Raw genomic sequence first — 57671 nt, 5'->3', positions numbered from 1 at the left:
GTTAAGTCAACCACATTATTGTACGGAAAGTTATTCCTGCTTTGAACAGGCTTGCAATACGGCGAAGGATCTAATGATTAGTGGACTTAACGACGAGATGATGAAATACACAGTTAGAGTACGAATAAGCTAACAAGGTTATAATCAATACTTTTGGCTTTTCCTTTTTAGGCTACTATGTGAAAATTTATACATAACGCAAAAATAAGATGGAATTCATAGAGGTCTATCGAAGATGTTGAAGTAATTCTATCATTGATAGCTATATAAGTAGTTTTCAACAAACTGAACTATCTCTAAATGTTGCTTATCGGTTTTATTCTTTTCAAGTTCCTTTAGCCGCTTTTTCGCCTGCAAAACAACAGGCTGCAAAGTAGGACGGGCCCCCGCCTCTTTCACTGTTAATTCTCCATTTAATATATCAATGGCTGCCTCCTGAACTTGTACATCACTTGTCAAATAGTAGAGTATCCCAGCTAAATACGATGTTCGATCCATACTGTCTCCTCCAATCTATTAATAGTACCTATATTAATAGTAACGGAACGCTCGTTCGTTTTCAACTATATTATCGGAATCTTTTAATAATTCACATTTTATACATAAAACTTTGTTATAACAAACAAAGACACCAGTGAAGGTGTCTTTGCTCAACTATTTATTCACCATTAAGCTAATCGAAATACAATTCCATGGCCACCTTTCGGATATTCCCATTTAATATTTTGATATGGACAGCCAATTCGGCAACTTCCACATTCGTGGCAGCCCTCGTATCCTACTTGCATTCTCGTACCTTCCCACTTGTATACTTCTGCTGGGCAGAATACGGTACAGATTTTATCGGGGCATTTTGTCATACAAACATCGTGGTCAAGCACTGTTAGATGGGATTTTGTATCACACTTAAAACGCAGTAAGTACTGTTTTTCCTCGATTGTTTTCGTTGACATTATTTCACCGCCTTCCAAGCACGATAGACATCTTGAATGACTTTAAACGTTCCTTTTGTCCCAGTTACACTTCTCATGATTTGTTTTTGTTTTTCACGCTTTGGTGTTCCGTCGACCGTAAAGAACTTACTCATTGCCTGGTTCATCATTGGAATATACTCTTTAAAATACTGAGGATGATGCTCAAATGTATGGGCAGCGTCTTTATATTTTTCTAGATCCTTCATAATAAAGCTATTGTATAAAGCTTCGCGGTAACTATTTAAACTTGCCTCACTAAAATCATTTCTTTCCTTCGCACGAATGATGGCTTCAGCTGCCATTTTTCCTGATGACATAGCCATATTTGAGCCTTCTCGATGGATAGCGTTTACTAATTGTGCCGCATCTCCGACAACTACAACCCCATTACCTGCCACTTTTGGTACCGAATGATATCCTCCTTCCGGAATTAAATGTGCTAAATACTCAGCAGACTCCCCACCCGCAAGTAGTGGTTTTACCATAGCATGATTTTTCAAGTAATCTAACAAATCATACGGTTTGAGCTTTGCTTTTATCATGCTGGATAGAGTTGTACCTACGCCTATATTAATACTCTCCTTATTCGTATAAATAAAGGCTGTACCAAGGTTCCCCTTTGTTGAATCACCAAAGATTTCTATTGTACAACCTTGGTTTTCCTCTAGATTAAAGCGATCGTTAATCTTCTCTTTTGGTAGATTAATAACCTCCATTACCGTTAGAGCTACTTCATCAGGGCGAAATTCTTTATGAAAGCCAAGCTGCTTGCCTAACAGAGAGTTTACACCATCAGCCAATACGACTACATCTGCATACACATCTCCATTAGGACGATCGGTTCGAACACCTACCACTTTTCCATTTTCTACAATACACTCATTGGCTACCGTTTCATTGATGAGCAATACCCCTTGTTCCACTCCTTTTGCTGCAAACCATTGATCAAACGGTGCTCTTAATACGGTGAAATTATTATAAGGCTCCTTTCCCCACTCTAACCCTTTGTAGCCAAAGGAGACGGTAGACTCCTTATCCATCATCCAGAAGCGTTGTTCAATAACAGGTCTTTCTAATGGCGCTTCCTTCCAGAACTCAGGGATGATCTCCTCCATTTGTTTCCTGTATAATACGCCTCCCATTACATTTTTACTACCTGGATACTCCCCTCGCTCAAGTTGGAGCACCTTCAAACCATTCTTTGCACAGGTATAGGCACATGAAGTTCCTGCAGGTCCAGCACCCACAACGATTACGTCAAATTTTTCAGGCATAACTGATTTCACCACCCTTTTCTGTACGTATTACTTTAAATTGTTGGATGAGTTTCGGAAGAATTTCCATAGCATCCCCTACAATTCCATAGGTTGCGACATCAAAAATAGGAGCACTTGGATCCTTGTTAATAGCGATTATAATTTCTGAATTCTTCATACCGACTACGTGCTGAATAGCGCCTGATATACCAACTGCGAAATATATTTTAGGTGTTACTGTTTCACCAGTTTGCCCAATTTGCAAATCGTGTGGGAGCCATCCTGCTTCTACCACATCCCTCGTACCACCTACACTCGCACCAATCACTTCCGCGAGATCATATATTAATGAGAAATTTTGCTGATCTCCTAAACCCTTTCCACCGCAAACAATGATATGTGCATCCGCAAGATTGGCTCTTTTAGTTACATCTTTTACCACTTTGAGCACTTTAGTTCTCATATCTTCTTCATGCAATTCGATATCTTCTTCAATGATTACTCCTTGTCGCTCTTTATCTGGTTCAAGAGCTTTCATTACTTTCGGTCGAACCGTTGCCATTTGTGGGCGATGCTTTTTACATAAAATCGTTGCCATAATATTTCCACCAAAAGCTGGTCTACTTGCCTCCAATAATCTTTTTTCAAGATCGACATCAAGCATGGTTGTATCTGCTGTCAAACCCGTACTTAAATCGGTCGCAACTGCACTGGCAAGGTCCTTTCCATTTGGCGTGGCTCCGTATAAAAATATTTCAGGACTGTACTTTTCGGCGAGGAGTACCACGGCCTTCATATAAGATTCTGTTCGGTAATCCTCTAATACTGGATGATCAATTACATATACTTCATCCGCCCCGTATGAGATGACTTGATTACTAAGGGCTCTAACATCTTTACCTAGTAGGACTCCCCCGAGTGAAACACTTAGCTTATCAGCTAACTTTCTTCCGACTCCAAGCAGTTCTAACGAAACACCTTCAATCTCACCTTCATTTTGTTCTATGAATACCCAGACACCACGGTATTCTTTACTCATTCCAAGCACCCCCATCATCGATTATTAATGTGTATCACTTCACATAAAAAAGCTCTTTTTTCTCTTCAAGTAAGCATTTGATCAGCTCTCTTACTTGTTCATCTGAAGAGCCCTCTAAACGCTTCCCACCTTCATGCTTTGGAGGTGTAAACATTTTACCAACGATGGTAGGTGATCCCTTAAGCCCTAGCTGTGTACGGTCCACATCTTCTAAATCGTTTACCGTCCAAACAACTGGTTCGTACCTTGCAGCTTTTAACATATTAGGAAGAGGAGAATATTCAATCTCATTGATTTCTTTTTCTACAGTCAATAAACATGGCATTTGAATTTGGAGCAACTGGTAACCACCTGACAGCTTTCTCTTAACAATTACACTTTGCTCTTTTTCATTAAGCTCTGTTACTTCGATCACGTTCGTAACTGGAGGAATATCTAATCTTCTTGCAATTCCAGGTCCCACTTGCCCTGTATCTCCATCAATTGCATGCTTTCCACAAAGGACCATATCAATCGGTCTGATACTGGCGATTTTATCTAAAGCCTTTGATAATGCGTAGCTGGTTGCTAATGTATCTGCACCAGCAAATGCACGGTCAGAAATTAAATATCCCTCGTCAGCACCAATTTCCACGCTTTTTTTAATAATCGCATTTGCTTGTGGTGGACCCATTGATAAAACAGAAATATATACATCATCTTTGATGAGACGCTTCATCCGAACTGCTTCTTGAACAGCATGTGCATCGTACGGATTTAAAATAGCTGGTGCACTTCGACGATCAAGCGTATTCGTCTTAGGATTAATCTTAATGATCTTTGTGTCAGGTACCTGCTTGACACACACTACAATATGCATAAAAATCCCCTCCTTAATGACTAATGGCTAAATCACCTATATATATTTTGCAAAGCTTCGTAATAACGATATATGTATCGTTTTGCGGGCATAGTACAAACAAATTAATTGATATTTTATGTGAATAATATAATTTTGTATGCGTTTTCAAAATTGATATAATATGAGTTGAAGATTTCTTACGGAATCTTCATTTTTGTATATTTACAAATATAAATGGTGGGGGTTAACGACTATGATGGAATAACAATTATTTTTTGAAGGGAATGATACAGTACTTACCATTATAGTTACTATATTAAAAGAAATTGAATATTTTCCATATGATAAAAATCACAGATGTCATGTAAATATCATGTATGTAATTATGTGACTTCCAGATTTACCTACATAGAAACGATTTATTGTATAATAAAAAACAAGGATCAATAATAATGGAGGTGACTTAATGGAAAAACAACTTGTTCATGAAGCTATTCAAATGAATTTAGAGAACCATATACAGCACAAAAAATTACCGAAAAAGAGTATTATTAAAAGAGCCATTTTTATTTTTATTGGAGCTATTCTGATGGCTGTAGGATTAGAAATTTTCCTTATACCTAATCAGATTATGGATGGTGGAATCGTCGGGATTTCAATCATTTTGTCTCATATTACTGCTATAAATATTGGTCTAATAATCTTCATTTTAAATGTTCCATTCTTTTTCATCGGATATAAACAAATTGGAAAAACCTTCGCACTATCTACACTCTTCGCTATCACCATATTATCAATCACAACCGTATATCTTCATCCTGTTCCTGCTTTTACTGATGACATCCTGTTAGCAACCGTATTTGGAGGAATTGCCTTAGGGGCAGGTGTAGGGATCGTCATCCGTTATGGAGGTTCACTAGACGGTACAGAAATCCTTGCCATATTAATTAATAAAAAGATTCCTTTTTCTGTTGGAGAAGTGATCATGTTTTTTAATATTTTTATTTTTGGAACCGGGGGTTTTGTGTTTGGATGGGACCGAGCGATGTATTCGATTCTAGCTTATTTTATTGCTTTTAAGACCATTGATATCGTTATTGAAGGGTTAGATCAATCAAAGTCTGCATGGATCATTAGCGATAAGTATAAAGAAATTGGTGATGCGATTTTGGCCCGACTCGGACGGGGTGTCACCTTCCTAACTGGAGAAGGAGCCTATACAGGAGACGATAAAAAGGTGATCTTCTGTGTCATTACACGACTTGAAGAAGCAAAGCTCAAGCTCATTGTAGAAGATCTTGATAGTAATGCCTTTCTAGCTGTTGCAGACATTGCCGAAGTTAGAGGCGGTAGATTTAAAAAACGAGCCATCCATTAGATATAACTTACAAAAAAGGAAGGAGCGCAATCGTCTCCTTCCTTTTCTATCTATTTAAACGCATATGATGTTATTAGGCCAAACAAACATAGCTTGTTTTCTGGTAATTCTTATCTCTTTTTTGCTCTTCTTCTCTTTTGATAAGCATTGATATTCAAAAATTAGCTTATCCAGCTCCTGACTACACTCAATTGTCTCTTCCCCACCTAGACCATTTGCTTGTGCAGATTCAATCATTTTCTCTCTCATTTGTTGAATCGTGGCAAGCATTTCACTGCTATTCTGCTGCACCCCGTTAACCTCCTAATACTCCTTAAATCCCCAAATAAAAATTGATCACTTGATGAATTATTGCAAGAATTTGAATAAAAGTAAATAGAATCGCAAAATAAGACAAATTTTTCTAAATATTTCTGAATACGACAAAAAACACCCTAAAACTCCTATTACTTTTCGACAATTATCGATTTTATGCATCAAAAGTAATAAAGGCACTAGGAGTATAGACTCTAGTGCCTTGAAAACTATTTTTAAGCTTCTATTTCACTCTTTTCGTAGATTGGAACCCATCCTTCAGTTGTTACAAAAATACGGATGGCAACTACTTTTCTATCCTCTTGCAGGGTAAAATAATGTCTAACATTCGGTGGTACTGAAATAAGATCTCCAGGGTTTAAAAACACCTCAAAAAATTCACCATCTAATCCTTGGATAATAAACACTCCGTGTCCACTAACAATAAAGCGGACCTCATCGTCTGTATGGTGGTGTTCTTGTTGGAAGTTCGTTAATAATTGCTCTAGATTTGGAGTGTGTTCAGCAAGAGAAATAACGTCTTGTGCTTTGTATCCACGCTTCTCTGAAATTTCTGCAATTTCAGTTGAGAATACAGATAGGATTTCTGCTTTCTCTTCATCCGTTAAAATATATTTCTCTTGAAGATTGCTAGGCAGTTTTGTAATATCCCAGTGCTCATAGATTACCTCTTGAGATTGTAAAAACGCTGCCACTTCTTTTTGATCTCTAATCTCTTCTTTTGTACTTTGAAATACGATATGTGCCATTTTTTCATTCTCCTTTAATATTTTATTTTTTATATTCTAAAAGTCTTAGATGATAGCGAAATAAAAATTCGGATGCTTCTAGTAGTTTTTTTGCCTCGAATGCATTTTTCCCCCACACCGTTATTCCATGATTTCTGATTAACACTACGCCTTTATCCTCTTTTACATGCTCACTAAACTCCTGTGCTAATGTAGGAATATGTGCTGGATTACTGATGATTGGAATCCTAAGGACGGCATCTTCTTCCCATAAATCAAAAGCTTTAATTAGCTCTTGACCCGTGAAAGTTATTTCAGCTTGATCACCATATAATTCAGATATGATATTATTTTCAACGGTATGAACATGTAAGCTGCAACCGGCTGATGTTTTTTGATAAACTTCTACATGTAAGAGTGTTTCAGCAGAAGGCTTCAAATGCGTCTCATCTACTGGCTTTCCATTGCCATCGACAAGTAAAAAATCTTCTGACGTTCTTTTTCTCTTATCCTTACCACTTGCTGTTACAAGGAATTGTAAAGGATCGTCACTAACTTTTATGGCTAAATTCCCGCTCGTTCCCATAAACCAATCTCGAACAGCAAGCTCATCCTTCACATCAGCAAGTTCATCCCAACGTTCTGTTAACAGACTCATCCAATCAACTCCTCAACCTTCGACATATGTTTGATCACATCATAGAAATCAACAAACTCTCTATGATTCAATCCATACTCTTTTGATTTTTCTAATAAAAACTCTCTGGCAATGACAAGATCAGCCTGCTTTGCTGCTTGCAAATCTGTTACTGAATCACCAATAACGACTTTGTAGAAATCTTCTTTAAGTCCACGTATAATACTAGGTTTACAGCATCCACAATCATTTTGGCATTGCTCATCACATGCATTTGGCCAAAGAATATTGATATATTCACCACTAAAATCAGCAGCATTACAATACACTCCTGAAAAAGGGCCGTAAGCTTGTAAAATGGGATATACAAAAAAATCAATGCCACCACTAACAATATACAAGGGAATATCCTGCTCTTTCAAAAACTTCACAAAATCAGGAAATCCTTCGCGAATTTTAACATTTTCAATCGCATACTTAATGATTTCTTCTTTTTTTGAAGAAGGAAGCAAAGAGAAAAGCTTTCCCACTCCTTCTCTTATTGAAATACGCTCAGATAATATGGCGTCTTTTAGCGCTTCCCATTCGGGAGGTGCAAATCTTTTCATAATGGCAATAATGTTATCCTTCTCAGTAATCGTGCCATCAAAATCACAAAATACAGCTATTTTCTTACTCATGATGGTTTCGCCACCTCAGTAACTCCCCACAGTTCGATTGCGGTTGCAAGCTCAGGATATTGCTGTGAGTTTTCTCTCAATGGCAGACCTTTTTGACATAGCTCAATCGCTTGGCGGAAAGCAAGACCTCCACCTTTCGCTCCTGCCGGATGCCCATGAACGCCACCACCAGCATTAATGACACTATCTAAGCCAAAATCTTGTAGTAAAAGTGGAACAAGTCCAGGATGAATACCAGCTGAAGGCACTGGGAAGCTCTTATTCATAGGTTCTGATTGATCTGTTAATGCTTCAGCAATCGATAATGCTGCTTTCTTTTCCAAAGCCACCGAACCGTATGGAGATGGGAATAAAGACAAGTCGGCTCCAGCGTAACGCAACAATTTTCCAAGTAGTAGGGAATGAGAAATTCCGTATACATCAGACGAAGTGAGTGCTCCACTCACAGCTGGATGTGCCATAATCGGAAGATCGACACCCTCTTCTTCTCGTAATTCCTGAAGAACATCAAGACCATATGCAAACACATTAAATAATAGTAAGTCCGCGCCAAGTTCTTTTGCTCTCTTAGCTTTGTCAATTAATTGAGACGTACGTCCTGTCAAATTCACAGCATATAAGGTACGATGTCCTGTTTCTTCATAGACCTGTTGCAGAACTTCTCTTCCACCAGTAATTCTTTGTTCAAAAGGAGTTAATGGGTTGTCAAAAAGTATTTCATCATCTTTTACAAAATCGACTCCACCCAATGCCTGTTCGCGCAATTGGCTAAAAAGGAATGAAAGATCTCTCCCTAGAATTCCTTTAAAAATACTCATCAATAACGGACGATCATATACCCCTAGCTTCTCTCTTAGACCATTAATACCAAACTTAGGACCTGGAAAAGCCGTTTTTAACTCTTTTGAAAAATCAAGATCTAACAGCTTAATCTTCCCGTCAAGAGACAGCTTTCCAAACACCGTTGTTAAAATAGCTGGAAGATCTAGCGAAAAGTTATTTGAAGGGTAGGCGATTTTTAACACCGCTACCGTTTCATTCGTCTGTTCATCTATGTGTAATTTTTCTGTGGAAATAACTCTACCTTTATATTTTTTCAATTGTTCTTGCTCAAGCTTTTGTAATTGAGTCCATGAACCAACCGTTAAACCAAGCGCAATTTCCTCTGCTTTTTTCTCAGGGTTGTGTTTAGCGTCATGCACCAAGTACGTTGCGATGATCTCACTCATTTGCTTTCGTCCTTTCTCTCTTATACGTATAGACATAAAAAAACCTCTTCTTGTCATCAGGAAGAGGTTAGTATCGTAAACTAACATCTCCTTATCTATCAGCCTTTGCTGCAAGAATTAGCACCGTGCTTACAAACCTTGTAAGTCGGTTGCCGGGTTTCGTCGGGCTCGTCCCTCCACCTGCTCTTGATAAGAAAACGAATGTTTTCATTATGGAATTATTGTTTATACTTTCAATTGATTTTGATTATTCCAGAATTTAATTCGACTGTCAATACATTAACTAAAAATTTGGAGCTTTGATATTCTTTCAACCGCTTCTCGCAAACGCGCTTCCGAGGTTAACAGCCCCACTCGTACATAGCCTTCACCCCATGAACCAAACCCAACTCCAGGGGCAACAGCAATATGTGCTTTTTCTAGTAATAGATCTGAAAATTGTTCCGATGTATAACCGGTAGGAACCTTTAGCCATGCAAAAAATGACCCCTCCGGAGCTACTACATTCCAACCTAATTCTTGAAGTCCTCCGATAAACACGTTTCTTCTAGATTCGTACAATACATTTAACTCTCGTACACAACTTTGAGACTCAGTTAATGCTGCAACTGCCGCTTCTTGGACAGCTCCAAAAAGACTTACATATAAATGGTCTTGCAACAAATTAAGAGCTGAAATGACACTTTCATTTCCAACCGCAAAGCCTACTCTCCAACCAGCCATATTATACGTCTTAGATAACGTATAAATTTCAATCCCGACGTCTTTTGCACCCTCTGTTTGTAGGAAACTAATCGGTTTATGACCATTAAAGCCTATCGCTCCATATGCAAAATCATGAACAACACAAATCTCGTGCTCTTTGGCAAGCGCGACTGTATCCTCGAAAAAATTAGCATTTGCTATTGCGCCTGTCGGGTTATTCGGATAATTTAAGAACATGAGCTTTGCCTTTTCTAGCTCGCTATCTGATAGAGCCGTATAATCAGGAAGAAAATGATTTTCTTCTTTCAATGGCATGGTTATCATTTCTGCTTGTGCTAGAGCTACCCCCGACCAATAGTCAGGATAACCCGGATCAGGGACGAGAACATGTTCACCTGGATTTAATAGGCATTGTGGGATTTCAACAAGCCCAGCTTTTCCTCCAAAAAGGATGGCAACTTCTTTTTCTGGATTGATATCTACGTTATATTCTCTTTTATAAAATGTCGCAGCCGCCTCTTTTAATGACGCGAAGCCTTGGAAGGGAGAGTATTTGTGATTATTCGGATTCTCTGCAGCCACTTGCAGGGCTTTTACGATATGTGAAGCTGTCGGTTGATCAGGGTTTCCCTGACCCAGGTTTATCACATCATGACCATCTCTGATCTGCTTATTTACTTTTGCTACAAGTGAAGCGAAGAATTGTTTAGGTAAGCTTTTTAATAATTTTGATTGAGGATATATCATCATTTTTCCACCTACTTTATATTTTCGGGCAATTGGCAATGTTTATATTGAAAAACTAGTCACAAATGTATATCGTAAATGACAACTTGTAAAGTATTTTTACTAATTTTTTTTAGAAAAGGTGGTTTCTTATGAGAGTTTCTTGTATTCAGATGGACATAAGCTTTGGAAATGTAGAAGAAAACTTTCAAAAAGCGGAAAGATTAATAGAGTCAGCCATGGCTGAAAAACCTGACTTAGTCATCCTTCCAGAACTGTGGACGACAGGCTATGACTTAACCCGACTCGATGTTCTTGCAGATGTGGAAGCAAAAAAGAGCATTGAATTTTTGCAAAAATTAGCTAAACAACATCGTGTGCATATTGTTGGTGGCTCTGTTGCTTCTCAAGAAAACAACGGTGTGTATAACAAATTGCTTGTCATAAATAACGAAGGTGAACTTGTTTCCACATACAGCAAAGCGCATCTTTTTAAACTAATGAACGAGCATGAACATCTTCAATCTGGAAGTACAAAAGGCATATTTGCGCTCGACAATCACATATTTGCAGGATTGATATGCTATGATATTCGCTTTCCTGAATGGATTCGGGCTCATACGACAGAAGGAGCGGAGACCATCGTGGTGGTTGCTGAGTGGCCTCTCCCTCGTTTGAACCATTGGAGATCTTTATTAATTGCTAGAGCGATTGAAAATCAATGTTTTGTCATAGCATGTAATCGTTCTGGCTCAGATCCAGACAATGTGTTTGCTGGTCATTCTTTGATTATTAATCCTTGGGGGGAAGTAATTGCAGAGGGAGACGAATATGAATCCATTGTTACTGGACTAATTGATTTAGCAGAAGTGAAGAAAGTCCGTAACATGATTCCGATATTTTCAGACCGCCGGACAGACTTATATTAAAAACTATTGACAACTTTAACACTATGCTGATATGATTCTCATCAGTAAATATTAACTGAAAATTACATCTCTTATCAAGAGTAGGCAGAGGGATTTGGCCCGATGAAGCCCAGCAACCGACCGTAATTCCATTGTGAAATGGGGCGCTATCAGTTTAGCGCCGGATAATATCCGTAAGGCACGGTGCTAATTCCAACAGAAAGAAATTTCCTTTCTGGTAGATAAGAGGTTTGTTGACTACAGCCTCAAACCTCTTTCTAGCAGAAAGAGGTTTTTTTATGCAATAGGAGGATAATCATTATGTCAACAGTAGTACAAGAAACTTATCAACCATTAACAGAAGAAACAGCCATCTCACTAGCAAAAGAGAGAAATTTATTCTCCGAAAATAGTACTCTATCGTGTACAGAAATAGGAGATGGAAATTTAAATTTAGTTTTTCATATTAAAGATCAAGATCAAAAAGGCATCATTATAAAACAAGCTCTTCCATATGCAAAAGTAGTAGGAGAATCATGGCCCCTCACTTTAAAACGAGCAACGATAGAAGCAGAAGCATTAAAACTATTTAAAAAGCACGCTCCTGAATTTGTTCCTGAAGTGTATTATACGAACGAAGTGTTAGCAATAACGATTATGGAAGATTTATCTCATTTAACTATCGCTAGAAAAGGGTTAATTGATGGAAACGAGTATCCCCTGCTTGCAAGTCATCTTGGAACATACTTAGCCAATACAACTTTTTTCACATCGGAGTTTGGTTTGGATAAGGGTCAAAAGAAAGAGCTTGTTAGAAAATTTATTAACCCAGAATTATGTAAAATTACTGAGGACCTCATTTTCTCAGATCCTTACTTTGATGCAGAGACAAATGATTTTGAACCACAGCTTACTTCAACAGTTGAAAAACTATGGAAGGATACAGATTTAAAACTTCAAGTAGCGTTACTGAGAAAAAGCTTTTTAACCGAAGCTGAAGCACTTTTACATGGTGATCTTCATACAGGCAGCTTATTTGTGTCGAAGGAAGAAACAAAAGTAATTGACCCAGAATTTGCATACTTTGGTCCTGTAGGTTTTGATATTGGTCAAGTAATTGCAAATTTATTGTTCCAAGCTATTGCCTTCGAAGAAAAATCACATGCGGTATACTCACATGTAAGAACGTTCTGGAATGTGTATGAAAATCAATTTTCAGTCCTATGGGAACAAGACAATTTAGAACCATTTGCCCGTATTGACGGTTTCCTTTCTTCTACTCTACAAAAATACTTTCAGGATGCGGTTGGATTTGCTGGGTGTGAACTTATAAGAAGAACAATCGGTCTTGCCCATGTTGCGGACTTGGATGGTCTTTCGGATGAAAAGGAACGAATTGCAGCGAAAGAAAAATCTTTAGCGTTAGGTAGAACATTAATTCTTAAGCGTAATGAATTCACATCCATTGAAGAGTTAGTTACATTTTTACACACAAAAAAATACGAGTAGAAGGAATTCTCTACTCGTATTCTTACTATTGTTTAAAGCCAGCTCCTTCTAGTGTAAGGAGCTTCTCCTTTATATCTGTACGTGTTCCTGCATAGCCAGTTAGCTTTTTATTTTTCCCAATAACTCTATGACATGGAATAATAATAGGTAGACGGTTCGCTTTATTCGCCTGTCCGATCGCACGAACGGCTTTACTATTCCCTATCTTTTCTGCTACTTCCTGATAGCTGTATGTTGTTCCAAATGGAATCGAGTGTAGGACCTTCCAAACAGAGCATTGAAACTCAGTTCCTTCCATCTGAAGTGGTAAATCAAAGCCCTTTCTTCTCTTTGAAAAGTAGTCCTCCATTTGCTGCACCGCTTCTTGTACCAGTTCATTTTCAAGTGAAAGGATCAACTGATGACCATTTTCGTGCTTCAGAAAATCCTCTTCTCCAATATGAACGGCCGATACTAGTTCATTTTCTATTACTATATAAATGGTGCCTAACTCCGATTCAACCGTTCCATACAATCTACTCATAAATGATTCCACCTTTATTTTCCGACTGGTAAATATACATGAAATACCGTCCCTTTTCCAACTTCACTTTCAACTTTAATCGTCCCCTCGTGCTCTTCTATAATCCGATAAGAAACCATAAGACCTAGGCCTGTTCCCCTCTCTTTGGTCGTATAGAACGGCTGACCAAGCTTTTTCAGTTTTTCCTCCGGTATTCCATAGCCTTCATCCTTTATGGAAATATGTATCCGATCATCAGTTGTTTGATTCATTGAAATCGTAATATATCCGCCGCTCGGCATAACTTCTATGCCATTTTTAATCATGTTAATAAAGACCTTTTTCAGCTGATTAGGTTCACAGATTAATGTTGGTAAATCATCATCGTAATGAAGAAGGAACTGAACATTGTACAAAACAGCTTGTGCACTTAATAGATTGACCGTTTCTGACATAATCTGAGTAATACTATGATCCACAAATTTGATCGCTTGTGGTTTTGCTAATATTAAAAATTCATTTATAATCGCATCAATGCGATTCAGTTCGGTTGAGATCACATCAAAGTACATGGAATGCTTTCCTTCACTAGAGTCCTCTAAAAGCTGAATAAAACCTTTCAACGCAGTCATTGGATTACGAATTTCATGGGCAACTCCAGCTGCCAACTGACCGATTACACTAAGGGTATCAGATTTATGAAGATTCGCCTCCATTTCAAGCTTTTCCGTAACATCCCTGAAGGTTGTTAAACTTAGGTTACTTACTACATTTTGCTTCGTAGAATACTCATAATGCAAAGTCTTCCCACTTCTTGTCGTTAATGTTAACGTACCTGTTGCATGACCTTCAAGCATGAGATTTTTCATAACTTCATTTAACTCTTCATCCGGAAAATGACAATTGATCAGTAAATCACGCATTGTTTTTCCGACAACAACATATTTATTTGCTTTCAAGTATTTTTCACCGGCAGGATTCACATCAATAATTCTTTGATTTTCATCCCATAATAACATTCCGTCAAGAGAACCTTCAAAAATTTTCCGGAATTTTTGCTCACTCTCTCTTAACTTTTTTTCCATTTGATATCGTTCAGTCACATTTCTAAAAATGGTCATATGATATCCATCAACGACAAAAAGCTTGGTTGAAAACTCCAGATATTTCATTTGACCATTGTACATTTGAAATAGTAATTCGTCTCGAATGGAACCCCTTCTGTTTAAGTCCTGTATGATGGTATGATATTTTTCATCTTTTTCGTACACAAAAGCATCAATTGGATATTGCTTTAATATATCAAGGCTACATTCAAATAAGCGACAAGCTGCATCGTTTGCGTCAATGATACTCATATTTTCATTCCAAAATATAATCGCATCAAGAGATTCTATAAAAAATGATTTAAATAGATCCTCAATTGGGATCTCTATATTATTTTTATTCATTTGATTGATTCGCATATTCTCCATACCTATACTTGAAAGGAACGTATTCACGGTATCTCTCCCTTAAAAAGGACTTCTTAATTATGAATTCTACACTATTCCTAAAACTCCTCTATAGGAAAAAAGAACGCTTTCTGATGAATGCGTTCTTTTTCATTTTTTCACAGTTCTATATCTTAAAATTAGAAACCATCGCATTTAACTGGTCTGCAAGTTCAGATAATGATTGGATATTGTCTGATATCCCTTCCATAGACTCGTTCGTTTGAAGTACGGAGGCGCTTGTTTCTTCAATTCCTGCTGCCGATTCTTGTGAAACAGACACTATTGATTCAATAGACTTATTCATATATATCGTTTGTGAGGAAATTTCATCCAAGCTCGTAGATATCTCTTTAACATGTGTGGACATCTCATTCACCGAATGATAAATTCGATTAAACGTCTCACCAGTAACATTAATTTGCTGTGTACCTCTCTCCACTTGATCATACCCGTCCTTTAAGGAGTTCACCACGTCATTTGATTCCACTTGAATGCCATTCGCGATATTAGTAATATCTCCTACTGAAAAAGTTACTTGTTCTGCTAATTTACGAACCTCATCTGCAACAACTGCAAACCCTCTTCCATGTTCGCCTGCCCTCGCCGCCTCAATGGCTGCATTTAATGCTAGTAGATTGGTTTGCGATGCAATATCTTGTATTACTTTCACAAGCGAGTTAATCTTCTTTGTTCTCTCATTTAATCCTTGAACCTTTTCCACAGAAGATTTCATAATCTCATTAATCGTCTTCATCTGTGCCTGAGATTTCTGCATTAAATCATGACCTTGATTGGTCAAGCTTAGTACATGATTAGAGGAATCTTTTATCACTGTCCCACTATTGGTTGCCTGATCTACCTTTGTTAAGTAAACATCCATCATTTCTGCCAGCGTTGAAGAAGAGTGTGCTTGCTCTTCGGCTCCTGCAGATAATTCCTCCATAGTAGAGGCCACCTGCTGGCTAGCTGCCTTTACTTCCAAAGAAGCAAGTGTTAATTCACCACTCCTGTCATTTACCGCCGAAGAAACAGCACTAATCTCTTGAATCATGGATTGTAGCTGGTTTTTCATCGTGTCTATCGCTTTACTTAAATCTGTAATTTCATCTTTGTCACTTGTCTGAATCAATTCAACATCTAGATTTCCATTTGAAATTTCATTTGCAACTTCCACTATTGAATTTAATCTACTTGAGATTGCTCTTGATACAAGAAGAATAGTAATAACACCTATTGCAGCAGATACGATAATAGAAATAACTAGCACCACCAACACAGTGGTTAAACTAGCTTTTGCAGTTGAAACTGAATTGGAGGATTCCTTTTTTAATTCTTCCGAAAGATCATTAAGTCTTACGACTGTCTCATAAACAATATTATCTACCTGCAACTTACCAAGACGGTACTTATACTCGTTCCCTGCTTTCAGTTCGGTAACAATTACATCGGTAAAAAGATCGGTGATTTTCTGATCATTTTTATCAATTTCTGAGAAGATTGTTTGGGTTTTTTCTGATTGTAAAGCTGGTTGAATTTCTTTTTTTAGATGATCAAATTCCTTTGATATCTCGTTAAACTGATCAACATGTCTAGTTTTTGTATCAACTATGTAAGTACCAATCATGCTGTTCTTTTGATGAAAAATAGCACTAGCTTCAGAGATCATGACTGCCTTTTCGCCAGATGCCTTTACATTCTCCATTTGTTTGTTTGCTAATGTTAAAAGGGTAAATGATATGGTTGTTGAGGCAGTAAACAAAATAAGCATTAACACAAGAGCTGCTCCGTATTTTTGCCCTAGTCTTAATGAATCCCACCTACTTTTAAGAGGAAATCTTGAAGGAAATTGAAAACTATATCTATTCCTATTATTACTTGATGTCCTTTTTCGCTTTAATAAACTTAAGAGTCGATTTTTTACCCTAAACATGTTTTACTCCCCCGTTTGTCCTGTTCTTGTTAGACAATCTTACAAGTCTATTTTCCTATATATAGTTACTTTTACTCATTATAATAAAGAAATTTTGAATTTGAAATACAAATTGTAAAAATATTTCGAACCTAAAAGTAAAAGGAGCAAAGTAGTTAACTTTGCTCCTCCCTATTATAATAATGGGTTTTCGTGCTTTGCCTTCAGACGTTGCCATCTCGCTTCAATTTCCTTACCAAAATCATCAAGCATTGGTTTGTTTTCTTCTTTCAGTAAGTGTTTGGTTTTACCCATGTAGGCTAACCAATCTGACAAAGGGATACGCTTTTTCTTATCTTCCGGATTGTACGTAATGGTCGTTTCCCCTTGTTCCACTTCATATAGAGGAAAGAAACATGAATTTACAGCTGCTTCCATAATAGTTTGACCAAATCTTTCCTCAGACTTCCAGTTTAATGGGCAAGTAATTAAGATCTTTCCATAAACCGTTCCCACGTTTTGGGCATACCACTGAGCTTTTGCCGCTTTTTTAATCAAGTCTTGTGGAAATGCTTCCGTACCAGTAAACACATACGGAATATTTGTAGAAGCCATTATTTGTGCTGTATCTTTATGATGGAATGCCTTTCCTTGCTGTGCTTTCCCTACATTGGTTGTGCTCGTCATATGACCCATTGGAGTAGAATATGACATTTGTGACCCAGTATTCATATACCCTTCATTATCATACTCAAGCATAATTAGTTTATGATTTCTTAGGGCCGTTCCAATTGCAGAACCCATACCAATGTCCATCCCACCATCACCAGTAATCATCACATATGTGACATCATCTGAAACCGGTACTTCTCCTCTTTCCTTTAACTCTAAAAATGCTTCAAGTGTACCTGATAGAGTTGCAGGGCCATTTTGGAATAAATTATGAATCATGGTTTGCTTATGTGATGAATGTGGATATGCAGTTGTGACAACATATGCACAGCCTGTTTGGAATAAAACCACCACATCTCCTTCTATCCCTTTAAAGAATAGCTCGAGTCCTGGGAAGATGCCACAACCAGGACACGCACCATGTCCTGATGCTAGTCTCTTTGGCTTTGTGGTCAAAGCACGTAAAGGCGGAATTTTCACCTTAAGCTTTTTCGTTTCTTCATCTTGTTTCACTTCAATTAATCCCGTTTTAAATGCATCACCATACTGAGGTTCAATAACTGGTTTCAGCACATGTTCAACTTCACCAGGTACATGGCCATAATAATCAAACGCCTTTTCAACATAGCCTTTTTCCTTTGCATCAAGTGCAAGTTTAAAGAACTCCGCCGCATCATCCGCGTAAAAATCCTTGCCTCCAAGTCCGAACACACGACTTAATACAAGGGTTTGATTTTCTTTATCCTCCTGTAAAGCAGATTTCACCTCATGAGTAAGGTTTGGTCCGTTTGCACCATATGAATCTGCTCGTTCCCCAATAAGGAGTGCTTTTATATTTTTCAGTGCCACACGAATCTGTTCAGATGGAAATGGCCGAATAATATTCGGACTGATTACTCCAGCTTTTATTCCTTTAGCGCGGAGCTGGTCTACGACATCCTTTGCAGATTCTGCCGCAGAATTTAATAAGAATAAAGCAACTTCTGCATCCTCCATTCCGTACAGGTCAAGAACGGGATATTCCCTACCTGAAATTTTTTTGTACTGCTCTGCTACCTCTTTAAAAACATCGCCTGCCGCATACATTGCTTCGGATTGCTGGAAATGATTGTTTAATAGATCATCACCATTCATATGAGCTCCGATCGTGACTGGTTTTTTCGGATCTCGAGCAAAATGATACTCAGTTGGGCATTCTCCTACAAAATCTTGTACTACTTTTCGATCTTTAAAATAGTTTACCTTACGCTTTTGATGAGAAGTAAAGAAGCCATCATAAGCGACAATCACCGGTAATCTAACCTTGGAATGCTCAGCTATTTTTAGAGCCATTATGTTCATATCGTATACTGCCTGAGGCGTTCTTGCCGTTAATATCACCCAACCCGTATTTAACGCAAAATATAAATCAGAGTGATCTCCTCTTATATCTAACGGTCCACTAATAGATCTAGTAACCAGATTCATAACCATCGGGAATCTGGTGCCAGATTGTACCGGGAGCTGTTCAAGCATATACATTAATCCATTTGCGCTTGTAGCATTAAACACACGTGCACCTGTCACAGCTGCTCCGTAACAAATACCCGCAGAACCATGCTCTCCATCCGCTGCAATCAATTTAATATTATGCTCTCCACGAGCTTTCATCTGATCTAAATACTGTGCCACCTCTGTTGATGGGGTAATCGGAAAGTATCCCATTAAATGATAGTTGATTTGAGCTGCTGCCATTGCGGCCATTTCATTCCCAGATTCAAATGTAGCTAATTGTTCAGGCAAACCCATTGCTTGTAATTCTTTTTCTAAAGTTGCCATTACCTTACACCCCCTACAAATGGAAAATATTGTTTTACTGAATGTTCTTTTGCATAACCAATCATTTCTCGAAGGTCATTTAATGCTTCTGTCGGACAAGCCTCCACACACTTCAAGCAACCTTTACAATATTGATAGTCAATCCCCTTAAGGAAGGTCTGTTTTCGGCCTCGTTTATCTTCTCCTTCTTCCCAAACGAAGCAGTAGTCAGGACAAACTGTATCGCAAGCAGCGCAATTGATACATTTTTCTTGGTGGAATTCTGGAACAAACCCTTGTCTAGAGCCACTTAAATCCTTCAAAATACTATTCGCTTGAGAAATCATTACTCCCCCAATAGCCTGTGTGTTATATCCAAGCTGGGGTACAGGTCTAGTAAAGGATCTTCCTTCTGCGTGTTCTGGTACCTCGTAAGTTTTGAATTGCACATCATTGTATCCACGATCAAATGTACGAATATTCGGTTCAACTAAGTGTGGATATTTCTTTTCAAACGTTTTTCGAATCACATCCCTCATGGAATCAGGATTTAAAAAACTACATATGCGGAATAAGGCACCTAGCATAGCAGTATTTACTTTTGTCTTTTCTTCTACGGCAATGCCAAGTGCATCAACGATGGCCAATGTACCATAGTTTAGTTTCAAGTCTTTTTTTACGTCATCAAAACCTCTTGTTGAATTAACCAATACAATACCGTCACCAGTTAAACCACTTACCACATCAACCGTTTTATATAAAGCCTCATGAAAAACCCCAATTACATGAGGCTGCTCTATTGGACTATGGTCTCTAATGGCGACTTCAGCATCGCAAAACCGGATAAAGCTTTTTACTGGTGATCCTTTCTTTTCTGATCCATAAGAAGAAAAGTTTGAACCATTCAATCCGTGCCCAAGCACCCCAGATTCAGCTAACATTTTTCCGGCTAAGTTCGCACCTAATCCTCCGATAGATTCCAATCGGATTTCAAAAAAACCTAACTCATTTTTAACAGGTAAAATTGACATAAGCTCCCCCCAAAACGAAATGTAATTGTTTAAATTTTAAGGCAATGGGCCATTTTACGCTGTGATAAATATCAAACAATTGCTATATTTTTATGAAACAGCTACATTTTTTTATGATATTTCCTCTATAATTAAGAGAAAACCGTTATATAACAGAAAAAACAATGTACTATTACAGAAGTGGAAGCAGGTTGGCAAAAAGTGTCAGGTTTTATGACTAGAAAAAGAGGGTAAGAAATAGTAGACTTTCGGAAGGAGGATAAGATGAAAAAACGAGACTACTACTTTGATAATGCAAAATTTATTTTAATCTTTTTTGTTGTGTTTGGTCACTTAATCCAATCGTTCATTCAAGACCACCATACGGTCTATACTATATACAAAACGATATACACCTTTCATATGCCAGCTTTCATTCTTATCTCAGGCTACTTTGCTAAAGGATTTCAGAAGGAAGGCTATTTGCGGAAAATTTCCTTTAAACTAATTATTCCTTATTTAATTTTCCAACTAATCTATTCGGTTTTCTATTTCTTCTTAGATTCAAAAGAGACTTTTGTTGTGGACCCCTTTGATCCCCATTGGTCACTTTGGTTCTTAATTAGTCTTTTCTTTTGGAATCTATTTTTGTTTATTTTTACTAAAGTGGATAGAAAAATCGCTCTTACAATGGCTGTTATACTCAGTTTACTAGTTGGATATCTAGATTGGATGACGAATTATTTAAGTCTCTCAAGGACATTTGTATTTTTTCCACTCTTCTTACTTGGGTTTTATTTAAAAAAGGACCATTTTAAAATACTTACAAGTGCACCGTTCCGAGCAGCATCATTTATTCTATTTGCTATCGTCTTCACAGGTTTTTATGTAGCACCTGATATGAACTATCAATGGCTATTTGGATCAAAACCCTACGAGGCATTAGGCGCAGAGATCTATACTGCACCTATCATGAGGTTTGGGCTTCTTTTGCTTAGTTCTTTACTGGTTCTAGCCTTTTTCTCACTCATTCCTAGAAGGCAATTATTCTTTACTCCCTTTGGAAAGAATACCCTTTATGTCTATTTGCTTCATGGATTTATTGTTCAGCCGTTTCGACATAGCGAAGTACAAGAATATTTCTATAATATGGAAACCTTCTTTCTACTTCTATTAATTTCTTTTGTTATTACAGTGTTGCTCTCAAGCAAGCTTTTTACGACCTTTGCACAGCCTTTAATCGAACTAAAGATGTCACGCATGAAGAAATCCTTTATAAGATTTCAGCAATATATAGAAAAAAGGAAGCTCAGTCATTAAGACTTCGGCTTCCTTTTTTGTATGTGTATGTATGTTATGTTTTCCCTTCTCTATATTTGGAGAAAATATGATAAAATAGAATGATTGCATAAAGAAAGACAAAGGAGCAAACGATGAAAGTTATTGCAGCAACACTTAACGCAAAATTTATTCATACCAATATCGCCATACGCTATCTAAAAGCTTATGCTGAGCCTGAATTTCAAGTTGATCTTTCTGAATATACGATTAAGGATCCAACCATGAATATAGTATCTGACCTTATCCAAAAAAAGCCAGATGTGATTGGATTTAGCTGTTATATATGGAATATTGAAGAAACAATAAAAGTTATTAGTATGATCAAGAAAATCAATCCATTGATTCAAATTGTTGTAGGTGGTCCCGAAGTAACTTATGATGTGATGGAATGGATGGAAAAAGTACCACAATTTGATTTTATTGTGATTGGCGAAGGCGAACAAACGTTTAAAAATCTTCTTCAGCAGCTAGACTCTGAGAAAGATTATCATCAAGTGGCTGGGATTTCCTATCGTACAGAAGGAGGAGAAATCAAACTAAATCCACAGCGTCATAAGCTCGATTTACGTGAACTTCCTTCTCCATACCGTTTTAAAGAGGATATTGAACACCTAGGAAAACGAGTGTCATATATTGAAACTAGCCGAGGATGTCCTTTCAGTTGCCAATTTTGCCTTTCTTCAATAGAAGTAGGTGTACGTTATTTTGATCGGGAAAAAATCAAAGAAGATATACGTTATTTAATGAAAAATGGTGCAAAAACGATTAAGTTTGTTGACCGTACCTTTAACATTAGCCGTAGTTATGCTCTAGAAATGTTCCGTTTTCTTATAGACGAACATTTACCCGGCACAGTTTTTCAATTCGAAATTACTGCTGATATCATGCGACCTGAAGTTATCGAATTTCTAAACCAAGAAGCACCTCCAGGCTTATTCCGCTTTGAAATTGGTGTTCAATCTACAAATGATTATACAAATGAGCTTGTGATGAGAAAACAAAACTTTGAGAAGCTTACTCGTACCGTAACGATGGTTAAAGAAGGCAAGAAGATTGATCAGCATCTTGACTTAATTGCGGGGCTCCCTGAAGAAGATTATGATACATTCAAAAAGACCTTTAATGATGTATTTGAAATGAGACCTGAGGAACTACAATTAGGATTCTTAAAAATGCTAAGAGGTACTGGCTTGCGTTTAAGAGCGGCAGATCATCAATATATTTATATGGACCAGTCACCTTATGAAATATTAGGTAATAATGTGTTATCCTTTGATGATATTATTAAAATTAAGCAAGTTGAAGACGTACTTGAGAAGTATTGGAATGATCATCGTATGGATCATACGATTGAATATTTAGTTACGAACTCCTTCTCTTCTCCCTTTGAATTTTTCCAACAATTTGGATCTTATTGGGAAGATAGAGGGTGGTCTAGAATAGGTCACCAGCTTGAAGATTTATTTAAGCGCTTGTTTGACTTTATCAAATCCATAAATCTTCCTGACCAAGATATCATCTTAAGCTTAATGAAAATAGATTATTTGGAAAATGCAAAATTTAAACCACGAAAATCCTGGTGGGAAGATCGGCTTGAGAAGGATGAGAGATCCGCGCTATACCACATGTTTCTTGAGGAGCCTCGCCTATTAGGAGATAATTTTGCTGCTTTAGGGATTAAAGAGAAGGAGCTTTACAAGCATTCCATTGTAGAAGACCTTTCTTTTGACTATCAAGAATATATGCAAACAGGAGTATTTTTACGAGGTAACACTAGTCTGTTAGCATACTTTGAACCCACTAAGCAACAATCACTACTATTCGGAACAAAAAAATGATAAGAAAAACTAAGGAGGGCTTTTAGCACCTCCTTAGTTTTTCTTATTTTTCTTTTTCTTACTGCCTTGCTTTTTATCACTATTCATAAGTGGGACTTCATAATGTTTTGCTGCATTAATATCACCAAACTCACTTCCAAATTCAACATTTGGTGTTTGTTTTTTATTTTTCATTAGGATCTACCTTTTCTTCCTTGTTTTGAGTTTCGATTAAATCCCTTCATCGTGTTCTCTTCAGAAGTGAATTCTGCTGAGAATTCAGATTCATTTACATTTTTCTTAGGTGTTTTGCTATATTTTACGGCAGCATCTCGTTCTGCTTTTCTTTTTGCCATTTTTCATTCCTCCTTAATGGAATTACATATATGTTTCACTCTTCTTTCATGTTTCAGTCTTCCTTTTTTTGTCTTCATTTTCTACTAATAAAAAACCAATGAAAACAAACTATAAAAGTAAAAAGGAATGAATGCTATGAGTAAAAAGAGAAAAAAGTTGGAAGAAAATTATTCAATTGACGGGACATTACCACATCAAATAAATTCTCCTGACTTCAAGGGAACAGGCATAACCATTCAACCACCATTTATTAACTCTCAAGGGGTTATTATCGGAGATAGCCAATATGCTTCACCTAATTCGCCATTAGAACAATGGAGTGAGGATACGGATCCAGCCATTATGTCTGGAGAAGAATGGGTACATCCGACAAATGATATTGGTTGGAATACAAGTGAAAATAGAGACCTTGTAGAAAGTAAGAAAAAACCAAAGGGATACCCTTTTATGCACCCAACAAAAGATGTTAGCCACGGAAAAGATTAATACCATTTTTCCCTTAAATACGAAAACTTACCACTTATGTAATGAAGTCAATGCTTGCATACTACTCATACAGAGATCATTTCTCTGTATTTACTAAAAAAGGAGCTGAGATTATGGCAAGAAATAGTAATAAGCTTTTGGTTCCAGGAGTGGAGCAATTTTTAGATCAAGTTAAATACGAAATCGCTCAAGAATTCGGCGTTACGTTAAGTGGAGATACAGTATCAAGAGGTAACGGGTCAGTTGGTGGAGAAATTACAAAGCGACTTGTAAAACAAGCACAGGCACAAATGTCAGGTCGTAATTTATAAAAAATTTCATATTAATGGCAAAAAAGCCTCCGCATTATTTGCGGGGCTTTTCTTCTTTATTACCGTGAACTTGTTTATTATTCTTTACTTCTTGTTTTTTTGCTGAGTTACTATTTTGTTGAGCTGTTTGATTTTCTACTTTTTTTTGTTGCCCAGGATTGTTATTTTTTGAGTTGGCATTCCCTGAATTTTGTTTTTTTAATTCTTCTTCTTTTTTCACATTTGGATTGGCATTTCCATTATGATTCCTTACAGGAGTATCTGTTGAATTATTATTTGGGTTTGTCACGCTAGGAGCTGGTGTTTCTATTGATGACTCTTCCTGTTTTATTTTATCTTCTTTCTTTTCCTTTGCTTTCTCTTTTGCTTGCTGAGCTTTGTATTTACCAACAGAAACACCTTGTTCTTTTGCCTCTTTTCTTTCTTCAGGAGTTGCTTGAACATCGGCAATTTCCACTTCGGTTTCTTTCTTTAAGGAATCAATCACTTGATGAAGTTTTTCCTCTGTTTTGTTGACTTGAGTACCAGCCAAGGCCGTCCCAACAACGATTTCCTGCGTATCTGAATTTACTACCTGGTTTTCAATGCTAGTTAAGATTGCAGATGATACTGTATCAACTTGTTGGTTTTCCCAATCAATGTCAGCAATAACTTCTTTACCGCTCTCGTTATAAGCTATCACGTCTATTACTTCTAGATCTTTATTTACAGCAAGTTCGATGCTTGATTCTCCATCAATCGACATGTACGCATACACTTCGTTATCCACTTTTGATGGAATAAAGGTAAATAAAAGTAGGAGAGATGCCGCGACAAGTATGCCTGCTGTTCTTTTATGAAAAACTTTGCTCCATCCGTTGGAAGAGCTTTTTTTCTCTACCGGTACAAAGGAAATTTCTTGTCCTATTTGATAATTCCTACTTTGGTTACGTGCCTTTAAAAATTCACCTTCGGGGGTTAATAATGTTAAAAAACGATCATTAACTTCCATTATGATTCCTTGTTTCACGTTTCCAACACCCCTTTGACATAATCCTTTAAATATAAATAGTCATTCATTAAGATAATAGATATAGCAATAATATATTTTCGATTCCGTTCAATCGTCTTCCTGCTAACACTTACAGAATCTTCAATTTGTTTGATTGGGAGTCTCTTTTTTTCTACTAAAATTTGCTTGATTTCTTCGTTAGAAACAATTTCTTTTGCGACAAGCATCGCATTTTTTCTTGCATCTGCATGCTTAGGAGAATTCTCTACTAAATCTTTAAAAGATAGATCAAACTCTGTTAGTAGCTTTGAAAAATGGATAATTTCTTGTCTTCTTAACTCTTCGTCTGTTTGCTTATGATATTCCTCAAGTGACATATTTGCTTCAAGACTAGACTGGGAAACCTCATCCTCATTTTCTTCAAAACCATTTGCATCCATTGAAAGATTTTGATGCTTAATTTGCTGCCGGATATAATCAATCACTCGTCTTTTTATGATAACTTCTGCAAAACTAAGCAGGGAGCTGCCTTTATCTGAACTATACTTTTGTATTGCTTCATTAAATGCAATTAAACCAATGCTAAATTCATCGTCTGTTTCACTTATATATCTTTTACAAACGGAAGATACCGTCTTGGCAATAAAGGGTTTATATTGATGAATAAGTTCATTTTGAAGTCCTTGATTTCCATTTTGAATGGCAAAAACAGTCTCTTCTAATGTACGTTTTTTCTTTTTTGGTAAAAATAATAAACCTAACAACAGCTTCACCTCACTTATCACCATATATCATACGATACTTTGCTGGGATTTTTAAGGGTAAGCTTTTGGAAAAAAGAGAGCCATTTAAATAATGGCCTCTTTTTATGAAAAAATATTAGTTCTTGCCGTTTCCTTTTTGTTCACTCGCATTTGATTTTTCCTGATTATTCGACTTATTTCCTTGTTGCTTTTCAGCTTTTTTCTCCTGCTTTACCACTTGCTTCTCAGCTTTCTTTTGAGCTTGATCAATCTTTACTTGGTTTGTTACCTTTGCAGCTGGAGCAGGAGTCGTTACTAGCTCATTATTTTCTTCAACAACTTCCTCGGTAGTTGGTTCGTCTACAACTGTTAAATCTGTTTCTTCAGTTGTTGTTTCACCATCTTCAGTCTCAACTGGAGTCACTTCTTCACTTTCTTCTTCAGAAGCTTTTTCTTCAAGTTTAGCCATTTTTTTAGCTAATTTCTCATAACTTTTTTCAATATTCTTTTTTAGAGAAGCTTTAGCTACTGGATTTTTCACTTTTTCCATAGCCGCTGTTAGAGCGATAATATTTTGAGAAATTTGCTTTTCAATTTCGTCCGTTTCTTCAATTACTACATCATTCTCAATTATTTCAATCGTTGCATCCACATCTTCTGTCGCTTCTGTAGGATCAACCTCATCTTCTGTTACCTCAGTTGCATCTGTATTCTCACTAACTGTCTCTTCCGCAACAGATAGGTTTTCTAAAGCTTTCTCCATTACAGCCAAAGCCTCTTCCTCTTGACCTTCTGAGAATAACGCTTCTGCTTCTGCTAATCTTTCTGTTGCAAATTCAGCTAGTAATTTTGCTTCCTCTACATCATCAAAAGTTAAGATTAACTGAATTTTTTCTAACGCTGTTTTTGCAAAATAGAAGAAATCTCCTGGTAATAGCACTGGCACTTCTTCTTCGTTTGTATTTTCATCAACGAGTGCGTCATCTAAAGAAATAACTTCCTCGTTTGTATTTGTTTCTTCAATTGTAACTGTTTGATCGACCACTTGAGATTCTGTATTCTCATTTTCATCTGCAAATGCTTTGGATGTTGTCAATGAAAGTGAACCTGCTAAAACAATGGCAAAGGTTCCTTTTATAATTTTGTTTATATCAAAGATTGTATGTTTGTTCATTTCATTCACCTCAGTTGTGTTGTAAGAAGCGGCCGCTATCTTCTAGTCACTAAATACCTACGAGCAATAAGTGAATGCTTTGGGGGTGTAAAAGTAGAAAAAACAAAAAAAGTTCTAACAAAAAGTTAGAACTTCACTTTTGGTACCTTTGCTCTTAAAATTATGTATCTGATTATGAAACCTATAAGCAAACCAGGCACCAAAAAAATCATAGGAAGAAAGATTGGTCCAAATAAAATACCAAAAAGCTTTACTTTTTTTGATAACATCAATCCGACCGTAACAAAATATGCTCCGAAGGCAAAAGGAAGATAAGAATATTCCTCCGTTTCTGGCATTGCAGATCGATATGCATCCCACATAGCGAACATATAAAGACAAGGGTAAAACATCAGCCATTGATAATCAAGTACTGCAAATGCTTGATCAATCTCCCATAAGAAACTCAACATTATGGCCTCATTAAAATTACTCATTACATTAACAACAAACTCTAATAGTACAAAAAGTACCCCTTTTATGTAGCTTCCCCTAAGAAGCTGACTAAATCCAGGCAACGCAATACTCCACAATACAGCTTCTAACTTCCCTTGTTTTTTCATCCTAATCACCAGCTACTTTTCATTACTTATAGGTTGTACGAAATATAGAAGAATTATCACTTGAACTTGCAAGACTTTTCCTACATTTTTCGACATTAGGCAATATTTCCATTACTCTTCGTCCTTCCACTATCAAACAAGCAATAAACTACTGGGATAACAAATAACGTTAAGAAGGTCGAGCTGATTAATCCACCAATCACCGTAATTCCCATAGGCTGATTTATTTCTGTACCATCACCTATACCAAGCGCGAGCGGAATAAGTCCCAAAATGGTTGTCAGAGCGGTCATAAGAATTGGACGAAATCGTTCTTTTACAGATATGACAATTGCTTCTGTTGTTTCCATTCCATGATTTTTCTTTTGATTGATATAGTCTATTATTACAATTGCATTATTAACGACGATACCTGCTAGAACAATCACTCCGATGATAACGGTCAAACTAATTGGCGTTTTTGTAATGGACAGAGCTAGGGCAACTCCTATAACCATTAAAGGAACCGTAAACATAATTACAAGCGGATATTTCAAGGACTCAAATTGCGCTGCCATAACGAGATATACAAACGTAATTGCCAAAACTAACGCTAATATCAATTGATCTAACGCACTATCAAGTAATTCACGATCCCCACTAAAAACAACTTCTGATTCATCTGCTAGTTTCAGGTTTGCTATCTCTCGATCCACTTTTCTTGAAATAAAACCGAGATTTGTCGTATCTTTATACTTTACTGTGAATTGAACAGCAGCCTGTTGGTTAATTCTTTCTATTTTAACAGGCCCATTTCCACGGTTAATATTGGTAACATCTCCTAACTCAATATAGTTTCCAGCAGGATTTTTAATTAGCAGTCCTTTTATGTTTTTCATACTTTGGCTTACGCTTTTATCATATTCAACAATTATTCGATAGATTTCTGAGTCGTCATCTACTATCTGAGTAGCAACACTCCCACGAGTCACGTTATTTACAATCATCGCAACAGCAGCTGGTGTTAAGCCTTGCTTTAATGCTTCCTTTCGATTCACAGTGATCTGAATTTCTTCCAATTTTTCCATTAAGTCTGTTGTAACCTCATTTACTTCATTCAGTTTGTTCAACCTTGTATAGATTTTACCAACCGATTCTTCTAGCCTCTCCTCTTTCGTATCCAGGACGCTAAATGTAAGGGTATTGGGGTTCGACCCAGCCGTTGACTGCATATTAAATGATAGTTCAGCGCTTTTATTAGTGGACTTTGCTGCCTCTTCGATTGATTCCTTTATATCATCCGCAAATTGAAAGATGGAGCGAGAACGTTCTTTAAGCGGTTTCATTTTTACGTACATCTCTGCTTCATTCGCGTTTCTTGATCCTCTGAAGGATCCCTCCTGTGTTGTTCCAATTAGACTTACATATGTCTCAACATCCGATTCCTTTTTAAGCTCTTTTTCAATGGAAGTTAGTACTTTTTCTGTTTCTGACAACGCCATTCCATTACCTAACTTGACACGTATGGTAAAAAACCCCTCATCCGTCTTCGGCAAAAACTGCATACCAACAGTTGTTAAACTATACCCTCCTCCAACTAATAGCAAAGTCGAAATGATTAAAACAAATATTCGATTGTTTAAACACCATCTTACTCCCCTTTCAAGCCGAAGAAGAACATAGGAACTTTGTCTTTCCTTCTCAGCATTATGTATAGAAACCTTTAGTAACTTACTAGCTAGCATAGGAACTACAGTTAACGATACTAACAACGAGGCTATTAAGCTAAACGAAATGGTCACAGCAAATTCTTTAAAAAGCTCTCCAATAATTCCTGTAATAAAAACAACTGGTAGAAAGACAGCAACTGTTGTAAGAGTCGAAGCAGTGATGGCTCCACCTACCTCTTGTGAGCCAACACGAGCCGCTTCCTTTGCGTTCTTGCCCATTGCCAAGTGACGATTAATATTTTCAATGACCACGATGGAGTTATCTACCAACATTCCAATCCCTAATGCTAGTCCTCCAAGAGTCATAATATTAAGCGTATAATCTGAAAAATACATTAATACAAAGGTGAAAATAACCGAATACGGAATTGAAACGCCAATAATCAGTGGACTTTTTACATTTTTTAAAAAGAAAAAAAGAACTACCATTGCAAATAGGCCACCAAGGAGTAAGGAAGTTGTTATGTTTCCAATGGCTTGTTTTATGTATTCCCCTTGATCAAATATAATATCTGACTGAATATCTTGATATTTTTCCTTATTCAACAGGTTCTTTAATTCTTGAACAAATGCTTTAGATACTTCTGCGGTATTCGCATCAGATTGCTGAAGAACACTAAGAAGCACAGAAGGATTTTCATTAGTGCGGGTAATGGTACGATCATCCCGGTTTTCTAGTTTTACATTACTTACATCACGTAACCGGATCTCATCACCCGTTAAAGGATTCATTGAGACTGTTAAATTTTTTAATGTATCTATGGAATCAAGGGTGGATATAATTCTAGTTGTTAATTGCTTACCTTCAGTTAAAATAGGGTTACCCGGCATCGAAATATTATTGGCCTGAATCAAATCGACTATATCGCTTTGACTTAATGAGTATGCCTTTAATTTTTCCTGATCAAGTTCAACCTTTACTTCCTTTTCGGATGTTCCAGATAAATTTACGCTCGCAACTCCATCCACTTTTGTTAACTCCAGTTCTAATTCCTGGGCTAAGTGTCTCAACATCTCCTCATCTTCATCCGCACTTAACGATAGTTGAATTACTGGAAACTGCGAAGGGTCAAATTTTAAGAACCTAGGCTTTTCTGCATCGTCTGGAAGTGTTGTTAAATCAATGCGTTGAATAATTTCATCCTGAATTTCATCAATATGTGTCGTCCAAGCAAATTGAAGAAGGATAAAGTTTGCGTCTTCCTGTGAGGTTGAAGTGAGCGTTTTTATACCGGGGAGAGTGGCTAAGTTACTCTCCAATGGTTTTGTTATTTTTTCTACAATCTCCTCAGGACTTGCACCTGGATAATTCGTTACAACCACACCTACAGGAGGTTTTATCTCTGGTATTAACTTTAATGGGATATTCACTAGCGAAACAATTCCAAGAATCAGCACTAAGAACATCGTGACAATTGTAAAGACTGGTCTATTTATAGCATATTCGCTAATCTTCATTCCACGCTAACTCCTCTCAAATCCCTCACAGATTCAGCCGTCTAAAGGCTTCATGCCCCATATTATAAAGAAGCACATTATCGTATGCAAATAAGCGCTGTATAAAATATGCTATAAAAAAGAAGCCCTCAAAACACGAGGACTTCTAGGTACTTATTGGTAATCATCCATAGGGTTATATAGTGTAATATCTGGATTTTTTTCTTGGAACCAGCGAAGTGCAAAATCGTTTTCGAAAAGAAATACTTTCTTATCGTAACGGTCCTTAACTAAAAGGCTTCGACTGCTAGAAAGATTCTCATTAATTTCTTCATTTTCAACCCAACGGACGATTTTCGAACCTAATCTTTCCATTAATACTTCTGCATTGTACTCGTTTCTCATCCGATGCTCGAACACCTCAAATTGTAGTTGACCAACGGCCCCTAACAAATAATCATCTGTTCGAACGGTACGGAAGAGCTGAATGGCACCTTCTTGGACAAGTTGCTGAATTCCTTTATGAAAAGACTTTTGCTTCATTACGTTTTTAGCTGAAACTCGAACAAACAGTTCAGGAGTAAACTGAGGAAGCTTTTCATATTGAAAGTTGTTTTTTCCAACTGTCAAAGTATCTCCAATTTGATACGTACCTGGATCGTACAAACCAATAATATCTCCACTAACCGCTTCATCAACCGTATTTCTGTCATCAGCCATAAACTGTGTTGATTGAGAAAGCTTCATTGACTTTCCTAAGCGTGGGATATTGACTGTCATCCCTCTTTCGAATTTCCCTGAACATACACGTAAAAAGGCAATTCTATCCCTATGAGCAGGATTCATATTGGCTTGAATCTTAAAAACAAAACCTGAGAATTCCTCTGATAATGGATCAATTTTTCCTTCTGTAGACTCCCGTGCTTGAGGTGCAGGTGCAAATTGAAGATATGTTTCTAGAAAAGTTTGAACACCAAAGTTCGCTAGGGCGCTACCAAAGAATACAGGTGTTAGTTCCCCATTTGCTATTCTTTCACGAGAAAATTCATTTCCCGCTTCATTTAATAGCATGATTTCCTCTAACGTTTGGTCATACAAGGAGTATTGCTTTAGTTTATGATCTCCTTCTATTTCTCCATCTTCATTTAACCCAACAAATCGTTCTTCCTCTTCCACACGGAATTGTTCAATTCGCTTGTAGAAACGGTCATATATACCGAGAAATTCTTTCCCCATTCCGATCGGCCAGTTCATCGGATATGATTCTATTCCCATAACCTCTTCAAGCTCAGCTAAAAGTTCTAATGGAGATTTCCCCTGACGATCAAGCTTATTGATAAAGGTAAAAATCGGAATACCTCTCATTCGGCACACTTTAAATAGCTTTAAGGTCTGCTCCTCTATCCCTTTTGCTGAATCGATAATCATGACCGCACTATCAACAGCTGTAAGAGTTCGATACGTATCTTCACTGAAGTCTTGGTGACCTGGTGTATCAAGAATATTCACTCGACAGTCATTATAATCAAATTGCATCACACTCGACGTAACGGAAATACCACGTTGTTTCTCAATTTCCATCCAATCGCTCGTTGCAAACTTACCCGTTTTCTTTCCTTTAACTGTTCCCGCATCACGAATGGCTCCACCAAATAACAATAACTTTTCTGTTAATGTCGTTTTCCCAGCATCCGGGTGGGAAATGATCGCAAATGTGCGACGTGATTGTACATCATCTTTAAAATTTTTTGCCATTATAGAATTTCCTTTCTTTCCTTACACAAATTCATCCATAACTTCAATCTTATCGTGACTGTATGAAGTTTGCAATCTGTTCTTTACAAAAGCAATCACAAACATATCATTATATTGATTTATTCATGAAAGTTCTTCCTTTTCAAGAAAATAATTTCTGCTATAATGAGATAGAAATCAAACTAAATAGGTAAGAATTGTAGGGGGACCGGTGAAGACCGGTTGAGAGTGCATCCAACTGATGCTGACCCTTTGAACCTGATCTGGATGATACCAGCGTAGGAAACATATTCTTTAAACAATAAATTTGTTTAAACATATGCGCCCGGTTCAAAAACTGCGGCGTTTTTTTGCGTCGAAAGGTTCAGTTCATATCCTACTTATACCATTGGAGGAGAAAGTAATGAAAAAATGGATAGTTGCATTTGCAGCTTCTGTATTACTCGCAGGATGTTCAGAAACAAATGAACAACAAACAGAAAAGGAGGAATCAAGCGCTGACTTAAAAAAAGTAACAGTTGTTCTTGATTGGACTCCAAATACAAATCACACAGGGCTATATGTCGCAAAAGAAAAAGGCTTTTTTGAAGACGAAGGTCTTGATGTGACCATTCAGATGCCTGGAGAAGCTGGTGCTGATCAACTTGTTGCTTCAGAAAAAGCAGACTTTGGTGTAGGTTATCAAGAGGGTATTACACAGGCAAGAGTTCAAGGGGTACCTCTTGTTTCTATAGCTGCAGTCATTCAACACAATACATCTGGGTTCGCATCACCGGCATCTAAAAATATTCAATCTCCTAAGGATTTTGAAGGAAAAACATACGGTGGCTGGGGCTCACCTGTAGAACAATCCATCATCGACTCCCTTATGAAGCAAGAACAAGCAGATGTAGAAAAGGTGAATATTGTAAACATAGGCGATGCGGATTTCTTTACTGCTGTTGAACGTGATATTGACTTTGCATGGATATACTACGGTTGGACAGGCGTGGAAGCAGAATTACGAGGAGAAGACATCAATATGGTTTACTTAACCGATTACTCCGAAAAGCTAGACTACTATACACCTGTGCTAACAACTAGTGAAAACATGATTAACAATGATCCAGAAACAGTAAAAGCTTTTGTGAAAGCCGCTTCAAAAGGCTATGAATTCGCTATCGACAACCCTTCCGATGCGGCGGATGTCCTAATCAAAGCTGCTCCAGAGCTTGACGCAGAGCTTGTAAAGAAAAGTCAGGAATGGCTTGCTACCAAATATCAAGACGATGCAGACCAATGGGGAGAGCAACGTTTAGAAGTATGGGAAAACTATGCTTCTTGGATGCTTGAGAATGGGTTGTTAGAATCAGAGTTAGAAGCAGAAAAAGCCTTTACTAATGAATTTTTACCACACTAGGAGTTGATCATATGACAAACGCACTTGTTAGTATACAAATTATCCCTAAGACAAAAAACGGTGAAAATGTGATTCCTTACGTAGATGAAGCAATAGCCATTATTGACGCGTCAGGAGTAAAGTATGAAGTTCATCCCTTAGAAACAACTATGGAGGGTGATCTTCAGGAACTTTTTGCAGTCATTACGAAAATGAATGAGAAGATGATTGAAATGGGAAGTAGCAATGTTATTTCACAGGTGAAGATTCTATATCAACCAGGTGGAATTAAAATGGATACACTTACGGAGAAATATCGTTCATGATACAAAAATTACAAAAAGGATGGAGACCAATTTTAGTTCTCCTCCTTTTATTCATTGGCTGGGAATTCACAGCAAGAATTACTGAGATTCCAAATTGGCTTCTCCCAACTCCTTCACAAATTTTTAACGAACTCATAAATGGTTGGGGCACTGTCTCTGTACACCTTACATCCACCATTCAGCTTATTTTTCTTGGCTTTGTTTCTGGAGTTACCGTAGGTCTGTTAACTGCTTTTATTTTACATAATATCCCTTTTTTAAAAGAGTCTTTATATCCGCTTCTTATTTTATCGCAAAATATACCCATTATCGTACTTGCTCCACTTCTTGTGATATGGTTTGGCTTCGGTTTATTACCCAAATTAATTGTTATCACTCTGGTTTGTTTCTTTCCAATTACCATTTCAGCCATGGATGGATTTCGCCAGGTTGCTGCAGATCTCTTCCATTATATGCGAATGGCAGGAGCAACAAAACGACAATTATTTTGGAAACTTGAATTTCCATTTGCCCTCCCTTCGATCTTTTCAGGGCTGAAAATTTCAGCCACTTACAGTGTCATGGGAGCCGTTATATCTGAATGGTTAGGATCTGAAAAGGGTATTGGAGTCTATATGACACTATCATCCTCATCGTTTCGAACCGATCGAGTGTTTGTTGCGATATTTCTCATTATGGTATTAAGTTTGTTATTTTTTATGATGATCAATTGGTTGGAGAGATTTATTATTCGTTGGAAAGCTGAGGGGAAAAATCGTGGAGCTTCTTGAATTACAAAATGTGTCTTTTTTCTATCGTAATAAAAAAATCTTAGATGATCTCAACCTCTTTATTAAGCACGGGGAGTTCGTAACGATTCTTGGTCCCTCTGGCAGTGGGAAAAGTACAATTTTCCAATTAATCGGTGGTCTGCAGGCTCCACAATCAGGGTCCATTATACTCGAAGGAAATGACATTACAGGTAACAGAGGACATATTAGTTATATGCCCCAAACCCCTTCCTTACTACCATGGCGCACAATCATTCAAAATGTTGTCCTTGGACAAGAGCTGCAAGCTAAAAAGGATTACGAATTGGCAGAAGATATGCTGCGAAAAGCGGGGCTATTAGAATATAGAAATGCTTTTCCTCACGAACTTTCAGGAGGTATGAAGCAACGGGTTGCATTTTTACGGGCACTACTTAGTCCGCAGCCCATCATCTGTTTAGATGAGCCCTTTTCTGCATTAGACGAATTAACACGTCAGGAAATGCAGTTATGGCTACTTTCGATTTGGGAACAGTACAAAAAAACCATTATTTTTGTTACCCATAATATAGAGGAGGCACTCTTTCTTTCCGACCGAATACTCGTATTATCCGATAAACCTGCAAAAATCAAACAAGAGGTTGTTGTTTCCTTCTCGCGACCAAGAAACGAGGAAATAATGTTCTCCGGGGAATTTCTTCAGTACAAAAAAATGATTCATGATTTTTTAAAAGAAAAGGTTGATCAGATATGAGAAAAATAATCGACTGCCACTTGCATCTAGATAAGTATGTAGATGCAGAGGTTCAGATAATGATGGAGACACTTGACGAAGTTGAAATGCTCATAAGCGTTTCCTATGACTTAGAATCATGCAAAAGGAACTCGTATTTTTCAAGGATATACCCTCATGTCAAATCAGCGTTTGGATACCATCCTGAGCAAGCAATAGGTTCAGATGAAGAAATGGCAGACCTTTTTCAATGGGTGTACTCACATTTTGATGGATGATAGCGGTTGGAGAGGTTGGCCTCCCCTTTTACTTACGGACTTCTACTTCCTGGAATTCCTCTCTGGAACCGTATCTAGAATTACTCGAAGAGTGGGTAAAGCTGGCTAACAAGAAAAACTTGCCTATCTCGCTTCATGCAGTTTATGATGACGTGCCAACCGTTTGCGCTATGTTAGAAAGGCATAGTATCGAAAATGCTCATTTCCACTGGTTTAAAGGAGCTGATAAAGATATGGATCGAATCATTCAGAACGGATACTTCATCTCGCTTACTCCTGACCTTTTTTACGAAGAAGAAATTCAACATATCGCAAAGCGCTTTCCCCTTTCACAGATCATGGTAGAAACAGACGGTCCTTGGCCCTTTGAAGGACCGTTTAGCGGCAGAATGACACATCCTAACATGATTCATCAAACAATAAGACAACTTTCTGAATTGAAAGCTATCTCACCGGAAAAGACATATGAAACACTGTATGTAAATACAAAACATTTCTTTCGTTTATAAAGGAATGAAGGTGAGGAACCCCACCTTCATTCTTTTTTGTTACCACTTAAAGCAAGCAGCACCAACAATGATTAATAGGATGAAAAGTACTACGATTAGCGCAAAACCACCGCCGTACCCAACGCCACCAACTGCTGGAGCAGTATAGCCGCAACCGCTGTAAGGATATCCGTATCCGTACATATCTATTCCTCCTTTACTATTTTCCAATTAAATTAGTAACCGTATCCGCCGAAGCCCCAAGAAGCACCGATGATAATTAAAAGGATAAATAAAACTACTAACAGAGCGAAACCTCCGCCGTATCCACCAAATTGTTCTGACATTTAAATTACCTCCTTAGTTGTAAGTCAATATATCCTATGTAAGAAACCCAAAATGTGCGAATAGTCAAACGCCCTTTTTTAGGTAAAAAGCGGAGGCGGCTTGTACAGGGGCGACAGGGATTTCAAACTAGTTTAGGCTTTACCCAAAACAAGAGCCTCCCTAATTGGGGAGGCTCTTGTTTCTACATGATCGGTCTCATTTCATAATTATTAATAATAGATTCTTTCATTTCAGCAAAATTATATTCGTATTGAATCTGATTTGGCAAGGGAAGTTCAATCCAACGATATAGACCAAATTGAGTAATTTGTTCTTTATAAATTGGTCGACAATTTTCTAATACACTTACATTGAAGGATTCAAAACCATCCAATTGAATTACTTCTTTAAGTAATTGCCTTTTCATTTCGAGACTCGTTACTTCTTTCTCCTTCTTGGAAGGAAGATGAATAACAATTTTTTCATCTTTTATTTGCTCCAAAATCATTAATTTTGATCTAGAAAGCTTCTTTAGCATTCTATTAATTTTCCAAAGAGAGACACCATCAATCGTTTTAAAAATTAACGCCATATTTTTTTTCATCTTTTCCATTTCCTTTATTTCCTCATTTTCGTATGTATGCATAACATATCACAATTTGTCGATTTTAAAAATTGGACAATTGACCTAGCAAGTACTTGTCGTTTTGTTTTTCTTATTCAAGATCAGGACGTTTGTTGTATGTTTCTATCATACATTACCAATATTGTTGTACATTTACCTTCTAATTTTAAAAAAACCATTCTAAAGTAGTTTAATAGATTTTATGAAAAAAGGAAACTTCCATCTTATTCCTGCATAGATTTAAAGGTAGATAGAAGTAAAGGCGGAGAACAAAAGTGAGTCGATTGAAACGATACATGACATATAAACCTTGGGTCAGTTTGAAAATTGTTTTCTTACTAGTTTGTCTCATCGTACTTTTCCTTTTAGTAGCAAAGCTTTACGTTAATAATACTAACGTTACTGATCAACCTAAGATTGACGAACCAGGGGAAAAAATCATCATCATCTTACCGAGTGGGAAAAAAGTATATACGTATGAAAACTTGATTGTATATGAGAACGGAAAACTGTACTACAAAGGAGATCGATCAGAGCTTGATTTAACCGGTGGAATTGTCAAATATGAAGATTGGGATTAAAAACGAAAAGCCATCCATCGATGGCTTTTCGTTTTTATATTTTATAGTTTACTTTAATAACATTTGCTTTTTTTAATGTATCGTAAACAATAACGATAGCCGGGCCTAAAAATAAACCAAGAAAACCAATAAGCTTAAATCCTATATAAAGACTTACTAAAGATGCTAGTGGTGAAATCCCTAGACTGCTCGAATATACCTTCGGCTCAATGATCCTTCTTATTACTGTGATTAACCCGAATAAAATAATTAATCCTACTCCTAGCAATTGATTTTCCTGTAATATTGCCACAATTCCCCAAGGGACTAGAACAGAGCCTGTACCCAAAATAGGTAATATATCTACAATGACTATTAATAATGATAAAAGAGTTTTATTTGAAACACCTAAAATCCATAATCCTGTGAATGCCATCACAAAGGTAATTACACTTAAAAATAGCTGAGCCTTTATAAAGCCAACCCCTGCCCATGTAAGCTGATTGATGACAAGGGATGCTTTCTTTAAACTTCCCTCTGTTAGATGTCTTTTTATATTCTCTTTTAATCTAGGTAGCTCTAATGAAAACAGGAATAAAGCAACCAAGTATACTAAAAATTCAATTAAAAAACCAGGTATGGCTGTTAATAAAGATATGATGGTTTCAAACATAGTTTGTAAGAAGGCATCTAAGGAAGCGATACTTGACTCTATCGTGTTTTCCATCGATTTTAACACTTCTTCTGGAAGTGTTTGTAAATATCTTTCTAAACTACCCATTATTGGTAAAATGGTACTCCGATAAAAATCCTTTACAAAAGTCGGAGTGCTCTCTGATAAACGAAGAGTTTGTTGAATGACTAAAGTAAAAAAGTGGTAGCCAATGATTACTAAACCTAATATGTACGTTAAGAATGATGCTAATACCGCATGCACTCGTGCAATCTTAAGTTTATTTTTATAAAACTCAACTAATCCTTCTAAAAATATAGCTGTAACTAAAGCAAAAACTAATGGTAAACTATACGGCAGTAAGAAAAATCCTACACTGCACAAGATGATAATGATAAGAAGCTTTTTTAGCATGTATTTCTCTCCTACTTTCCTTCCATAGTATTAGTATACAGCCATTTTCATATGGAAAAAAGAGTTAACATGAAATAAATATAAATGGACAATGACCCCTTCTAATAAATGGATCGATTGTCCTTTACCAACTCATTATATTTGCTTAGAAAACTGTGATAAATACTTAAAATTTAAACGACTGTGTTGGTGAATTAAGTGAGCAGATCTCGTGGCATCTGTTTTTCTCAAAGTATTAAGGGCTTTAATCATTTCTTCCGCGGTACCAATTCCAATCCCATGACCAAAGTATTTATCTTCACCTAGAAATACAACATTTTCTCCAATCCAAACCGGATTATGATAATCTGGATTGTAAAAATACATCACATCCCCCGGAATAAAATCTGATCCCACTTTTGTGATAATGCCTAGATCCTCATCATAACTCCAATCCCATACGAGTAGATGATTAAAAAGACGATTAAAAGCTCTTTCGTCAATGGATTGAAGAACAGCATAATAAAATATTACAACGATGGCTGTCGAGCATTCAAACCCGTACTCTGACCCATTATGAAAAATATCTTTTATTGCATCAGATGGTAGCACATTTGGCTTAAGCATATAACCTCTTGATGTTTTTGACCAATATACAGAGTGGAACTTTGACGTTTGAAATACGGAAAATTCCACTTCACTTTCGTTCAATGCATTAGCACTATTTATCATATTTTCTCGTAACATCAATTCAAATAAAAGTTCTCTACTATGAACATATCTATGCACTTCACTACTATTCAGTAAGAAGTGAAAATTTTCTGCTTGTTTGCTGGATAATTGAAAAGGGGGTGTCTCTACATTCATTCCCGCAACGATAATCATAAATCCTTGATCTCCTTTCTCCATTACTACATGCTATGCTTCGATGGGAAAAGAGGCCCCTTATAACGTAAAAAGGGGGCATTCGCCCCCTTTCCTTACGGTTTTAATATAATTTTCAAGCAATTTTCTTTCTTTTTATTAAATAACTTATACGCTTTTTCACCATCAGCTAAAGGTATGTGATGGGTGATAATATCATTAACCTTTATTTTCTCTTTACTCACTAACTCGTAAAGGAATGGCGTATTTCGTATTGCCGGGGCAAAGCCCATTTTCAGTGTAATATTTCTGGCAAAAAAATCACCCAAAGGAAATCCATTATACCTAAGACCATACACCCCAACAAGTTGTACAACTCCTCCTTTTCTAACAACTTGGCTCGCCATCTTAATTGCTGTAAGGCCGCCCCCTTGCAGAAAAAGTGCCGTTTCGAAAAGTTCAACCGGTGTCATTTTACCACTTGCTCCCACACAATCAATAACAATATCTGCTCCCCCTTTGGTTATCTCTAACAAAAGGTCCGATAGCTCATATATCTCCTCAAGATTGAATACCTCTACCCCATTGGTTCTTTTTGCATGTTCCAATCGATACGGAATTCGATCAACGGCAATAACTCGGTTCGCTCCCTTTAGCCAAGCAATCTTCTGTGTTAACAATCCAATCGGACCGCATCCTATTACTATAACCGTATCACCTGGCTTTACATCTGCATTCACTACTCCCCAGTAGGCAGTTGGGAGTGCATCAGCTAAGAGAACTAAAGCATCATCTTGTAGCTCATTGTCATCAGGCACTCTAAACCGAGTGAAATTTGCGAATGGAACTCTTAACCATTCTGCTTGGCTTCCAGAATAATCTCCGTACAGACGTGAACAACCAAACATGGCACCCGCTTCTGGCTTTTCCTCTTTATTCGCAAGATCACACTGGCTTTCTAGACCATTTTCACAGTAAAAACAATGTCCACAAGCAATATTAAAAGGGATAACCACCTTATCACCCTTTTTTATTCCAGTTACTTCTTTTCCGATTTCTTCAACGATTCCAACTGCTTCATGTCCAATAACATAATCCTTTTCAAGACTTGGGATCATTCCATGGTATAGATGCAAATCTGAACCACAAATCGAAGATGCAGTAACTCGCACAATGATGTCATCTGGAAGCTGAATGACTGGATCAGGTACATTTTTCACTTCGACATGTAATAAGCCTTGATAAGTTACAGCCTTCAACTTATTCACCCCTTCTAATCAGTGAGAGTCAGCAAGTAGTGAATAAGTGCATCCTGCTCTGATTCAGAAAACCCTGTTGTTTGATCTACCCAAAAAGAGTGTCCTTTACCAGTGACATTCGCTGTGAATAAACTCTTGTTCTTTGCATTGCTTTCAATCACTCTTTCTCTTAACCTTGAGTCAACCATCGCTTTTAGACTATGGTACGGATCAGGAAGCTTCCCTTGTAAAATGGTTTCTGTTACTCCAACCTCTCCATTTGAACCAACAGCAACTCCACCATCGTGTAAGTAAGGGGCACTTCTAGAAAGGTTATAAAGGCTTATCGTTTTGTAAGCTCCCTTTGTATTTGAAAAGCCCCAAGCTAGTTGAAGCAACTCCTCTTGTTCAGGTGTTGTTTTTATCACATTTACTTTCGGATTTTCAGGCAGGGGGACAGGCGTTCCATCTTCATATACTTTTGGTACATCGTGATAGTCCTTTAATGCCGAAAAACCCTTTGCACGTGAGGCATTTGTTTTTAGTTCCTCCACAGAAATCAATTTATTGCTCGTTGCAAAAGTCCCTGCATGGCAAGAAATACATCCTGCTTTTGTAAATACTCTTTCACCCTTCTCTGATTTTTCTTTATCCTTTTTTATTCCACTTGGTACCGGAGAAAGAGAATTCATGTATGCACTCATTGCATTTAATTGTTCATATACCTTATACCCAGCCGAGCTCGATAGGACCCCTACAGATGTCATATAGGAGGTTTTTGGATAGGTGGGAGATTTAGTCAATCTGTTCACTCCTGGTACTCCAGGGGTGGGGTCTACTTTCGCAAAAAATTCAGATGGCTTTTGCGAAGACTTTCCATCGTAACGATACTTTGGATTCGCAGCATTTTGTAAAACGGTTCCCAAGTATACTTCCTTATCTATTTTCATCGTATACTTACTTATCTCAGAGGCTGAGACCGCATCCATATTCTGTGAATGGGCATTATTAATCGCTGCGGAAATCCCATTAAAAGGACCGATTTGACCTTGTCCGCTCCACCCAAATGGGCGATCACCATTCGTCATCGCATCAGGAACTTGAACAGGATTATTATGTAAATCAATGGTTGTGTCATTACTCCCTGCAGGCCATTTAATAAACTCTGTATCCACGAATTTTTCAAACTTATCTATATCAGGTAAGGTATCTTTTGTTCCATTCGATGTTTCTATTTGTGCAGAACTTTGACTAATAAACTTTTTAATATCCTCTAATTCTGTATGAGTAAAATAGGAGGCTGTGTTGGTACCCATCGCAAGAGCAAGACCGATTTGCAAATCCGTATTCGGGACTCCCTCCATAATTTTCCCCTTTTCATCAACTGTAGCATGACAGGCAGCACAGCTAACACCTGCTTTTAATCTCCCTTCATCAAACACGACCTTGAATCCAACTGGGACCTTAGCCCCCTTAGCCACATCCAGACCCGTATCAATGAAGTCACCTTTTTTTATGCTGAAATCACCAGCTGAAAAATCTTTATACGCTTCAACCCTCAGGTTATTCGTTCCTTCCCCATTTAATTTTAAGATTGCCTTTCCAATGTTCCCCAGTGTTAAAGCTCCGTTAAACATACCTAAAACATCTGAAAAAAACACTTCATTTCCAAAGGTCTCTTCGTAAAATAATTTTCGCCCTAATTCTATCTGTTCTGGTGTCCCCATCTCCACTTGGCTTGACATAGAAGCTATTTTCGATTTTTTTTCTGGCTCCCTTACGTCTTCTGCTTCTGGCACAAAGGCAAAGTCAATGGAAACATTTGTTAATGTATAGATAGCAACACCGAAGATAAGCATAATTACTCCAAACAAAATTAAAAATTTTCTCATTCAGCACCTCCATAGCAAACATATTATTTGCCCTATGGAGCTTTACGATACAAAAAAAAGACGCAATGATTATGCGTCTTCCCTAAAAACTATTAACCACAATCAATTGATCTCTTTTTAGACCGATAGGTGATACAGGGTAACGTTTATATAAGACAGGTAGCTTGATATCCTCTAGCTCACCTTCGTATAAGAAACTTCCGTAAATACTACCACCAAGCTCTTTAACAACTTCTTGAAGTATATTTACACGCTTAGAGTTTTCATTTATAACCGCTTTTAAACTCAGCCATTCTTCCTTGTTTTGCAGTGGAAATACAGCTAATCGAATCCTTGGATTATTCTCATTTTCATTTTGAGTTTGATAGCTATATCGATCAACTTTTTGCAAGGGTTGTTTTTGTTGTTCAATCTGTACTAAATCTTCAATCATAGCACTTGCAGTAGCCTTTGAACCAGCTCCTGGTCCTTGGAGCATAAGAGTCCCAACCAAATCGGTCTTAATAACTATGCCATTGTCTACCCCCTCCACATTGTAAAGAGGATGTTCGGTACTTACAAACGTTGGCTTTACGGTTGCCTTGATTCCCTTATCCTCTTTTTTCAAAGTGGCCAAAAGCTTTAACCTTAATCCATATCCCTCACCTAAGGCAAGATCTTCTAATGTGACTTCTTCAATCCCAATTCTTTCAACCTTTTCCCAGTCGGGCTGCTCATGGTAGATTAAACTACTTAAAATCATTTGCTTATAGAATGCATCTCTACCAGAAATATCACTTTCTGGGTTAGCCTCTGCGTAACCGAGTTGTTGTGCCTCTTGAAGGCATTCTCTAAAGCTTAATTTTTCATTTCTCATTTTCGATAAGATGTAATTGCTTGTTCCATTCAAGATACCTTCTAGAACTAAAATCCCATTCACTTGGAGGAGTTGAATAATCGTTCTAAGTAAAGGAATTCCCCCCGCAACGGCTGCCTCAAACGTTAAGAACTTACCTTTATTTAAAGCATATTCCGTAAGCTCCTCACCACGATTTGCAAGCAATTCCTTATTTGCACTTATAACATGACAGCCCCGATCTAAAAATAACTTTGTATAGGAATAGGCTGGTTCAATACCAACAATCGCTTCAAACACATAGTCTATTTTCGGCAGAGCTAAGATTTCGTCAATCTTTGTAGTGACAATAATATTTTGCGGAAGTTGGCGTTCCTTTTCTGACTTCACTAATATACCAACAATTTCAACCTTTTTACCAATTACATGTTCTAGCTTCTCCTGATGAGTATGAAGGATGGAATCATAGACACCTGAACCTACCGTACCAAATCCTAAAAGAACCACTTTCACCGTTTCCATCATATTTTCCTCCTCTGATAAAATAAAAAACCCTCTTCTAAAGAAGAGGGTTTATTGTTATCATCTCTTCTTATCTGTCAAAGCACGATTGCTTTGCAGGAATTGGCACCGTGTTTTCTATAAATAGAAAATCGGTTGCCGGGTATCATCGGGCCAGCCCCTCCACCACTCTGGATAAGAAATCCAATATTAAATTCATTTATGGATAATAATAGCACAAACTTTTTTTAAAAGTAAAGAAGATTTATAGAATCTTACCATTTTGCCATAAGATTATATATATCTTGAAGAGTCTCATATCCCTTTTGCTGAACTTTATCAATAAAAATACACCAAAGAACAGCCGTCAATTTAGCGTCTCCTAATGCGTGATGTCTGTCCAATACTTCTATCCCATATCTCTCGCAAATATCCTCAAGCTTGTTTTGAGTTAATTCTGGATCGGCAACTCTTGATAGAAATGATGTATCAATGATGCGATGTTTTTGAGGGGCTTTGAATTGTTTCCAGTTCGCTGCTTGCAAGAAGTTTTTTTCATGATTTGAATGGTGTGCAACAAGTGGCGTCCCTCTAGCAAAGTGATAAAAATCCAGAAGAACATTTGATAACGGTGGTGCACTCTTTAGTTCCTCTTCAGAAATTCCTGTTAATTCCTTCACCTGGAGTGGAAGTTCTTTATCATATTGAACTAAAGAATAAAAGGATTCGGCTTCCTTCACATACGCACCTTTTGTCTTTATAGCACCAATAGACAAAATTTCATCGCCTTTTTCAGGAAAGAAACCCGTTGTTTCAAGGTCAAAAACCGTCACCTCTAATTCAGACAATGGAACCAGTAAAGCATTCTCTGAATTCAGTTCTTTTTGAATTTGACGCAAAAAGGCAACATGCTGACCGTTTTGTCCTTGTAAGCCACTATATACATTTGTCCCAAGCTTCCCCTGGATTCCCCTCACAAAATGAATAAACGGTTCAAACGCCATGGTTTCCACCCTTTTCAATCATTCTTTGTACGTATTGCTGCAGCTTCTTTCCATCCTTTAGTATCTTTTTAATTAGTTTTTGATTATCTTTCGTAAGTTTTTTTACATACAAGTAGTGAGAATCATCATAAGAAGACGTTAATGAAAGGTACTCTAATCGAAACTGGAGAAGTTGCGAAAAATTCTCCAAGTAATGAGATAAATCCTCATACTTTTCTAATTTGTTTAGCTCTTTTAATCTGCCTATCGTACTAGTCTCAATTATCCCTTCTTTCCATGCCAATAGCCGAATTGCATTCACATATGGTATAAAAGCAGAATACTTCAAATCAATAGATCCAGCATGAATTCCCTTCTCCTCAACAATGATTTGTCCTAGGGGACCAATCGTCTTTTTGACATGTTTAACATTTTCTAATAATCGGCTTAAAAATTGAGGGTGGGAGTGACTATATTCGTGAATCACGTTTTTTAGATGATAAAGGAGATCAGGGTCACCTACAAGTTTTCTAGCATCATAGAAAATCTGCAGATTACGAATCGAAACCCAACTGCTCTCCTCCATCCAACTTACCACCTGTTTTTTCCAACTCGAAGCTGTTTGACACCATAGTGGATTTGAACTCATTACCTTGCCATCACAGAAGGGGTAACCAACTATCTGTAGTCCAATTGATAATTCCTTTCCTAATTCACTAAAATAATAACCTGCCTCTCGACTATTTTCTTGGAAAATAATCCCATGATCTTGGTCACTTATTAATCCTTGTTCAAATCGTCCCCCACTACCTGTAATAAACCATACAAAGGCGCACGGAGGTTCAGCAGTCATTCGGGCACTCGCAGTCTCAAATACCTTTATCATAATCTCGTCGTGAAACTTATTTAGAGATTCTGAATTTGATAAATACCCTGCAACATGAGTTTCTTTCCATAATTTTATTGATTCATATGAACTCAAATCTTACACGCCCTTTAAGTAGATAAGGAAAGCCCCATAAAATGAGGCTCTCCTTATTAATTATGAAGAAACTTTTTGGTTTTCACTAGTTAAAAATACTTCTGGATAACCGTAGCTACCATGTTCACTTACATCTAGACCCATAATTTCTTCCTCTTCAGTAACACGAAGGCCACCGATTACTTTCTTTACAATCGCAAGGATAGCGAACGATACTACAAACGCGTATAGTCCAGACACCCCAACACCCATTGCTTGAACTCCAAGTTGTTCTAATCCACCACCATAGAATAACCCTGGCTTACCAACTGTTGCTAATTCTGGTGTTGCAAAGAACCCTGTAGAAAGCGTTCCCCATACTCCTGCAGCACCGTGAACAGATAGTGCAAAAATCGGATCATCAATTTTACGTTTTTCAAAGAATCTCGCACTATAGAATACTAGAATTCCAGCAACAAATCCGATAACAACCGCTGCCCAAGTATCAACGAATGCGCATGATGCTGTAATAGCAACCAGACCTGCTAGTGCACCATTTAAAATTGTTGGAATATCTGACTTCCCTAATACAACCCAGGAAATAATTAGTGCTGCCACCGCACCAGCACCTGCAGCTAAGTTCGTATTAAGTGCTACAAATCCAAAGAATCCAGCGTCAACGGAAACAGTACTACCAGCATTGAATCCAAACCAACCTACCCAAAGAATAAGAACACCTAATGCTGTAAATACTTGGTTATGTCCATAAATATTGTTTGCAGATCCATCTTTATTATATTTCCCAATACGTGGTTTTAATAGAATAGTAGCTGCTAATGCCGCCATAGCTCCCGTTAAGTGAACAACTGTTGAGCCAGCAAAGTCTTGCTTTCCATGTTCTGCTAACCAGCCACCGCCCCAGATCCAATGAGCAACTACCGGATAAACTAATGCAGAGAACAATAATGTAAAAATTAAATATACGGATAATTTCGCACGTTCAGCAAAGCCACCAAGAGCAATTGTAATAGCAATTCCTGCGAATGCTAATTGGAATAAAAAGAATACCGAAGAATTTAGCGCTAAATCTAATTCTGCCCCACCGTAGAAAAAGTTAGATAAACCTACAAAGAAGTTAGCATTGTCACCAAAAATAAATCCAAAACCTACTGCCCAGAATACTAGTGACGATAAACCGAATGTAAAAATGGTTTTACCAGCAATATGACCCGCGTTCTTCATTCGAGTGGAACCAGCTTCTAGCATGATAAATCCACCGATCATGAAGATAACTAACACCGCCGATACCATTACCCAGAGACTATTCATTAAGTAGTTTACATCCATTTTTCTTTTCCCCCTTATAATTGTTGTGTAACTTTACTTAACATTATAATGTCATAAAATATAACATTAGTTCGATTAAGTTTATTTTAAACCATATCTATAAAGAGTCAATAATATTTACAAACATTCTTAAAATACCATGTAAGATAATCTAACAAAACTTTAATGTAACCCCTTTCTATATCGTTCGACAACAAAAAACACCATCTTCCACAAGGAAAATGGTGTTATTTCGTGCTTATTTCATCAACGAGCTTTTCAGCTACTCGGCGATAATGATTACTAATATTTATTAGGGAGGCGATTAGGAGAACATTTTTTAAATAAAGATTAGCTTCTTCCGTGGTATCTTCCATCTCTTCAATCACATCTTGCCAGTGTGATTTTACCTCTTCGTTAAAAGATGTAACATTCTTCATGGCCAAATTTAGATAGGATGAATAAAATTTCTCTAAATCCAGATTACCCGCTTGAATACCGTCGTTCAAACCAACTAATGTAGTCTTAATATCATTAATAGACAAGCCACCCTTAAGCTGAAATATGAGGCTAATGAGTATAAGGTGTTCCTTTGAATACTTCTTATTTTTTATTGGAATAAACAATTTATCCTTTGCGTAATTGTTTATCATCGTTTTCGTTAATAACTTCTCATCTTTATTTCTTTTCGTATCATTAAATTTCTGATCAAATAATTGAATCACTTGATCCATATATAAATCAATTGCTGGAATGTCATCCATTGTAATTTGTTGCTGCAATCCTAGCTCGTCAATAAGCTCATCAAGATGTTTCATAATAATCTCCCTTTTCGTTTATATACATTTCAATTTTACTTCACAATTCATTATTAGTAAATGTTGACTAGTTGTCGCAATACGTATACTATATTAAGTAGTTATAAAAACTACATATAAAAAGGAGAGAAGCACATGCTTTCTTATATTAGAGAACCTATCAATGGTCTTACCCATTTAGCCGGAGCCATTCTATCGTTTATCGCCCTCTTAGCGTTGGTGATTAAAGCTTCCTTAACAACGAGCTCCGCTTTGGCAATTACATCTGTTATCATTTTTGGGATAAGTATGATATTGCTTTATTCAGCCTCAGCCACATATCACATGGTTGTTGCAAAAGATTCGGTCATTGCTTTTCTGCGAAGGCTTGATCACTCAATGATTTTTATTCTCATTGCAGGGACATATACTCCTTTTTGTTTAATTAGTCTAAATGGATTTACCGGTTGGCTTCTGTTTACTATTATCGTGTTTGCTGCTCTTTGCGGCGTTTTATTTAAAATGATTTGGTTTAATTGTCCTCGTTGGTTATCAACAGTTATTTATATTGTAATGGGTTGGATGGTAATCTTTGTCGCTTCTCCCCTTGCAGATATTTTGAGCAGTTCTGGTTTATTCCTACTTGTTTTAGGAGGAATTTTTTATACAATTGGCGGTATTATTTACGGAGCGAAACCTAAATTTCTTCAATCACGTTTTATGGGGTTTCACGAGATTTTTCATATTTTCATCATGCTCGGATCGACTGCTCACTTCCTATGCGTGTATATGTATGTACTATAAAAATAAATCGAAACAATAAAAGCCATTATCCATACACAGATAATGGCTTTTATCTAAATATTACATCATACTTGGAGGTATTTTTCCCGCTGTATCTTTTAGTACAGCAGGAGGTGTATCATGAATATAAGGTGGTGCAGGGTTTAATTTTGGTTTTTTGGCAAGAGGTACTGGATTTTCAACATATTGGAATACTCCTTCACCATCCATACTTGGACCACTAGCCCATCGACCACTTGCACTTTCATTTCCTGCGGATAAATTAAACAACACATGTGATACTTCTCTTTTCTCCAAATTACGTGGGAACGTGCTTGGAACCACAACATTTTCTTTAGCTTCTAGCTCCTTAATGGCTGCAATCCACTGATTTTGATGCATCGTATCACGAGCGATTAACCAGGAAAGCATATCCTTAACTCCTCGGTCATTCGTCATTTCATACAATCTAACTACCTGTAATCTTCCTTGAGATTCAGCAGTTAAATTGGCTCTAAAATCAGCTAATAAATTTCCGCTAGCAATAATATAATCTGCCGTCCATCTATTCCCAACACTATCGGCTGGCATTGCACCCAGACCTGAAACAATTGCGTGTTGCGGGTTCATCCCTCCTAAAATTGCACCAATTACCGGATCTTTAGCAGCCTCCTCTAAATCACCTACCGGAGCTCCGTCCAAAAGCCTAGCAATCATAGTGGCTAACATTTCAATATGAGCTAATTCTTCAGCTCCCGTATCCATTAATAAATCCTTATATTTTCCGTTTCCACGCACATTCCATCCTTGGAATAAATATTGCAAAGCAACAGATATTTCACCGAATTGTCCACCTAGCACTTCTTGCAGATTTTTAGCAAAGAGCGGATCCGGTCTTTCAGGCTTGGCTTGATATTGAAGTTCTTTCACATGATAAAACATTGAGTCACCCTCCAACTTATGTGGCTATCTATAAATTCCTTATAAAACCGCAATGTTATTGTATGGTTTCATTAGGTATTGGGTGACTGTCCATAAATATCAATTTAGGAAATTAAAAAAGCTCGAAACCTAAATAACAAGGTTTCGAGCTTTTTTAGTATAACCTGTGAGGGACTTGAACCCCCGACCCCCACCCTGTCAAGGTCTACTACTATATTATCTACCGTTACCTCTTGTTACCGATAATGCCCATAAACCCTTATATATCAGGGTTTATGGCCATTTTTATTAAAGTATGTTATCTATGGTATTTGATAGTTATCTTAAGTTTGATGCCAAAATGATGCCACAGATACTTATTATTTCTATTAACTACACATTACTCTGTCTGTAAAATCTCCACCATAGTTGGTCTCGGTTAATAAATAAAAAAATATTTTTTACTTTATTTATGATATGCCACCGTGATTTTTTAAATTATATTTCGCATATGCTATACATACTTGTTTAAGCTTATTTTGATTTCTGCCATTTCTTTATTTCCATTAAAATTCTTCCGTATTCAAAATGCCTTGAATAGACAAAGATGATGTCGTGAAGAGCTACTGGTTCCTTGGAGAAAAGTTATTAAATCACTTCATTTGTAAAATAAGGGTTTTGCATAAACCTTACAACTACTTACTTTAAGGTTTTTAGATTACCTACACATTGACATCTAGGCATTAATTATTATCATTTTTTATCTCTGCAATTACATTTTCATAGTTTGAATCCAGAATAGCTTTCGGATCCTGATTATATCCAAGCTCCTCTTGTGCATATACCGATACACTACTAGAAAGATAGTCATTCAATAATCTGTCAGTAATATATTTATTACTATGCAGGACTTCTGGTACATCACCACTTATTGCCTTAACTAAATGATGAGTCCATATTCCATTATTCAAGATGTCGCTTGAATAAGAGCTTTGTCCTGGTTGGCAAGATAGAAATGTTGCATAGTATGGAAACTCACTTGTAAGCAATATTATTTCCTCATCATTAATATGAGTAATAGTATTTCGCTCATTTTCATCCTGGAAGCTTTGTGCACAAGCATCTATAAAAATAAGTGCATTTTTACATCTAGATTTTAGTAAAGGATCAAGTAAAATCTTACGTAATGAAACTGCAGTTTCAGTAATGCTGTTTCTATGCATATCGTAAGTTGATAGATAATTCGTAATACCATTATGGAAACCATGTCCCACATAATAAAAAACTATGCGATCTTCTTCTGTTAATGAATAAAATAAACTTTTAAAATCATACTCTAGACTACTTTTCAACGCTTGTTCATCTATAAACATGTATATATCATTTTCATCTACACCCATCGATTTCATCAACACTTCTTTAAATTTAAGTGCATCATTAGTAGCATATTTTACTTTAGGTATTTGATTCCTTTCTCTAGGAGCATAGTTTTCTATTGCAATAATAATCGCTATAGTTTTTCTATAACTAGAAACACTTAATTTAGTTTTATACTCTGATGTCTTTTCTTCTAAAACACTATTAAATTGTTCTCTGATATACTTTTGGTTGTCTAACAGAATATCATTGCCTGCTTTTTCTGTTTTAATCACAAAAATGGATTTTTCTCCACTTTTTAACCAATCATAAGTTACTGTTGGTATTGGGGAAAGGAGGGAAATTGCTTTTTTTGTAATTTCAACAACCTGAAAATCAGTACTAAGTCCAACAATATCATTTGATGTCGGTAAAATATCTTTAAGTCCAAAAATCAATGTTCCTCCATTCGTATTAGCAAAAGATGAAATAATTCTCGCTATTTTTTGTGGAACATATGGAACAGCATTAAATTCTAATACTTCAGATTTAGGGTTGTTTAGTAATGTTTCAAGTTCATAGTCTGTAATTTCAATATTTCTTATAGGTATTCTATTAATTCCTGTTTTTTTCAGGAGTTGCCCCAACGTTATTTGTTTAGGGATGTTGATACCATCCTCATACCAAAGTTCAGCGTCTACATATTCAAGAACATCAAATTCAGATGTGTAATAAATTAGTACTTGATCATTATCTGATGGCCTGGCTACTACAGTTATTTCATTCCCATTTTTTGTTATGCCACCAATAATGCTATTTGCAATTTTATAAGAATGTGAACAGTCGTAATCCGGTAGTCCATTCAGATGTTTTATTACATTAGTTACTGATCTTGTTATAAGTTTTTCTATATGCTTCAATCGATCATAATCAGGCCTTGATAAATGAAAGAATTCTGGAGGTACCTTTTTTCCAGTGATTGCAGCCTCAATATCTGCAAAAGAATCTATTTTTTGATTCTTTGCTGCAGAATCAAAATTATTTTTTAATTCTAGAACTTCTTCTGGTATGTCGAGATTTTCTTGCATAAAATAGTTTTGAATCTCAACATTATTAGATCTTAGTAAAAAATCTAATTTTTTATCATGTGCAACCAGATGAAAATAACGGCATAAAACTTCTGATAACTTTAATAATACACTATTTGCATTCCAAGGATTCGTTACGTAAAGGCTTGTCTCATTAAAATGAATATTCACGCTCTTAATAAAATCAATACCCTTATATGAAATTTTCAGCTCTTCTGCCTGTAAAATTTCTAATGCTTCAATTTTATCTTGAAGTTGTTCTAAACTGTCTAGAGTATTTTCATCACTTTCTTCATTTTTAATCCATGTTTTAAAATATGGACTAATAGTTTTCAACAGATTTTTCAGGTCCGAACACACTTCTCCCTGAGTTTGAATAAGCTCAAATTCACTTTGTTTCAATAACTTAACTTTAAAATAATTTAAGAATTTCTCTAGATTTGGATTTTTTTTATTTTCTGCATTAAGCATTAAAAAACAATACTGGTCTTGAAAGATAACTTCGTTTCCATCTAAGAAATATTTTAGAGAATTACATTCAGTGAACTTTTGTTTCGTATTTAACAAGAATCCCGTACTAGCCCATTCTTCAACTTTCGTAATATCATCTGTACTCCAATTAACACATTGATCTAATAACGCAGAGTAGATAGTTTGTATTTTCCTGTAATTATCATTCTTGATCCTTCCTTTATCATCAGTATCTAATGAAATTTTACTTAGCAAATCTAAATAGTCTGCTAATTCTAAGTTTGTTCGAAAATTTAAAAAAGCTTTCCAATCTGGAGATAATTCAGGTCCATTGAATACAGGTAAATATTTTCCGGCAATAGCCTTTACCTCTTCTGTATTAAGAAGTACAGAAGAGGCAGTTTCGCATTTTTCCGAAAGAGTAGGAATACATTGTATGTTTTTAACAAACCATGGAACAAAGTTTTCGACTTCATCACCACTTGTCCGCCCAGGTCTATTCTCATGCCCCCAATATGCAATTGCTGGTGCTTTGATAATGTCTGGGGAATAGTTTTCTATATAATCAGACCAAAATTCGAAAGCAAACTTTGGGTTATTTTCTGTAAGTTGAATATAGTTCATAGTTATTAAGTTGCTGTAACTATCCGCTGTAAAAGTAGTTTGAAAAGGGGTAAACTTTTTATCCTTAGTTTTAAAATATTTATCATTAAACCCTACATTGATTAAGTCTAATCTAGAAAGTCTATTTGTGTATGGTAATGTTAGAATTCCTTCATGAACTCCAAGTATTTTAAAAAAACGTTTCCATTCATCCTTTTCAATGACATTTGTACAGTACGATTCATCGACAAAAATATCTTTGTCTATTATTTTCTCAATTTCTAACCTTGGTTTATAATAATCTGATAGGAAACAATCCTTGGCTGAAGACAAGGAACCTCTTTGAGTAAGAAGTTTTATTCTCGATAATTGTCTGATCAAATCTTCTTTTAGATTTCCCTTTATATACAAACTAAACAAATCTCGGATTGTTTGTAGGGCATTCTGTGGTGTTATGTAACTATCGATATTCGGTATAATAGTCTGAGTTATATAGGTGATATCCGTCTTTTCTTTTACTCCTAAACTCTCTAGCCAATGTCTACTTTCTGAATCCTTAAAAAGCCAATTCTGCAACTCTCGATGCAAAAAAGATAAGTCACTGTTAGGATTATCCCAGTTTTGATCATCTGCTGTAGGAAAGCATACTTGGTGTGGATAATTAATGCAATTTTTATGATCCCAAATAAATGGAAGTCTCATAAGTACTTCTTTTGTAATATCTTTAACTGTATCAGATTCACAGAGTTTCCTAAAATGTCTTATAAGTTGAATATTATAAGATGTTGAATGTGAATTAATAAAATATACCGAGGAAAGAAAAGCATGGAGGTCTTCCCATTCAAAACATGAAGAACCAAGCCTTTTTAATTCAAAGAAAAAACTTGAATTTTTAGCAAATTGTTTTGATTGACCAACTTCTTTTATTTTTCCCCCATTAATAAATTTCTTAATAGGTTCTTCACCAACAAAATTTTTCTCAGATAGATATGTAAAATCAACTATTGTGTCTTCAATTTTAATTAACTGCCCTTCTCTAGAAACAACAAATGGAATATTTTTTAGAGCATCTTTAATTCCTTCATTAAATTTCTTGCCCAGTTCGTTAGCAAAGGTTTGCTTAGGTATTAATTGATATGCTTGAAAATGAAACTCAGTTTTCACTAATTTAGAGATCCACTTAAAAATCTCAATAGCAATTGTTTTAAAAAGCCATTGATTCCATTTTGAATCAGCATGAAGTGACTCACGATTAGCAGTGGTTAGAAAGCTTGTATTAACAAGTACTGGCAAGGAATACTTAGTTTCATCAGTTGGTAGATATGAATACAGAAGTTTTTCTTGATTAGAAAGTTTAGTAATACCATCACTACCCACTTTGGCAGCTAACGATAACTCTATAACATCAGCATTCAGTAATTTCTCTGGAATATTTCGTTCATCTTTTAGTGAAGTCTTTACGTCACTCGGGACTGGTAAGTTTATAGTATTCATCAACCAGGCGACGTTTGAACTGTTACCTTTCTTTAAAGTGATTCTATCATTTTCTCTTCGATTAATTTCAACTTTAACTGATTCTGTTATTTCAAAATTAATCTCAGAGATATTTTTAAGAAATAAAAACATGTTTAAATTCTGAGATAGATTTTGAGCAGCCTGACTCGTTTCATTCACATTTTTCATTTGAATTATTGTTGCAACATTTGCATTAATATCTTTAAGAAATTGATTAATTGGCTCAAAAACTTCATTTACTTCAGTATATATTGGGATTATTTGCCACGGGAATTGGAATTCTCGGTCATTATTTTTCTCCCAAATTATCTTTGATTCTTCCCATTTCCACTCAAATGAATGAGAAGAATCAAATCTAAAATATTCATCTTTTGTAAATATTGTTACTTTGTCAGATTGTCCAAAAACCGATTTGAAACCAATCCCTTTATATCCTGTTTTCGTCAAATCTGACTTTTTGGTGCCATTATTTACATTACAAATTCCTTGAAGATCACGAGTAGTGAAGGGGCTCCCTGAATGAGCAACGACTAAGTTATCGTCAAAAATTTTTATCCATACTTTAACATCTTCATTTTCTTGAGAAGAATCGTCTGCATTTTGTAAAAGTTCATAAATAAATCGCTTTGAATCTGTATATAAGTCACCTGATAATGCGTTAAGTGAACTTGCTTGGTTTACAGCTTGACTAGGATTTGCATAGTTGGTGTTGACTAAAAAAATCTTTTCAATGTCTGGCTTTAAACTCATTTTAATCCCTCTTTCGCTTGTGGCACATTGCATAGAAATAATCAATCTATCCACGATCTTCATTTAATATCTGTATTTCATTAACTCCAATAATAAACCCCATAAGATCACATGTAAATTCCTTCCTTAATAAAACTATAAACACAAAAAAAGAAGACTTAATATAAAATAGGTCTCCTCATTCAAGTATGATTAAATTTTAATTCCATATATTTTATTTCAAATTTAAATTGATCTACTTAACATGAATATGGATGTTTATATTAAAATCCAATGTTCTAATAATTTCCGAACACTTATAATAATGATCACCGTATCAATCTATAGACAAAGTTTTTAAAAAGAGGCACAGTCTCACCTAAATACGATGTCCCTTGGTTTAATTCACTTCAAATAGTCTCCAATTATGTTGCAGTTCCATAGTAAGCTACCTTACTATCTCCACTTTATCATCTACACGTATATATCTGATACAACTCTCATTTTCGGGAGAGATACCTGTAATTTTGAAAATCCCAACGAATCTATACCTATTAAAGCCAAGATTATCTTTGTACTTTGCAAAGACTGCTCTTTCTCGATCGAGGTTAACCTCATTTATATAATTACCTTTTCTTTCTTCAACAATTGCACCATCTTGATGAGATTCATCAATAGATGACCAGTCCTCAGCCAAGAAGTTAAGCCAACCACCAGCTACTGATTTGGCATCTCCATTTATAGTAATTGATAGTTTAGGACACCATATCCACATTTTATCTCTCACCTTGAAAAAACTCCTTTGATACCTCTTCGATTTTTTTCCAAATACAGTGTTTGCAATGTCCTTTATATCCATGAACGCTACATCGTCATAAATGGATAAATACTTTTGTTGTTTCAATTTAGTTAATTCCTCTTCGTATGTTTTCCATTTCAATGTAGTTTTTGAAGCCTTATTTTTGATAGCTGATACAACCAGATCGATGCTATCGTTAATCTCTTCTAACGATTTGGTAGCATCAATTCTAAAGAATTGAAAATGTTTGATAGACTCCTCATTAACAGCAGAAATAATATCATCCATTCTTAGCCTATCTTCCTTTTGATTATCTTGATTGTATTTGGCAAGTAAAAATTGTATTAAACGGCAATTAAAAATGTTACTTGCCAATACTCTCTATTTCCTTAACTTTGTAATAATGATTCCTTCATCCGATTACTAGGTCCTTTAAATACTACTA

55 protein-coding genes and 4 riboswitches (1 of these 59 running past the window's edge) are annotated in these 57671 nt (G+C 36.4%); of the genes, 16 read left to right on the top strand and 39 right to left on the bottom strand.

The annotated features are described in order from the left end of the window. Positions 1-133 carry the end of a hypothetical protein gene (locus ACVBAX_RS04595; RefSeq protein WP_430773729.1) on the top strand. 209 nt of this gene lie to the left of the window's left edge, so the window shows 133 of its 342 coding nt (coding positions 210-342); its start codon lies off the left edge, out of view; its stop codon occupies positions 131-133. A gap of 119 nt (positions 134-252) precedes the next feature. Here ACVBAX_RS04595 and ACVBAX_RS04590 read toward each other — a convergent pair whose 3' ends face one another. From ACVBAX_RS04590 to ACVBAX_RS04570, 5 genes are all read right to left on the bottom strand, one after another. After that, positions 253-498: a hypothetical protein gene (locus ACVBAX_RS04590; RefSeq protein ID WP_430773728.1), complete on the bottom strand. Its 246-nt coding sequence runs from the start codon at positions 496-498 to the stop codon at positions 253-255. A 170-nt stretch (positions 499-668) separates the two neighbouring features. Continuing rightward, the gene (locus tag ACVBAX_RS04585) at positions 669-953 is read right to left on the bottom strand and encodes a ferredoxin family protein (RefSeq protein ID WP_066058155.1); all 285 of its coding nucleotides are present in this window, start codon (positions 951-953) and stop codon (positions 669-671) included. Next, on the bottom strand, positions 953-2248 hold the full coding sequence (locus ACVBAX_RS04580) for an FAD-dependent oxidoreductase (RefSeq protein WP_447116072.1): 1296 nt from the start codon (positions 2246-2248) through the stop codon (positions 953-955). Before ACVBAX_RS04580 ends, ACVBAX_RS04585 begins: the two co-directional genes overlap by 1 nt. Further along, positions 2241-3269: an electron transfer flavoprotein subunit alpha/FixB family protein gene (locus ACVBAX_RS04575; RefSeq protein WP_447116071.1), complete on the bottom strand. Its 1029-nt coding sequence runs from the start codon at positions 3267-3269 to the stop codon at positions 2241-2243. The genes ACVBAX_RS04580 and ACVBAX_RS04575 overlap by 8 nt, the downstream gene beginning before the upstream one ends. 34 nt (positions 3270-3303) lie before the next feature. Then, positions 3304-4128: an electron transfer flavoprotein subunit beta/FixA family protein gene (locus ACVBAX_RS04570; RefSeq protein WP_430773725.1), complete on the bottom strand. Its 825-nt coding sequence runs from the start codon at positions 4126-4128 to the stop codon at positions 3304-3306. A gap of 481 nt (positions 4129-4609) precedes the next feature. Between ACVBAX_RS04570 and ACVBAX_RS04565 the strand changes: the two genes are divergently transcribed. After that, complete coding sequence (locus ACVBAX_RS04565) at positions 4610-5488, top strand: YitT family protein (RefSeq protein WP_447116485.1); 879 nt, start codon at positions 4610-4612, stop codon at positions 5486-5488. Between the two features lie 54 nt (positions 5489-5542). Here the strand turns inward: ACVBAX_RS04565 and ACVBAX_RS04560 are convergent, their stop codons facing one another. The 6 genes from ACVBAX_RS04560 to ACVBAX_RS04535 form a co-directional block, all read right to left on the bottom strand. Further along, the gene (locus ACVBAX_RS04560) at positions 5543-5779 is read right to left on the bottom strand and encodes a Spo0E family sporulation regulatory protein-aspartic acid phosphatase (RefSeq protein ID WP_430773724.1); all 237 of its coding nucleotides are present in this window, start codon (positions 5777-5779) and stop codon (positions 5543-5545) included. 239 nt (positions 5780-6018) lie between these two features. Beyond that, the gene (locus tag ACVBAX_RS04555; RefSeq protein ID WP_447116070.1) at positions 6019-6552 is read right to left on the bottom strand and encodes a 1,2-dihydroxy-3-keto-5-methylthiopentene dioxygenase; all 534 of its coding nucleotides are present in this window, start codon (positions 6550-6552) and stop codon (positions 6019-6021) included. Positions 6553-6574: 22 nt separating this feature from the next. Continuing rightward, on the bottom strand, positions 6575-7189 hold the full coding sequence (locus ACVBAX_RS04550; protein WP_447116069.1) for a methylthioribulose 1-phosphate dehydratase: 615 nt from the start codon (positions 7187-7189) through the stop codon (positions 6575-6577). Next, the gene (locus tag ACVBAX_RS04545; protein WP_447116068.1) at positions 7186-7848 is read right to left on the bottom strand and encodes a 2-hydroxy-3-keto-5-methylthiopentenyl-1-phosphate phosphatase; all 663 of its coding nucleotides are present in this window, start codon (positions 7846-7848) and stop codon (positions 7186-7188) included. Before ACVBAX_RS04545 ends, ACVBAX_RS04550 begins: the two co-directional genes overlap by 4 nt. Next, positions 7845-9077, bottom strand: a complete 1233-nt coding sequence (locus ACVBAX_RS04540) for a 2,3-diketo-5-methylthiopentyl-1-phosphate enolase (RefSeq protein WP_447116484.1) — start codon at positions 9075-9077, stop codon at positions 7845-7847. The genes ACVBAX_RS04545 and ACVBAX_RS04540 overlap by 4 nt, the downstream gene beginning before the upstream one ends. 88 nt (positions 9078-9165) lie before the next feature. After that, a riboswitch (SAM riboswitch) is annotated at positions 9166-9273 on the bottom strand. A gap of 83 nt (positions 9274-9356) precedes the next feature. Beyond that, on the bottom strand, positions 9357-10532 hold the full coding sequence (locus ACVBAX_RS04535; protein ID WP_447116067.1) for an aminotransferase class I/II-fold pyridoxal phosphate-dependent enzyme: 1176 nt from the start codon (positions 10530-10532) through the stop codon (positions 9357-9359). Positions 10533-10660: 128 nt separating this feature from the next. On the opposite strand from ACVBAX_RS04535, the gene ACVBAX_RS04530 reads away from it, so the two are divergent. Together ACVBAX_RS04530 and mtnK are read left to right on the top strand one after the other, a co-directional pair. Then, positions 10661-11437: a carbon-nitrogen family hydrolase gene (locus ACVBAX_RS04530; protein ID WP_447116066.1), complete on the top strand. Its 777-nt coding sequence runs from the start codon at positions 10661-10663 to the stop codon at positions 11435-11437. Between the two features lie 68 nt (positions 11438-11505). Beyond that, a riboswitch (SAM riboswitch) is annotated at positions 11506-11665 on the top strand. Positions 11666-11737: 72 nt separating this feature from the next. Beyond that, positions 11738-12925, top strand: a complete 1188-nt coding sequence (mtnK, locus tag ACVBAX_RS04525; protein WP_447116065.1) for an S-methyl-5-thioribose kinase — start codon at positions 11738-11740, stop codon at positions 12923-12925. A gap of 25 nt (positions 12926-12950) precedes the next feature. Here mtnK and ACVBAX_RS04520 read toward each other — a convergent pair whose 3' ends face one another. The 5 genes from ACVBAX_RS04520 to ACVBAX_RS04500 form a co-directional block, all read right to left on the bottom strand. Next, positions 12951-13448, bottom strand: a complete 498-nt coding sequence (locus ACVBAX_RS04520; RefSeq protein WP_447116064.1) for a methylated-DNA--[protein]-cysteine S-methyltransferase — start codon at positions 13446-13448, stop codon at positions 12951-12953. Positions 13449-13462: 14 nt separating this feature from the next. Further along, on the bottom strand, positions 13463-14908 hold the full coding sequence (locus tag ACVBAX_RS04515; RefSeq protein WP_447116483.1) for a PAS domain-containing sensor histidine kinase: 1446 nt from the start codon (positions 14906-14908) through the stop codon (positions 13463-13465). Positions 14909-15047: 139 nt separating this feature from the next. Further along, complete coding sequence (locus tag ACVBAX_RS04510) at positions 15048-16691, bottom strand: methyl-accepting chemotaxis protein (RefSeq protein WP_447116482.1); 1644 nt, start codon at positions 16689-16691, stop codon at positions 15048-15050. 336 nt (positions 16692-17027) lie between these two features. Further along, a complete protein-coding gene (locus tag ACVBAX_RS04505; RefSeq protein WP_447116063.1) occupies positions 17028-19322 on the bottom strand; it encodes a thiamine pyrophosphate-dependent enzyme in 2295 nt (764 codons plus the stop codon). After that, positions 19322-20332: a 2-oxoacid:acceptor oxidoreductase family protein gene (locus ACVBAX_RS04500; RefSeq protein ID WP_430773713.1), complete on the bottom strand. Its 1011-nt coding sequence runs from the start codon at positions 20330-20332 to the stop codon at positions 19322-19324. The genes ACVBAX_RS04505 and ACVBAX_RS04500 overlap by 1 nt, the downstream gene beginning before the upstream one ends. A gap of 264 nt (positions 20333-20596) precedes the next feature. On the opposite strand from ACVBAX_RS04500, the gene ACVBAX_RS04495 reads away from it, so the two are divergent. After that, a complete protein-coding gene (locus ACVBAX_RS04495) occupies positions 20597-21631 on the top strand; it encodes an acyltransferase family protein (protein ID WP_447116062.1) in 1035 nt (344 codons plus the stop codon). Between the two features lie 113 nt (positions 21632-21744). Beyond that, entirely contained in the window at positions 21745-23490 is a 1746-nt protein-coding gene (locus ACVBAX_RS04490; RefSeq protein ID WP_447116061.1) for a B12-binding domain-containing radical SAM protein, read from the top strand. Between the two features lie 33 nt (positions 23491-23523). Here the strand turns inward: ACVBAX_RS04490 and ACVBAX_RS04485 are convergent, their stop codons facing one another. Beyond that, a complete protein-coding gene (locus ACVBAX_RS04485; RefSeq protein ID WP_430773710.1) occupies positions 23524-23664 on the bottom strand; it encodes a hypothetical protein in 141 nt (46 codons plus the stop codon). After that, positions 23664-23825 (bottom strand): hypothetical protein, encoded by a 162-nt coding sequence (locus tag ACVBAX_RS04480; protein WP_430773709.1) that lies wholly within the window; start codon positions 23823-23825, stop codon positions 23664-23666. The genes ACVBAX_RS04485 and ACVBAX_RS04480 overlap by 1 nt, the downstream gene beginning before the upstream one ends. Positions 23826-23961: 136 nt before the next feature. On the opposite strand from ACVBAX_RS04480, the gene ACVBAX_RS04475 reads away from it, so the two are divergent. Further along, positions 23962-24312 (top strand): DUF3905 domain-containing protein, encoded by a 351-nt coding sequence (locus tag ACVBAX_RS04475; protein WP_430773708.1) that lies wholly within the window; start codon positions 23962-23964, stop codon positions 24310-24312. Between the two features lie 113 nt (positions 24313-24425). Then, the gene (locus ACVBAX_RS04470; RefSeq protein ID WP_430773707.1) at positions 24426-24623 is read left to right on the top strand and encodes a small, acid-soluble spore protein, alpha/beta type; all 198 of its coding nucleotides are present in this window, start codon (positions 24426-24428) and stop codon (positions 24621-24623) included. A gap of 34 nt (positions 24624-24657) precedes the next feature. Here the strand turns inward: ACVBAX_RS04470 and ACVBAX_RS04465 are convergent, their stop codons facing one another. The 6 genes from ACVBAX_RS04465 to ACVBAX_RS04440 form a co-directional block, all read right to left on the bottom strand. Continuing rightward, positions 24658-25632 carry an anti-sigma factor domain-containing protein gene (locus ACVBAX_RS04465; RefSeq protein ID WP_447116060.1) on the bottom strand — a complete coding sequence of 325 codons (975 nt, stop codon included), beginning with the start codon at positions 25630-25632 and terminating at the stop codon, positions 24658-24660. After that, positions 25629-26387, bottom strand: coding sequence for an RNA polymerase sigma factor SigI (gene sigI / locus ACVBAX_RS04460; RefSeq protein WP_447116059.1), 759 nt, complete (start codon positions 26385-26387; stop codon positions 25629-25631). Before sigI ends, ACVBAX_RS04465 begins: the two co-directional genes overlap by 4 nt. 106 nt (positions 26388-26493) lie before the next feature. Then, positions 26494-27531 carry a DUF5667 domain-containing protein gene (locus tag ACVBAX_RS04455; RefSeq protein ID WP_447116058.1) on the bottom strand — a complete coding sequence of 346 codons (1038 nt, stop codon included), beginning with the start codon at positions 27529-27531 and terminating at the stop codon, positions 26494-26496. Positions 27532-27656: 125 nt separating this feature from the next. Continuing rightward, the gene (locus ACVBAX_RS04450; protein ID WP_447116057.1) at positions 27657-28133 is read right to left on the bottom strand and encodes a hypothetical protein; all 477 of its coding nucleotides are present in this window, start codon (positions 28131-28133) and stop codon (positions 27657-27659) included. 95 nt (positions 28134-28228) lie between these two features. Continuing rightward, positions 28229-31300, bottom strand: coding sequence for an efflux RND transporter permease subunit (locus ACVBAX_RS04445; protein WP_447116056.1), 3072 nt, complete (start codon positions 31298-31300; stop codon positions 28229-28231). A gap of 153 nt (positions 31301-31453) precedes the next feature. After that, complete coding sequence (locus tag ACVBAX_RS04440) at positions 31454-33034, bottom strand: peptide chain release factor 3 (protein WP_430773702.1); 1581 nt, start codon at positions 33032-33034, stop codon at positions 31454-31456. A 191-nt stretch (positions 33035-33225) separates the two neighbouring features. Then, positions 33226-33336, top strand: a riboswitch (TPP riboswitch). 101 nt (positions 33337-33437) lie between these two features. On the opposite strand from ACVBAX_RS04440, the gene ACVBAX_RS04435 reads away from it, so the two are divergent. From ACVBAX_RS04435 to ACVBAX_RS04410, 6 genes are read left to right on the top strand one after another with little or no spacing between them, the layout of a single operon-like run. Continuing rightward, positions 33438-34433 carry an ABC transporter substrate-binding protein gene (locus ACVBAX_RS04435; RefSeq protein WP_447116055.1) on the top strand — a complete coding sequence of 332 codons (996 nt, stop codon included), beginning with the start codon at positions 33438-33440 and terminating at the stop codon, positions 34431-34433. 11 nt (positions 34434-34444) lie between these two features. Continuing rightward, positions 34445-34738: a thiamine-binding protein gene (locus ACVBAX_RS04430; RefSeq protein ID WP_430773700.1), complete on the top strand. Its 294-nt coding sequence runs from the start codon at positions 34445-34447 to the stop codon at positions 34736-34738. Beyond that, positions 34735-35508, top strand: coding sequence for an ABC transporter permease (locus ACVBAX_RS04425; protein WP_447116054.1), 774 nt, complete (start codon positions 34735-34737; stop codon positions 35506-35508). The genes ACVBAX_RS04430 and ACVBAX_RS04425 overlap by 4 nt, the downstream gene beginning before the upstream one ends. Further along, entirely contained in the window at positions 35495-36241 is a 747-nt protein-coding gene (locus ACVBAX_RS04420) for an ABC transporter ATP-binding protein (RefSeq protein WP_447116053.1), read from the top strand. The genes ACVBAX_RS04425 and ACVBAX_RS04420 overlap by 14 nt, the downstream gene beginning before the upstream one ends. Continuing rightward, the gene (locus tag ACVBAX_RS04415) at positions 36238-36498 is read left to right on the top strand and encodes a TatD family hydrolase (RefSeq protein ID WP_447116052.1); all 261 of its coding nucleotides are present in this window, start codon (positions 36238-36240) and stop codon (positions 36496-36498) included. The genes ACVBAX_RS04420 and ACVBAX_RS04415 overlap by 4 nt, the downstream gene beginning before the upstream one ends. Then, positions 36495-37007, top strand: coding sequence for a TatD family hydrolase (locus ACVBAX_RS04410; RefSeq protein ID WP_447116051.1), 513 nt, complete (start codon positions 36495-36497; stop codon positions 37005-37007). The genes ACVBAX_RS04415 and ACVBAX_RS04410 overlap by 4 nt, the downstream gene beginning before the upstream one ends. A gap of 39 nt (positions 37008-37046) precedes the next feature. Here the strand turns inward: ACVBAX_RS04410 and ACVBAX_RS04405 are convergent, their stop codons facing one another. The 3 genes from ACVBAX_RS04405 to ACVBAX_RS04395 all read right to left on the bottom strand — a co-directional run bounded on the left by ACVBAX_RS04405 (position 37047) and on the right by ACVBAX_RS04395 (position 37926). Further along, positions 37047-37190, bottom strand: coding sequence for a YjcZ family sporulation protein (locus tag ACVBAX_RS04405; protein WP_447116050.1), 144 nt, complete (start codon positions 37188-37190; stop codon positions 37047-37049). A 32-nt stretch (positions 37191-37222) separates the two neighbouring features. Next, positions 37223-37333, bottom strand: a complete 111-nt coding sequence (locus ACVBAX_RS04400; RefSeq protein WP_084362151.1) for a YjcZ family sporulation protein — start codon at positions 37331-37333, stop codon at positions 37223-37225. Between the two features lie 182 nt (positions 37334-37515). Beyond that, positions 37516-37926: a hypothetical protein gene (locus ACVBAX_RS04395; protein ID WP_447116049.1), complete on the bottom strand. Its 411-nt coding sequence runs from the start codon at positions 37924-37926 to the stop codon at positions 37516-37518. Positions 37927-38213: 287 nt separating this feature from the next. Here ACVBAX_RS04395 and ACVBAX_RS04390 point away from each other — a divergent pair, with 287 nt between their 5' ends. Continuing rightward, the gene (locus tag ACVBAX_RS04390; protein ID WP_447116048.1) at positions 38214-38519 is read left to right on the top strand and encodes a hypothetical protein; all 306 of its coding nucleotides are present in this window, start codon (positions 38214-38216) and stop codon (positions 38517-38519) included. Between the two features lie 34 nt (positions 38520-38553). On the opposite strand, the gene ytvI is transcribed toward ACVBAX_RS04390, so the two are convergent. From ytvI to ACVBAX_RS04345, 9 genes are all read right to left on the bottom strand, one after another. After that, positions 38554-39585, bottom strand: coding sequence for a sporulation integral membrane protein YtvI (gene ytvI / locus ACVBAX_RS04385; RefSeq protein ID WP_430773692.1), 1032 nt, complete (start codon positions 39583-39585; stop codon positions 38554-38556). Positions 39586-39720: 135 nt separating this feature from the next. Further along, positions 39721-40449, bottom strand: a complete 729-nt coding sequence (locus tag ACVBAX_RS04380) for a protein-glutamine gamma-glutamyltransferase (RefSeq protein WP_447116047.1) — start codon at positions 40447-40449, stop codon at positions 39721-39723. A gap of 95 nt (positions 40450-40544) precedes the next feature. Continuing rightward, positions 40545-41687 (bottom strand): alcohol dehydrogenase catalytic domain-containing protein, encoded by a 1143-nt coding sequence (locus ACVBAX_RS04375; RefSeq protein ID WP_447116046.1) that lies wholly within the window; start codon positions 41685-41687, stop codon positions 40545-40547. Positions 41688-41701: 14 nt separating this feature from the next. Then, on the bottom strand, positions 41702-43558 hold the full coding sequence (locus tag ACVBAX_RS04370; RefSeq protein WP_447116045.1) for an electron transport protein: 1857 nt from the start codon (positions 43556-43558) through the stop codon (positions 41702-41704). 82 nt (positions 43559-43640) lie between these two features. Continuing rightward, a complete protein-coding gene (locus ACVBAX_RS04365; protein WP_447116044.1) occupies positions 43641-44918 on the bottom strand; it encodes a homoserine dehydrogenase in 1278 nt (425 codons plus the stop codon). A 64-nt stretch (positions 44919-44982) separates the two neighbouring features. After that, positions 44983-45096, bottom strand: a riboswitch (SAM riboswitch). 73 nt (positions 45097-45169) lie between these two features. After that, positions 45170-45898, bottom strand: coding sequence for an exonuclease domain-containing protein (locus ACVBAX_RS04360; protein ID WP_447116043.1), 729 nt, complete (start codon positions 45896-45898; stop codon positions 45170-45172). Then, positions 45888-46859: a DUF294 nucleotidyltransferase-like domain-containing protein gene (locus tag ACVBAX_RS04355; protein ID WP_447116042.1), complete on the bottom strand. Its 972-nt coding sequence runs from the start codon at positions 46857-46859 to the stop codon at positions 45888-45890. The genes ACVBAX_RS04360 and ACVBAX_RS04355 overlap by 11 nt, the downstream gene beginning before the upstream one ends. A gap of 60 nt (positions 46860-46919) precedes the next feature. Next, the gene (locus tag ACVBAX_RS04350; RefSeq protein WP_430773684.1) at positions 46920-48185 is read right to left on the bottom strand and encodes an ammonium transporter; all 1266 of its coding nucleotides are present in this window, start codon (positions 48183-48185) and stop codon (positions 46920-46922) included. A gap of 227 nt (positions 48186-48412) precedes the next feature. Continuing rightward, positions 48413-48982, bottom strand: coding sequence for a DUF1836 domain-containing protein (locus ACVBAX_RS04345; protein ID WP_447116041.1), 570 nt, complete (start codon positions 48980-48982; stop codon positions 48413-48415). Between the two features lie 135 nt (positions 48983-49117). Here ACVBAX_RS04345 and trhA point away from each other — a divergent pair, with 135 nt between their 5' ends. Continuing rightward, complete coding sequence (gene trhA / locus ACVBAX_RS04340) at positions 49118-49765, top strand: PAQR family membrane homeostasis protein TrhA (protein WP_447116040.1); 648 nt, start codon at positions 49118-49120, stop codon at positions 49763-49765. Positions 49766-49825: 60 nt separating this feature from the next. On the opposite strand, the gene ACVBAX_RS04335 is transcribed toward trhA, so the two are convergent. From ACVBAX_RS04335 to ACVBAX_RS04325, 3 genes are all read right to left on the bottom strand, one after another. Beyond that, positions 49826-50686, bottom strand: a complete 861-nt coding sequence (locus tag ACVBAX_RS04335) for a manganese catalase family protein (protein ID WP_430773680.1) — start codon at positions 50684-50686, stop codon at positions 49826-49828. A gap of 722 nt (positions 50687-51408) precedes the next feature. Next, positions 51409-56448, bottom strand: a complete 5040-nt coding sequence (locus ACVBAX_RS04330; RefSeq protein WP_447116039.1) for a sacsin N-terminal ATP-binding-like domain-containing protein — start codon at positions 56446-56448, stop codon at positions 51409-51411. A 427-nt stretch (positions 56449-56875) separates the two neighbouring features. Further along, positions 56876-57514, bottom strand: coding sequence for a hypothetical protein (locus tag ACVBAX_RS04325; RefSeq protein ID WP_447116038.1), 639 nt, complete (start codon positions 57512-57514; stop codon positions 56876-56878). Between the last annotated feature and the right edge of the window lie 157 nt (positions 57515-57671).

It is taken from the genome of Robertmurraya sp. GLU-23 (assembly GCF_052983275.1).
Note: the sequence above shows the minus strand (reverse complement) of the source record. Positions and strands in the feature narration are given on the sequence as shown.

Excerpts from the sequence above, each read along its gene's own strand:
- ACVBAX_RS04575 (WP_447116071.1), bottom strand. The coding sequence starts at position 3,269 with ATGAGTAAAGAATACCGTGGTGTCTGGGTATTCATAGAACAAAATGAA.
- ACVBAX_RS04565 (WP_447116485.1), top strand. The coding sequence starts at position 4,610 with ATGAATTTAGAGAACCATATACAGCACAAAAAATTACCGAAAAAGAGT.
- ACVBAX_RS04485 (WP_430773710.1), bottom strand. The coding sequence starts at position 23,664 with ATGAAAAATAAAAAACAAACACCAAATGTTGAATTTGGAAGTGAGTTT.
- ACVBAX_RS04450 (WP_447116057.1), bottom strand. The coding sequence starts at position 28,133 with ATGAAAAAACAAGGGAAGTTAGAAGCTGTATTGTGGAGTATTGCGTTG.
- ACVBAX_RS04500 (WP_430773713.1), bottom strand. The coding sequence starts at position 20,332 with ATGTCAATTTTACCTGTTAAAAATGAGTTAGGTTTTTTTGAAATCCGA.
- ACVBAX_RS04545 (WP_447116068.1), bottom strand. The coding sequence starts at position 7,848 with ATGAGTAAGAAAATAGCTGTATTTTGTGATTTTGATGGCACGATTACT.
- trhA (WP_447116040.1), top strand. The coding sequence starts at position 49,118 with ATGCTTTCTTATATTAGAGAACCTATCAATGGTCTTACCCATTTAGCC.
- ACVBAX_RS04410 (WP_447116051.1), top strand. The coding sequence starts at position 36,495 with ATGATAGCGGTTGGAGAGGTTGGCCTCCCCTTTTACTTACGGACTTCT.
- ACVBAX_RS04360 (WP_447116043.1), bottom strand. The coding sequence starts at position 45,898 with ATGGCGTTTGAACCGTTTATTCATTTTGTGAGGGGAATCCAGGGGAAG.
- ACVBAX_RS04475 (WP_430773708.1), top strand. The coding sequence starts at position 23,962 with ATGAGTAAAAAGAGAAAAAAGTTGGAAGAAAATTATTCAATTGACGGG.
- ACVBAX_RS04490 (WP_447116061.1), top strand. The coding sequence starts at position 21,745 with ATGAAAGTTATTGCAGCAACACTTAACGCAAAATTTATTCATACCAAT.
- ACVBAX_RS04435 (WP_447116055.1), top strand. The coding sequence starts at position 33,438 with ATGAAAAAATGGATAGTTGCATTTGCAGCTTCTGTATTACTCGCAGGA.
- ACVBAX_RS04550 (WP_447116069.1), bottom strand. The coding sequence starts at position 7,189 with ATGAGTCTGTTAACAGAACGTTGGGATGAACTTGCTGATGTGAAGGAT.
- ACVBAX_RS04530 (WP_447116066.1), top strand. The coding sequence starts at position 10,661 with ATGAGAGTTTCTTGTATTCAGATGGACATAAGCTTTGGAAATGTAGAA.
- ACVBAX_RS04405 (WP_447116050.1), bottom strand. The coding sequence starts at position 37,190 with ATGTACGGATACGGATATCCTTACAGCGGTTGCGGCTATACTGCTCCA.
- ACVBAX_RS04425 (WP_447116054.1), top strand. The coding sequence starts at position 34,735 with ATGATACAAAAATTACAAAAAGGATGGAGACCAATTTTAGTTCTCCTC.
- ACVBAX_RS04590 (WP_430773728.1), bottom strand. The coding sequence starts at position 498 with ATGGATCGAACATCGTATTTAGCTGGGATACTCTACTATTTGACAAGT.
- ACVBAX_RS04480 (WP_430773709.1), bottom strand. The coding sequence starts at position 23,825 with ATGGCAAAAAGAAAAGCAGAACGAGATGCTGCCGTAAAATATAGCAAA.
- ACVBAX_RS04330 (WP_447116039.1), bottom strand. The coding sequence starts at position 56,448 with ATGAGTTTAAAGCCAGACATTGAAAAGATTTTTTTAGTCAACACCAAC.
- ACVBAX_RS04365 (WP_447116044.1), bottom strand. The coding sequence starts at position 44,918 with ATGATGGAAACGGTGAAAGTGGTTCTTTTAGGATTTGGTACGGTAGGT.
- mtnK (WP_447116065.1), top strand. The coding sequence starts at position 11,738 with ATGTCAACAGTAGTACAAGAAACTTATCAACCATTAACAGAAGAAACA.
- ACVBAX_RS04440 (WP_430773702.1), bottom strand. The coding sequence starts at position 33,034 with ATGGCAAAAAATTTTAAAGATGATGTACAATCACGTCGCACATTTGCG.
- ACVBAX_RS04570 (WP_430773725.1), bottom strand. The coding sequence starts at position 4,128 with ATGCATATTGTAGTGTGTGTCAAGCAGGTACCTGACACAAAGATCATT.
- ACVBAX_RS04445 (WP_447116056.1), bottom strand. The coding sequence starts at position 31,300 with ATGAAGATTAGCGAATATGCTATAAATAGACCAGTCTTTACAATTGTC.
- ACVBAX_RS04325 (WP_447116038.1), bottom strand. The coding sequence starts at position 57,514 with ATGGATGATATTATTTCTGCTGTTAATGAGGAGTCTATCAAACATTTT.
- ACVBAX_RS04535 (WP_447116067.1), bottom strand. The coding sequence starts at position 10,532 with ATGATGATATATCCTCAATCAAAATTATTAAAAAGCTTACCTAAACAA.
- ACVBAX_RS04470 (WP_430773707.1), top strand. The coding sequence starts at position 24,426 with ATGGCAAGAAATAGTAATAAGCTTTTGGTTCCAGGAGTGGAGCAATTT.
- ACVBAX_RS04350 (WP_430773684.1), bottom strand. The coding sequence starts at position 48,185 with ATGGATGTAAACTACTTAATGAATAGTCTCTGGGTAATGGTATCGGCG.
- ACVBAX_RS04510 (WP_447116482.1), bottom strand. The coding sequence starts at position 16,691 with ATGCTTATTTTGTTTACTGCCTCAACAACCATATCATTTACCCTTTTA.
- ACVBAX_RS04380 (WP_447116047.1), bottom strand. The coding sequence starts at position 40,449 with ATGATTATCGTTGCGGGAATGAATGTAGAGACACCCCCTTTTCAATTA.
- ACVBAX_RS04505 (WP_447116063.1), bottom strand. The coding sequence starts at position 19,322 with ATGGCAACTTTAGAAAAAGAATTACAAGCAATGGGTTTGCCTGAACAA.
- ACVBAX_RS04495 (WP_447116062.1), top strand. The coding sequence starts at position 20,597 with ATGAAAAAACGAGACTACTACTTTGATAATGCAAAATTTATTTTAATC.
- ACVBAX_RS04555 (WP_447116070.1), bottom strand. The coding sequence starts at position 6,552 with ATGGCACATATCGTATTTCAAAGTACAAAAGAAGAGATTAGAGATCAA.
- ACVBAX_RS04585 (WP_066058155.1), bottom strand. The coding sequence starts at position 953 with ATGTCAACGAAAACAATCGAGGAAAAACAGTACTTACTGCGTTTTAAG.
- ACVBAX_RS04395 (WP_447116049.1), bottom strand. The coding sequence starts at position 37,926 with ATGGAAAAGATGAAAAAAAATATGGCGTTAATTTTTAAAACGATTGAT.
- ACVBAX_RS04430 (WP_430773700.1), top strand. The coding sequence starts at position 34,445 with ATGACAAACGCACTTGTTAGTATACAAATTATCCCTAAGACAAAAAAC.
- ACVBAX_RS04345 (WP_447116041.1), bottom strand. The coding sequence starts at position 48,982 with ATGAAACATCTTGATGAGCTTATTGACGAGCTAGGATTGCAGCAACAA.
- ACVBAX_RS04540 (WP_447116484.1), bottom strand. The coding sequence starts at position 9,077 with ATGAGTGAGATCATCGCAACGTACTTGGTGCATGACGCTAAACACAAC.
- ACVBAX_RS04580 (WP_447116072.1), bottom strand. The coding sequence starts at position 2,248 with ATGCCTGAAAAATTTGACGTAATCGTTGTGGGTGCTGGACCTGCAGGA.
- ACVBAX_RS04370 (WP_447116045.1), bottom strand. The coding sequence starts at position 43,558 with ATGAGAAAATTTTTAATTTTGTTTGGAGTAATTATGCTTATCTTCGGT.
- ACVBAX_RS04455 (WP_447116058.1), bottom strand. The coding sequence starts at position 27,531 with ATGAACAAACATACAATCTTTGATATAAACAAAATTATAAAAGGAACC.
- ACVBAX_RS04335 (WP_430773680.1), bottom strand. The coding sequence starts at position 50,686 with ATGTTTTATCATGTGAAAGAACTTCAATATCAAGCCAAGCCTGAAAGA.
- ACVBAX_RS04520 (WP_447116064.1), bottom strand. The coding sequence starts at position 13,448 with ATGAGTAGATTGTATGGAACGGTTGAATCGGAGTTAGGCACCATTTAT.
- ACVBAX_RS04400 (WP_084362151.1), bottom strand. The coding sequence starts at position 37,333 with ATGTCAGAACAATTTGGTGGATACGGCGGAGGTTTCGCTCTGTTAGTA.
- ytvI (WP_430773692.1), bottom strand. The coding sequence starts at position 39,585 with ATGCTAAAAAAGCTTCTTATCATTATCATCTTGTGCAGTGTAGGATTT.
- ACVBAX_RS04415 (WP_447116052.1), top strand. The coding sequence starts at position 36,238 with ATGAGAAAAATAATCGACTGCCACTTGCATCTAGATAAGTATGTAGAT.